Here is a 56,816-nt window from a genome sequence, read left to right as displayed (position 1 = left end):
TGCTGCTGGCCCTGTTCATCCCCCTGATGAACGGCTCCGGCTACTACGTGCTGTTCAGCTACATGCCCACCTTCATGACCAACGAGCTGCACTTCGGCCAGGTCCAGGGACTCCTCGTCACCGCCTCCAGCCTGGTCGCGATCTGTGTCGCCATCCCCTACATGGGCCGGCTGTCCGACCGGGTCGGCCGCAAGAAGGTCATCGCCGGCGCCGCCATCGCCATGGCCCTCGCCGGTGTGCCCTGTTACCTGCTGATCGGCACCGGGAACGTCGCCCTCGCCGTCATCGGCGCGTGTCTCATGGCCGTCGTGTTCGCCGGGCACACCGGTGTCATCCACATCCTGCTCGTCGAGCTCTTCCCGACCCGGGTGCGCTACTCCGCCTACGGCCTCGGCTACAACGTCTCCGCCGCGCTCTTCGGCGGCACGGCCCCGCTGCTGATGACCTACCTCATCGACCGCACCGGTGACGTCCACATGCCGGCCTACTACGCCGTCCTCACCGCCCTGGGCACCCTCGTCGCCGTGTCCCGGGTCAAGGACCGCGCCCATCTGCCCCTGCGCGACGCCTGACCGCCCCCCACCCCCAGCAAGGAGCACACCCGCATGCCCATCTCCGACTACCGCACCGCTCTCGTCACCGGAGCGTCCACCGGCATCGGAGCCGTAGTGGTCGAGCGACTCACCAAGCGCGGACTGGAAGTCCACGCCGTGGCACGCGACGCGGAACGCCTCGAAGCCCTCGCCGGCACCACCGGCTGCATCCCGCACGCCGTCGACATCACCGACACCGACGCGCTGACCGCCGCCCTGGACGGGCTGGAGATCGACGTCCTCGTCAACAACGCCGGCGTCTCACGCACCGGCAACATCCTCACCGCCGACGAGTTCGCCGTCGACGAGCAGGTCGCCGTCAACATCCAGGCCGTCCTGCACCTGGTGCGCCTGCTGATGCCCGGCATGGTGGAGCGCGACCTCGGCCACATCGTCAACATCAGCTCCATCGCCGGCGTCTACAACTTCGGCGGCAACACCGTCTACCACGCCACCAAGGCGGCGGTGCACACCCTCTCCCGCCAGCTGCGGGTCGACGGCTACGGTCGCCGGGTCCGCGTCACCGAGATCTGCCCGGGCCGCGTGGAGACCGAGATCTTCGGCCGCCTGCTCGGCGACATGGAGGAAGCCCAGCGGCGCTTCTACGACGGCTACGAGTCCCTCAAGCCCGAGGACATCGCCGACGCCATCGAGTTCGCCGTCGACACGCCCCGGCACGTCAACATCGGCCACGTCGAGATCCTGCCCACGTTCCAGGTCCCCGGCGGCCTGAACTTCGAACGCCGGGAGGGCTGAGCACATGCACACGGCAGAGCGGGTCCGCCGCATCAAGCCCTCGCCCAGCACCGCGGCGGCGCAGCGCGTGCGCGAGCTCAAGGGCCAGGGCCTCACCATCCTCGACCTGACCGTCGGCGAGCCCGACTTCGACACCCCCGGCCACGTCAAGGCCGCCGCGATCCGGGCGATCGAGGCCGGCGAGACCAAGTACACCCCCGTGAACGGCACGCCACGGCTGCGCGCCGCGATCGCCGGGAGGCTCCGGCAGCGGCACGGCCTGGAGTACACCGACCGCCAGCTCACCGTCGGCGGCGGAGCCAAGCAGGTCATCTTCCTCGCCCTGGCGGCCACCCTGGACGCGGGGGACGAGGTCGTGATCCCGGCCCCGTACTGGGTGTCGTACCCGGACATGGTCCTCGCCAACGACGGCACCCCCGTCACCGTCGACTGCCCGGAGGCGGACGGCTTCAAGCTGACCCCGGACCGCCTCCGGTCCTCGCTCACGGACCGGACGCGCTGGGTCGTCCTCAACACCCCCGGCAACCCGACGGGCGCCGCCTACACCCCCGCCGAACTCCGCGCCCTCGCCGACGTCCTGCTGGACCACCCGCACGTCCGGGTCCTCACCGACGAGATCTACGACGAGATCTGGTACGACGACGGGAACAACCCGTCCCTGGCGGCTGTCGAACCCCGCCTGACCGACCGGGTGTTCCTCACCAACGGCGTGTCCAAGACGTACGCCATGACGGGGTGGCGCATCGGGTACGGAGCCGGTCCGGCGGACCTGGTCACCGCGATCAACACGCTCCAGTCGCAGAGCTCCTCCTGCCCGTCCTCGGTGAGCCAGGCCGCGGCCGCCGCCGCACTGACAGGACCCCAGGAGTTCGTACGGGACACCGTCGACGTCTACCGGACCCGGCGCGACACCACCGTCAAACTCATCGGCGAGACACCGGGGCTGAGCTGCACCACGCCCAGCGGCGGCTTCTACCTCCTGGTCAACTGCCAGAGGTTCATGGGGAGTTCCACCCCCACGGGCGACCGGATCGAGAACGACGAGGACTTCGCCCGCCACCTCCTGGAGACCCAGCAGGTGGCGGTGATCCACGGATCCGCGTACGGCGCGCCCGGCTACTTCCGTATCTCGTTCGCGACCTCCACGGAGCTCCTCACCGAAGCCTGCGCACGCATCGCAGCCGCCTGCGCCGGCCTGTCCGAAAGGCCGTCATGATCCGCGTCAGCACCAAGTTCGACCGTCCCGATCCGGAACTCGTCGAGCGCCTCGGCGCCTACTCCTCGGCGACGATCCACGAGGCACAGGGCAGGCTCGGAGCGCTGGACTCGTCCATCAAACCGGTCGACCACCGCATGTCCCTGTGCGGCCCCGCTTTCACGGTCCAGTGCGCGCCCCGCGACAACCTGATGCTCCAGACCGCCATCGCCTACGCCCGCCCGGGCGACGTCGTCGTCGTGTCCGGCGGCGCCTACACCGAGGCCGGTTCCTTCGGTGACGTCCTCGCCAACGCCTGCCAGGCCAAGGGGCTCGCGGGGCTCGTCACCGACACGGGTGTCCGGGACACCGAGGACCTCCGGGCCCTCGGCTTCCCGGTCTTCTCGCACAGCGTCTGCATCAAGGGCACGGTCAAGGAGACCGTCGGACCGATGTGCGAGCCGATCACCGTCGGCGGCCAGCTCGTCCGGCCCGGCGACGTGATCCGCGCCGACGCCGACGGGGTGGTCGTCGTCCGCCGGGAGGACGCCGCGGAGGTGGCGGACGCGTCCCAGGAAAGGGTCGACACCGAGACGGACTACATCGCCGCGTACCGGGCCGGCAGGACCGTCATCGACATCTGCAACCTCGAACCGCTGCTCGCCGCGAAGGGCCTGGTGATCGAGGACTAGCGAGCCGGCGGCAGCGAAAATCGGCTTGTGGCGTGAACACGGGCCACCCTAGGGTGAGATCACTCCGACGAGACGTTCCCCCCGGAAGTACGCCGCAGAGCGGGAGCGTCCCACCTCGCAGAGGTGCCGGAGGGGCGGCAGCCGTCCTTGTCGACCCTTCCTTTCGGAGGTCTCTTTCATGAACGTCGGTATCGGCCTGCCCATCGGCGACCCCGCCACGCTGCTCACCTGGGCCCGGCGCGCCGACGCCGGGCCCTTCAGCACGCTCGGCCTGCTCGACCGGCTCGTCTACGACAACCCCGAACCCCTGGTCGCGCTCGCCGTCCTGGCCGGCGCCACCTCCCGCGTCCGCGTCCAGACCGAGGTGCTGCTCGCCCCGCTGCGCGCCACCGCCCTGCTCGCCAAGCAGGCCGCCACCCTGGACCGGATGACCGGCGGCCGCCTGGTCCTCGGCCTGGGCATCGGCGGCCGGGACGACGGCCACCAGGTCGCGGGTGTCGACCTGGGCACCCGGGGCCGGCGCCTCGACCAGCAGATGGCGGTGATGCGCCGCCTGTGGTCCGGTGAGGCCTACGGCGACGGTGTCGGACCGATCGGCCCCGCGCCCGCCCGGCCCGACGGCCCGCAGGTGCTCTTCGGCGGATTCAAGCCCGCCGCGATCGAGCGCGTGGCGCGCTGGGGCGACGGCTTCCTCGCCGCCGCCGCGCCCTCCTGGGCAGGCGGCCTGTTCGACACCGTGCGCCGGTTCTGGAAGGAGTACGGCCGCGACGGTGCACCCCGCCTCGTCGCGCAGGTCAACGTCGCGCTCGGCCCCGAGGGCGTGGTCGCCGAAGCCCGGGCCAACATGCACGCGTACTACACCTTCACCGGTATGGCCGATCGGATGGTGGCCGGAATGCTCACCACACCGGCCGAGATCCGCGAGGCGATCGCCGCCTTCGCCGACCTCGGCGCGGACGAGGTCATGCTCTACTGCTACGGCACCGACCCGGACCAGGTGGACCGCCTCGCCGACGTCCTGTGACGACGAAGGGGCGAACGCTCACCTGAGACGGGCCATATGAAGGCCCTGGCCGGGTGAGGCCCGGCCCTGGTGCCAACCCCCACCGACTCCTCCTATGATCCTCCCCTCGGCTGTAGCTGACCCGCGGTCAGACGCAATCGTCGCTCACTGGGGGAGAGTTGAGGAACCGGACCACGCTGCGCGCCCGCACTCGCCCTGCTGCGCGGCGGCACAAGCCGCCGGACATCCCTGAGCCGTGGTGGAGGAGACACACCAGGTTGCTGTGGCTCGGCGCGGGCATCCCCGTGATCGGTGCCGTGCTGACCGCTCTCGCCCTGCAATCGCTCGGTCTGAACGGTGAGTCCGAGCCGAGCCCCGCGTCGAGCGGTGCGGGCGCGCCCTCGGGGAGCCCGTCGGATGCGCCGTTCGCCGTGACCGCCCGGCAGGAGAGCGAGGCGGGTTGCACGGCTCTGCCGCGTCGGGTGTCCTCACCCCGGGACCGGGCGGAACTCGTGGCCGGTGGCGACGCGCAAGCCGTCATCCGGCGCCACCAGGGCGCGCGGGCGGGCGAACTGACCGTCGGTCTCACGATCGAAGGGGGGTCCCGTTCGCTGACCATCACGTCGATCGACATCGAGCCGACGTCACCACGCGCGGCCGCTCCGCTCGCCGGAACGCTGTTGTGCGAACCGAACGCCGGGGGAGAGCCCAAGATCCAGCTGTTCGCGGACATGGACACTCCGGAGCCCGTCTTCCGCACCGGGAAGAACTCCACGACGAGGTACTTCAAGGGGAAGGTCATCACGCTGGACCCGGGAGAGCAGGTCAATCTGTCGGCGACGTTCCTGGCCGAGCGGGGCTCCCGTACCTTCGGCCTGTCCGTCCGTTACGTGCGGAACGGGAAGGACGGCACCCTTCCGGTCCCCGCCCCGCGCGGGGGCCGGTACGCGGTGACCGGCTACGCCGCACGCTACGGGGCCGTCTACGCGGGATCCCCCGGCGGCGTGTACCGCCAGGTCGAGGACCCCCGGCCCTGCGCCTGGCAGCCCGAAGCACAGGGATGCTGACCGACCACGAGAGACGGGGGAGCGGAATGGTCTCGACGAGCGCTCGCAGAGCCTGGCGCGTCGGCTGCGGAACCCTGCTGGGTGTCAGCCTCCTGGCCCTTGCGGTCGGGGACGGAGGGACGTCCGGAAGACCGCTCGAACGTCCCAACACGCTGGAAGTGGCCTGGTCCTTCCACACCCCCGTCAGGGCGCTGGACGTCTCGGACCTCCCCGCGGTGCTCAACGACAGGATGCTGGCGATCCCGCAGGGCAAGACCATGAGTGTCGTGGACACCCGCGACGGCCGCCTCCTGTCCACCCTGCGCAGTTCCGCCAGGACGTTCACACCAGGGGGCTTCTCCGACGGTGTGCTGCTCACCGTGGAACAAGGGCACGACATGCGGAACTCGGTGTCGGCGTACGATCCCGTGACCGGACGGAGGCTGTGGCACAGAACCCCGAGCCCGGCCGCACGGCAGGCAAAGGGCGACGACTGGCTGACGACGGCTCCGCTCCAGCTGGATTCCGGAGCGGTCTTCTGGGCCGGCGACGGCCGCCTCGTGGGCCTCGCGCCGCGGACCGGAGCGGTCCGCTGGACCAAACGGATCCCCGCGCTCACGGCGTGCGAGAAGTCCGAACCCGACGTCCCCGCCTCGCCGAACGCCGCCGCGACGGCGGACCGCGTCGTCGTACTCGAACGCTGCCCGGGCCGGCCCGCGGAACTCCAGGTGATGGACCCCGGGAACGGAGAGCTCGTCTGGAAGAAGAAGCTCGGGCGCTGGCGGGAGTCCGTCCGGCTCAGCGCGGTCCGCGACGCGATCGGTGTGGCCGTCGACGACGAGCTCCGGGTCTTCACGGAATCGGGCGAGGAACTCCTGCGCCGGAAGGAGGGCCGGACGTCCGACCTGTGGCCCGTGGGGGAGGACGGCGGGGTGGTGTACCTCTCGGAACTCCGCTACGGCTCCGAGTCGGACCCCGGATCGGTCCGTTCACGCACCTTGCACGCCGTACGGGCGGACACCGGGAAGACCTTGTGGACGCACTCGCAGGGCCGCGTGGGCAACGACGAACCGGCCGGTGACGTGCTCGCCGCCGAAGCGGACGCCGACGGCGGGTACGGCGGGGACCTTCGCTGGTCCGTCGGGGACGCGCGTCTTCAGGGACCGGGGGCGAGCAGCCTGACGGATGCCGCGGGCAGGCGAAGCGCCCGCGTCCCCTGGCCGGTGGCCGGGACGTTCGTCGGCCTGAGCGGACAACTGATCGTCGTCCGCAGCGAGGAGAGGGACGGCACCCGTTACACCGCTTTGCGGCCCGGCCACCGCGCCGTGGACGAGGAGAGGCCCGCCGCGCTCGGGGGAGCGGGGCGGAGGGACTGGCCGGACGCCTGCCGGCTCGTCGGGGCCCGGCTCCTGTCGGAACTGGGCCGGGACTTCGTCGAACTGCCCGTGGCATCGAGCCGTACCGTGCTGGGCGTCCGACTGCCCCACCCGAGCGTGTGCCGCTTCGCCGGCAAGTCCGGATCCGTGGACGACGTCTTCTCCGTCACCGTCCGCTGGGTGGCGCCCGACCCGGAGGCCGCCCGGACCTACACGACGAGCGTCATCCCCTGGGGGTGCAATCCCTGGCTGGGCCGCGGGTGCCACACAGCCGAGATCACACAGCCGCGGCGCGGTGTCTTTCTCTACACCTACCGGGTGAACCTGAGACAGGACCGGGTCGCCCACGCGACGGTGGTGTCAGGCCGGTACGTCTTCGGAGTCAGCGCGGGGAACGACAAGGCGGCGATCAGACAGCTCGTACGTCGCGTGGCGATGCATCTGTCCCAGCGGGGTGAGGCGCCGGCGGGGGCCGGACGGTGAGGACGAGGGAGCCGAGCAGGCCCCCGCGGTCGCGCTGCCGGCCCAGTACAGGTGCAGGTAGCACTGCAGCCACAGGATGCGCGGGCTCGACCAGCCGCGGGCCTGCTCGCCGGCGGTCAAGGCGTACGCCTCGTCGGTGAGCGCGAAGGTGCTGTACGTCTTGGCGAGCCGGCCGCGCACCCGGTGCAGCGGGAAGGACAGCGCGTAGTCGAGCCCCGACCGGACGACAAGTGCCCCGAAGGCCAGACCGAGCGGCAGCATGCCGAGGCCGGCGGAGGCACAGCCCTGAACGGCGGCCCGCGCCGCGGACGGAGCCGACAGAGCCGCCACCCCTGCGATACATCGGATGGGTGAGTAACTCCCGTTGCTCTCTGAGTCATTGACAGCCCGACAGACCCTGCTACCTTCCCCGATACACCCGATGTATCGGAGATCTGCCAGCTCTGGAGGACAAGATGACCTCACAGCCGGAGCACCATTCGACCGTCGCCCGCAGAGCCGTGCTCGGCACCGCGCTGGGCGGCGCGGCAGCGGCGGCCCTGCCTGGGACGGCAAGCGCCGAGGAACCCGCACCGAAGGCGCCGTCCGTCGTCGACGCGGAGCGCGCACGCCCCTGGAAACTGCGCTCCACCATGACCACCGACGACGCCTGGGAGACGTTCCTGCGCCGACAGGACCTGCTGTGGACCAGACTGCCGACCCGCTGGTACGAGGGTCCGTTCCTCGGCGACGGGCTGCTCGGCAGCATGATCTACCAGGAACCCGGCGCCAACCGGATCCGCTTCACCGTCCAGCACGGCCGAGTCCAGGACCACCGCCCCGAGTTCGGCAGCGGCTGGGGCACCTGCCGCCTGCCGGTCGGGCACCTCACCCTCGAACCGGTCGGCACCATCACCGCCGTCGACTGGCGGCTCAGCCTGTGGAACGCCGAACTCACCGGCACCGTCACGACCAGCGCCGGCACCCTCACCCTCTCCGCCCTCGTCCACGACGAGGTACTCGCCGTCCGGGTGCGGGCCTCCGGTGACGAGCGCACCGTGTGGACCTTCCACCCCGAGGAGGCGGTCAGCCCCCGGAAGATCCAGGAAGCCCCACCCGAGGGCTACACCCCCAACCCGCCCTGGACCACCCGGACCACACCCGACGGCACCGAACAGGTGCTCCAGCCGCTCACCGGCGGCCAGACCGCCACCGCCTACCGGCGCGACGGCGGCGAACTGCTCCTCAGCGTCGGGCACAGCGCGCCCTCCACGACCGCGGCCGAGGCCGACTCGCTCCGCACCCTGCGGCGCGCCGGGTCGTACAGCGCCCTCAGGAAGCGGCACACCGGCTGGTGGCACGCCTTCTACCAGAAGAGCTTCGTCTCGTTCCCCGACCAGCGGCTGCAGAGCTTCCACTGGATCCAGCTGTACAAGGTCGCCTCCGCCAGCCGCGCCGGCGGTCCCGTGATGGCCACCTCCGGGCCCTGGCTTGAGCCCACCCCCTGGCCCGCCGTCTGGTGGAACCTCAACGTCCAGCTGGAGTACTGGCTCATCCACGGCTCCAACCACCTGGAACTGGACTCGCTCGCCACGACCTTGCGCCAGAACCAGGAACAGCTCATCGCCAACGTCCCCGCCGCCTACCGCGGGGACAGCTCCGGCGTCGGCCGCAGCTCCGACATGTTCGCCAACCGGAGCGTGGGCCGGCCGGGCACCGGCGCCGAGGTCGGCGACCTCACCTGGGCCCTGCACAACGTGTGGCTGTCCTACCGGCACTCCATGGACAAGTCCCTGCTGCGCGACACCGTCTTCCCGGTGCTGCGCCGGGCGGTCAACTACTACCTGCACTTCCTCACACCGGGCAGCGACGGCAAGCTCCACCTGCCCAGCACGCTCTCGCCCGAGTACCCCGTCGTGCCACCGCAGGACACCAACTACGACCTGGCGCTGATCCGCTGGGGCTGCCGGACCCTCATCGAGTCCGCGGAACTGCTGGGGATCGAGGACGAGTCGAAGCCGCGCTGGCAGGAGGTGCTGGCCAAGCTGACCCCGTACCCGGTCGACTCGAACGGCTTCATGATCGGCGCCGACACGCCCTACGCGCAGTCCCACCGCCACTACTCGCACCTGCTGATGGTGTACCCGCTGTACCTGGTCAACTGGGACCAGCCCGAGAGCCGCGACCTGATCAGCAAGTCGATCGTCCACTGGCACGCGCTGACCGGCGCCCACCGCGGCTACAGCTACACCGGAGCCGCCTCGATGTACGCCATGACCGGTGACGGCGACACCGCGATCAGCTATCTGCGGAAGTTCTTCGACCCCTCCACCCGCTACCCGTGCCAGGCCAACACCCACTACACCGAGGCCGGTCCGGTCATCGAGACGCCGCTGTCCGCCTCGCAGTCCCTGCACGACATGTTCTGCCAGAGCTGGGGCGGCGTGATCCGCGTCTTCCCGGCCGTCCCCACCGCGTGGGCGGACGTCACCCTGCACGACTTCCGCACCCAGGGCGCCTTCCTGGTCAGTGCCGTCCGCAAGGGTGGGACCACCCGGTTCATCCGCGTCAGGAGCCTGGCGGGCGAGCCCCTGAAACTGAGGCACGGTATCGGCGGGCGGCTCACCGTACTGCTCGACGACGGCACACCGGCCCGCACCCGGGACCTGGGCGACGGCACGCTCGCCATCGAGCTGCCCAAGGGGCGTGAAGTGCTCGTCCATTCCGGCTCCCGCCCCGACCTCGTCATCGCGCCCGTCACCGTCAGCGAACCCGGCCCCGCCTGGGGACTGCCGTAACGACCACACACCTCGGAGGGTTCTTCATGGCTTTTCCGATCAGAACCGCGGTCGCCGCGCTGTGCGCCGGACTGGCGGCCACACTCCTCACCACCGCCCCTGCCCGAGCGGAGAAGCAGGAGCACGCCTGGACGGTGTCCGCCGGCGCACACGCGCCCCGCGCGCGGATCACCCTGGACGACAGCACCGGCACACTGAACCTGTCGGTGACCCGTGACGGCCGTACGGTCATCGAGCCGTCACCCGTCGGCATCGTCACCGAACAGGCCGACGCCAGCCGGGAATTACGCTTCCTGCACCGCAAGAACCGGACGGTCGAGGAGCGGTACCGCACCAAGTCCGGCAAACGACTGGACAGACGGGTTCGCATGCACGAGACCCGGCTGTCGTTCGCCACCCCCGCCGGCGCCCGGCTCGATCTGCTCGTCCGGGCCTCCGCCGACGGAGTCGCCTACCGTTACGTGCTGCCCGCCGGGCACGGTGACGTGCTCGGCGAGACCTCCGCGTTCCACCTGCCGCCGGACGCACGCGCCTGGCTGGGCACCTACCGGGCCGACAACGAGGGCCAGTTCACCGAGTACACCGCCGCCACGGCCCCCACCGGCGAGTACTCGGACCAGGCCCTGTTCGAGACGGCCGGCGGATACACCCTGCTCGCCGAGTCCGACCTCACCGGCACCTACTCCGGCGCCCGGCTCGCCCACGACAAGGGCAGCGGCACCTACCGCGTCGAACTGGCCGACGCCCGGGTGAAGACCGACGGGCCCCTCACCACCCCCTGGCGGGCCATGGTCACCGGCGACCTGGCCACCGTCACCCGCTCGACTTTCACCGACGACCTGGCGCCGGCCTCCAAGGTCGCCGACACGTCCTGGATCAAGCCCGGCACCGTGCTGTGGACCTGGCTCGCCGGCGGCCGCCCGGCCGGCCAGAGCCTCGCCGCGCAGAAGGCGTACGTCGACTACGCCGCCGAGCGGAACTGGCCCTACGAGGCCGTCGACGCGGGCTGGTACTTCAGGACCGACGCGTGGGACACCACCGACCCGGACTGGCAGACCAACAGCTGGATGCCCGAACTCACCGCGTACGCCCGCGCCAAGGGCGTCGGCATCATCGTCTGGATCCACCAGCGGGAACTCGACACACCCGAGGAACGCGCACAGTGGCTGCCGACCCTGGAACGGTGGGGCGTCAAGGGCGTCAAGATCGACTTCATGGACTCCGAGGCGCAACCGACCCTGAAGTGGTACGACGCCGTCCTCGCGGACACCGCCGCCCACCACCTCATGGTCGACTTCCACGGCTCCACGATCCCCAAGGGCATCCAGCGCACCTGGCCCCACGTCATGACCCTCGAGGGCGTCGCCGGTGAGGAGAAGCGGAACAACACCGCGGCCCACCTCACCACCCTGCCCTTCACCCGCAACGTCCTCGGCTCCATGGACTTCACCCCCGGAGCCTTCCAGCGCGTCGGACTGCGCCCCAACTCCGACGCGGCCGAGGCCGGACTCGCCGTCGCCTACGAGTCGGGCCTCCAGATGTTCGCCGGCACCCCCGAGTCGTACGACGCCCGCCCGCTCGCCCGGGACTTCTTCGACCAGGTCCCGGCCGCCTGGGACGACACCCGGCTGCTCACCGGCCGGCCCGGGCAGGAAGCCGTGCTCGCCCGCCGCAGCGGTGACCGCTGGTTCCTGGGCGGGGTGTACGCCGGTGCCGCCCGCACGGCCGAGGTCCCGCTGACCATCGGTTCGGGACGGTGGCTGGTCGAGACGATCGAGGACGGCACCGGCGGACTCGTGCGGAACCGGAAGGTACTGCGGGGCGGCGACGCCCTCACCGTGGACGTGGTCGCGGGCGGCGGCTTCGCCGGGATCGCGTGTCCCTGGCGCCCGGGCGTCACCACCTGTCATCGCTGACGATCGCTCATCCCCTCATCCGGAAGGACCGACATGAGTGTTTCCCGGCGCACTGTGCTGGCCACGGCGGCCGGTGCCGCGGTGACAGGCGCCTCGTCCGCCCCGGCCGCGGTCGCGTACGCGGCTTCCGGCCGGGCACCGGCATCCGCCCTGAGCAAGCTCCGCGCGGCGGCCGACTACGCCGTCGAGAAGATCGGCGCCGTCGCGCCGGCCGTGACCGCCTTCCCCGTGGGCACGCAGTTCGAGAAGTGGGTCTACTCGCAGGACGGCGGCTGGGTCGGCGGATTCTGGCCGGGCACGCTGTGGATGGCATGGCTGCACAGCGGGGACGAAGCCTTCCGCGCCCAGGCGCTCGCCTCGGCGCGGAAGCTGGCCCCTCGCCAGGACGACACCGGCACGCACGACCTCGGATTCCTCTTCTACCCGTCCTGGGTCACCGCCTGGCGGCTCACGGGTGACGAGGCGTGGCGGACCGGCGCCCTGCGGGCGGCCGACTCGCTGAGCCGACGGTACAACCCGCGCGGGCGCTTCATCAGGGCGTGGGGCGCACTGGACGACCCGAAGAACGCCGGCCGGGTCATCATCGACACGATGATGAACCTCGATCTCCTGGCCTTCGCGAGCAGCCAGACCGGCGACGAGAGGTACCTGGACATCGCCGTGCAGCACGCGAGGACCGCGCAGCGCGTCTTCCCGCGCCCGGACGGATCGACCCCGCACGTCTACGACTTCGACCCGGAGAGCGGCGCGCCGCTCGGCCCGGGCACCGTGCAGGGATACAGCCCCACGTCGTGCTGGTCGCGCGGGCAGGCGTGGGGACTGTACGGGTTCACCACCATGTACCGCAGGACCGGGAAGCGGGATTTCCTGGCCACCGCCCGCAGGCTCGCGGACTACGCGGTCGCGGCCCTGACCCCGGACCACGTCCCGGTGTGGGACTACCGCGCGCCGCAGCAGCCCCACGACGTCAAGGACGCGTCGGCCGGAGCGATCATGGCCTGCGGGCTCCTCGACCTGTCCGCCGCGACCGGTGAAGGCACGTACCGCGAGGTGGCCCTGAGGCTGCTCACCGCACTGTCGGAGACGTGCCTGACGAGGAACTCGGCCCGGGCGGAAGCGGTGGTGGCCCGCTGCACCCGCAACCGCCCGGCCGAGGACGGAGTCGAGATCTCCCTGCCCTATGCCGACTACTACCTGCTGGAGGGCATCCTGCGCGTGCTGCGGCCGCGGGACGTCGACCGGGCGATCGACCTCTCCACGGTCTGACCGGCCGGGGTCCGGTCAGCCCGCGATGGAGTCCAGCTGTTCCGCCGCCGGGCGCAGCGCCCACAGGTCGCCGCCCGGTGGCTCCTCCAGCGAGGGCACGGCCTTCCGCGCCCGCCCGTCTCCGGCGTCGGCGGCCGCGTGGACGACATCGGTCGCCGCGTACCGGTCGAACTCGAGCTCCGGATGCGGCCAGGCGGCGGCACCCGTGGCGGCGGGCAGGAGGTAGTCGACCGCCTTGAACAGACTCTGGCCCTCAGGGCCTCGATAGGCCCACAGGTCCACTCCGACGTGCCGGCCGATGGCCGCCAGCCGGGCGTGGGCGACCAGGGTGAAGGCCGAGTAGTGCCAGCTCCTGGTGCGGGTCAGCTCCTGGGGCTGCCTGCCGTCGGACGCGATCTGCGGCACGATGCGCTTGACCCGGGCGTCGAGCACGGTCCGGCGGGCCAGCTCCCGGTCACCGGTGGCGTAGGCGAGTCCGGCGAGCAGCAGGTCGTAGAAGGTTCCGTGGTTGTTGCCCGCGGCGGCCTCCTGCTTGCCGAAGTCGCTGGTGCCGAGCCAGTCGCGGAAGGCGGTGTTCCACCTCTTCATGCCCGTGCGGTCCTTCGCGGTCCAGCCCGGGGCGCCGGTCTCCAGGAGCGCGAGCGCGTCGAGGACGCTGGTGTACGACTGGGAGAAGTCGATGATGCCGATGGCGCGGCCGTCGTACTTGCACGGGATGAACTGCGCGTGGTTCAGATTCGGGTTCATCCTCGTGGCCGGGTCGAGGAACCAGGTGCGCAGGACCTGCCCGGCCTTCTCGGCGTACCGCCTCTCGCCCGTGTAGTACCACGCGAGAGAGAGGTCGTACGCGGAGTCGAACGTCTTCTCGACGTCCTGCCGGTCGGTGCCGGAGTCGACCTCGGGGTTGCGCTCGCCGTCGCGTTGCACGTAGGGGCAGCCCCACGGGTTGTCCGAGGTCGGTGTCTTGGAGGGCCACCAGTACGGGGCCTGGCTGAGGTAGTCGTGGACGTCACCGCTGGGAGCGGGCCGGGGTTTGTCGACGACGGTCCAGGGCCCCTGGCCCAGCCATCTGTCCGCACGGGTCCGCAACGTCCCGACGGCCCGCCGGAGTTGTGGGTCGCCGTGGTCCAGGAGGATCTTCGTCCGTTGCAGACGCGCGCCGTCCAGCACGGCGGTGTCCGGGATTCGGTGCGCGGGGTGCGCCTGCGTCCGGGCCGAGGCGACCGGCACGGCTCCCGTGACGAGCGTCGTGAGGGCCAGGACGAGGGCGCCTAATCGTGCTCCTGCACTCATGATCCACTCCTGTTCATGTTCGTGAACATTGTTCAGGTGTGTGGCGACATGAGCATGGCACGATTCGGGCGAGCCGAAAAGGGCCCCCGTGCGCGGTCCTGTCTAGTCCTCGTACCGCGGTGTCCACTGCGCCATCGCGATCGCCGTGCGCAGTTCCTCCTCCGTCGCCCGCGGCGCGACCCCGTCCTCGACGGCGGCGAGAGCCGCGGCCAGGGCGATCTCGCGGGCGGCTTCGCGCATCCCGCTCAGGGGCGGCAGCAGCGGCACCGGCACGTCGTCGCCGTCCGCCGCGCGCACCGCACACCGTGCGACGGCGCGGGCGGCGGCCACCAGCATGCGGTCGGTGACCCGGGTGGCCCGGCTCGCGGTGACCGCGAGCCCCATGGCCGGGAAGACGTACACGTTGTTCGACTGGGCGACCGGCACTTCACGCCCGTCCACCGTGAGCGGCGGGAAGGGCGAGCCGGTGGCGATCAGCGCCCGGCCGCCGGTCCAGCGGGTGAGGTCCGCGGGATCGGCCTCGGAGTGCGAGGTGGGGTTGGAGAGCGGGAAGACGACGGGCCGTTCGCAGGTGGCGGCCATCTGCCGCACGACCTCCTCGGTGAACGCGCCGTGGGCCGTCGACAGCCCGATCAGCGCCGTCGGCTCGACCCGGCGCACCACTTCGGCGAGGCCGGTGCCGTCCCAGCCGGTCACCTCACTGTCGTCCCGCGCGAACATCCGCTGCTGCGGCGTCAGTTCACCGCGCGAGCGCACCAGGAGGCCGTCCACGTCCAGGATCCAGAACCGTGCCGTGGCCTCGTCCTCCGTCAGCCCTTCGTCGACCATGGCCGTACGGATCATGTCGGCGACACCGATGGCGGCCGACCCCGCCCCCAGGATCACCACGCGCTGCTCGGCCAGCGGGGTGCCCGCCACGTCCGCCGCCGTGGACAGGGCACCGAGTGTGACGGCCGCGGTGCCCTGGATGTCGTCGTTGAACGTGAGCAGCCGGTCCCGGTAGCGCGCCAGGATCGGATGGGCGTGGGCCGTGGCGAAGTCCTCCCACTGGAGCAGCGTTCCGGGCAGCTCCGCCTCGACCGCCGACACGAAGGCCTCGATCATCTCGTCGTACTCGGCACCGGTCAGCCTGCGCTCACGCCTGCCCAGATAGCGCGGATTGCCGAGCAGGTCCTCGTTGTCGGTGCCGACGTCCAGCAGGATCGGCAGGGTGCGGGCGGGATGGATGCCGCCGATCGCCGTGTAGAGGCTGAGCTTGCCGATGGGGATGCCCATGCCGCCGACGCCCTGGTCGCCCAGGCCGAGGATGCGCTGCCCGTCGGTGACGACGACGACGTCCACGTCCTGGCGCCCGTGCGGGCGGTTGCGCAGGATGTCCCGGAAACGGTGCCGGTCCTCCCACGTCAGGAACAGACCGCGGGGCCGTCGGTAGATCTCGCTGAAACGCCGGCACGCCTCACCCACCGTCGGGGTGTAGACGACGGGCAGCAGCTCCTCCAGGTACTCGGTGACCAGACGGTAGAAGAGCACCTCGTTCGTGTCCTGCAACTGGCGCAGATAAATGTGCCGGTTGAGGGGCTTGTCGTAACCGTGGAACGCCTCGTAGGCGCGGGCGACCTGCTCGTCCAGGGTCTCCACGGCGGGCGGCAGCAGCCCGTCGAGACCGAGTTCCGCGCGTTCCTCCCGGCTGAAGGCGGTGCCCTTGTTCACCAGCGGGTCGGCCAGGGTCGTGACGGCGGGGCTGGTGGACGTGCGGGGGCGGTGGGTCGTCGGCTGGTTCATGGTGTGACGTCTTCCCCCGGCCGGCCGGTTCGTGCAGCCCCGTTCCACCCCGCGCCGGACCCGAACGGCCCAAGGACACTGCGCCGGAGGAGGCGACAGGGGATGAGCGGTGTGACCGTGGTGGAAGGGATGCGCGTGCACACCCGGACAAGGAGGCGCGATGGCGGAGGTACTGGCCGAGGGCGGCACGACGTGCGCTGCCCCGAGGCACGGCGCGGAGCGCGCCGCCGCGAGCGGTGGCGCGGTTGTGCCGGAGGACCGGCGCCCGGACGCCTTCGAGCAGATGAGCGCCGTCGCCGACGCCGTCCTCTACGAGGGCTACCTCCTCTACCCCTACCGCCGGTCATCCGCCAAAAACCGTGTCCGATGGCAGTTCGGGGTGCTGTTCCCGCGGGACTGGGTGGAGTCCGACGGCCCCGTCGTCCCCGGCGTGTCCGGCTCCGCCGACTCCTGGTACCAGCAGACCGAGTGCCTGCTGCGGACCAGCCACCCCGGTGGCGCGTCCGTACGGGTGCGGGTCCGCTACCTCCAGATGCAGCACAAGCAGGTGGAGGAGGCCGGCCCGGACGGCCGGCACCACGCCGTCGTGTCGCTGCGCACCGACGACGGCACGACGCATCTGACCTTCGACGAGGCCGTGCCGCGTGACGGCGATGTCGACGTACCGCTCGACGAACTCCTCCAGGGCGGACGCACCGTTCCCGTGGGCGCGGCGGCCGGCGAGGAGGTCGAGCCCCTGCCCGCGGGCGCGGGACGGATCGTGCGGCGCCGCGAGGAGGTCCGGGCCGACACCACCGTCACCGCCGAGCGGCTCCAGGACGACCTCTTCCGGCTGAGGGTGCGCACCACGAACAGCGGGCCGGCGCCGCGGTCGACGACCTCGCGCGACGAGGCACTGCGCCGGGCGCTCATCGCCACCCACACCCTCGTCGGCGGCGAGGGCGTGGAGTTCGTCTCGCTGATCGATCCGCCGGCCGACCTGCGCACGCTCGCCCGCTCGTGCCGGAACGAGTTCACCTTCCCGGTCCTCGGCGGGCGAGCCGACGACGAAGCGCAGGTCCTGCTGTCCGCCCCGATCATCCTGCCCGACCACCCCCAGGTGGCCCCCGAGAGCCCGGGCGACCTCCACGACGCCGCCGAGATCGACGAGATCCTCACGCTGCGCACGATGCTGCTGACCGACGAGGAGAAGCGCGAGGCACGTGCCACCGACCCGAGGGCGGCCGCGATCCTCGACCGGGTCGACACCATGCCGCAGGAGGTCTTCGAACGACTGCACGGCGCCGTCCGCTCGCTGGCACCGGTCACCCCGGCGAAGCCGGCCTCCCCCGAACGCCCCGCGTGGTGGCAGGAGGGCGCCGACGACGGGCTGTCCCCGGCCACCGACACCGTGCTCGTCGACGGCGTGTCCCTCGGCGGGGGCAGCCGCGTCCGGCTCCGCCCCCGCGGCCGGGGCGCCGACGCCCAGGACATGTTCCTGGCCGGCCGCACCGCCCGGGTCGCCGCCGTCTTCCACGACGTGGACGGCAGCGTGCACCTCGCCGTCACCCTCGACGACGACCCCGCAGCCGAACTGCACACCTGGTACGGCCGCTTCCACTACTTCCGGCCCGACGAGCTCGAACCGCTCGAGCCCGCCGGAGACCCGGACGAGCCGCCGGCACCGGCTCCCGCCGCCGCCAAGGAGGCGCGGCACACGACCGACTCCGATACCCCCGCAGCGGAGGCCGAGTGACATGACAACGAACAGCAGTACCGCCGAGGTCAGCAAGGAACCCAGCCGCGCAGAGGAGCGACAGGGCTTCGACGAGATCACCATCCTCTGGATCTCCGAAGGCATGAGCTGCGACGGGGACACCGTCTCCCTGACCGCGGCCGGCCAGCCCTCCATCGAGGACCTGGTGCTCGGCCTGATCCCGGGCCTGCCGAAGGTGAACCTGGTCAACAAGGTGCTCTCCCCGAGCCTGGGCGGCGAGGACTTCCTCGCCCCCTACCGGGCGGCCGCACGCGGCGACCTGGAGCCGTTCATCCTCGTCATCGAGGGCTCTGTCCCGAACCAGAACATCATCGAGGGCGACGGCTACTGGACGTCGTTCGGCAACGACCCGGAGACCGGCGAGCCGCAGACCCTGAACTGGTGGATCGACCAACTGGCCCCCAAGGCCTGGGCGGTGGTGGCCGCGGGTACCTGCGCCACCTTCGGCGGCATCCACGCCATGTCCGGCAACCCGACCGGCTGCATGGGCCTCGCCGACTACCTGGGCTGGGACTACACCTCCCGGGGCGGGCTGCCCATCGTCAACGTGCCCGGCTGCCCGATCCAGCCCGAGAACTTCATGGAGACCCTGGTCTGGGTCCTCTACCACGCGGCCGGTTCCGCGCCCCCGCCCCCGCTGGACCACATGCTGCGCCCGCAGTGGCTGTTCGGGAAGACGGTCCACGAGGGCTGCGACCGCGGCTCCTACTACGAGCAGGCCAACTTCGCGAAGGACTACAACTCGCCCAAGTGCCTGGTCAAGACGGGCTGTTGGGGCCCGGTCGTGAACTGCAACGTGCCCAAGCGCGGCTGGATGGCCGGCATCGGCGGCTGCCCGAACGTCGGCGGCATCTGCATCGGCTGCACGATGCCCGGCTTCCCCGACGCCTTCATGCCGTTCATGGACGAGCCCCCCGGCGGCACCCTGTCGTCCCTGGCCATCAAGCCCTACGGCGCGGTCATCCGCCGCCTGCGCGGCATGACCAACGAGCTGGTCAACCACGAGCCCAAATGGCGCCACAACAAGCGCAAGCTGACCAGCGGCTACGACCCGCACTGGCGGGCCCGATGACGTCCGGCACGCACCGCACGACCCACCGACCGAACACCGACAGCGAGGGACAGTACCGCAGATGACCACAACCGAGGCCCGGCCCACGGAGCGCAAGACGCCACAGCTCGTGGACATGTCCTGGGATCCGATCACCCGGATCATCGGGAACCTGGGCATCTACACGAAGATCGACTTCGCCAACCGGGAAGTCGTCGAATGCCACAGCACCTCGTCGCTGTTCCGCGGCTACTCGGTGTTCATGAAGGGCAAGGACCCGCGCGACGCGGGGTTCATCACGTCCCGGATCTGCGGCATCTGCGGCGACAACCACACCACCTGCTCCGACTACGCCCAGCAGATGGCCTACGGCGTCAAGCCGCCCCCGCTGGCCGACTACATCGTCAACCTCGGCGAAGCGGCGGAGTACATCTTCGACCACACGATCTTCCAGGACAACCTGGTCTTCGTGGACTTCTGCGAGGCGATGGTCAAGTCCACCAACCCCAGCCTCCTGTCCCGCGCCGAGCGCACCGACGCACCCCGCGGCGAGATCCACGGCTACCGCACCATCGCCGAGATCATGCGGGCCTTCAACCCCTTCGAGGGCGAGGTCTACAAGGAGGCCCTGAAGGTCAGCCGCATCACCCGGGAGATGTTCTGCCTGATGGAGGGGCGGCACGTCCACCCGTCGACGCTGTACCCGGGCGGTGTCGGCACGATGCCGCAGCCGACCGCCTTCACCGACTACCTCAGCCGGCTCATGCGGGTCATCGACTTCGTGAAGAAGGCCGTCGCCATGAACGACGACGTCTTCGACTTCTTCTACGAGGCGCTGCCCGGCTACGAGGAGGTCGGCCTCCGCCGCACCCTGCTGGGCTGCTGGGGCGCCTTCCAGGACCCCAGGACCGTCGACTACCGCTACGAGACGATGAACACCTGGGGCAAGCAGATGTACGTCACCCCGGGCGTCATCGTCGACGGCGAACTCGTCACCAACAACCTCGTCGACATCAACCTCGGCCTGCGCATCCTGCTGGGCAGCTCCTACTACGAGGACTGGGTCAACGAGCAGCCCTTCGTCACCCACGACCCGCTCGGCAACCCCGTCGACATGCGCCATCCGTGGAACCAGACCACCGTCCCGGTACCGCAGAAGCGCGACTTCGACGACAAGTACAGCTGGGTGATGAGCCCCCGCTGGCTCGACCCCCGCACCGGGGACCACCTCGCCCTCGACACGGGCGGCGGCCCGCTCGCCCGGCTGTGGTCGACCGCCCTGAGCGGCCTCGTCGACACCCCGTACGTCAAGTCCACCGGGCACAGCGTGCGCATCTCCCTGCCCAAGGGTGAGTCGCTCCCGGAGACGACCCTGGAGTGGCGCATCCCGAAGTGGAGCAACACCATCGAACGCGACCGCGCGCGGCCGTACTTCGTCGCCTACGCGGCCGCGATGGCCCTCCAGTTCCTGGAGGAGGCCATGGGACTCGTGCGGGCGGGCGAGACCAAGGTGTTCGAGAACTACGAGGTGCCCGACGAGGCGATCGGCTGCGGCTTCCACGAGGCGGTGCGCGGTGTCCTCTCCCACCACCTGGTGATCAAGGACAAGAAGATCGCCAACTACCACCCGTACCCGCCCACCCCGTGGAACGCCAGCCCCCGTGACATGTACGGCACCCCGGGGCCGTACGAGGACGCCGTCCAGGGCCAGCCCATCTTCGAGGAGAACGGGCCGGACGACTTCAAGGGCGTCGACATCATGCGCACCGTCCGCAGCTTCGACCCCTGTCTGCCGTGCGGTGTGCACATGTACGTCGGCAAGGGCAAGACGCTGACCACCCTGCACTCGCCGACGTACGGGGCGAACCATGGCTGAGGCCGCCGCGCCGGAACGGCTGGCGGACCCGGACGTCGAGGCCCGGCTCGCCCGGCTCGACGAGGTGCTGGACGGGCTGGAGCCCGTCCCCGGCCCCGCCACGGAGGCGGTACGGCTGCTCACCGAGGTCTACGGCGAGGCCCTGGCCCGCGTCCTGGACCACGCCGACGAGCAGCTGGCCGGCAGCCTCGCCGAGGACGAGCTGCTGGGGCACCTGCTGGTGCTGCACGACATCCACCCCGAGCCCGCCGAGCTCCGGGCGGCCCGCGCGGTCGAACGGCTGCGCCCCGCCGTACAGGAGCGGGGCGGCGACGTGGAGTGGGCCGGTGTGGAAGGGGAGGTCGGCCGGGTCCGCCTGACGTCGGGCGGCGGGTGCGGTTCCGGCTGCGGTGACGGAGCCACCCAGGTCACCGACGCGGTCCGTGAGGCCGTCCTCGCCGTGGCGCCGGAGCTGACGGCGGTGGAACCACTGCCGACGACGCCGGCTCCCGCGTTCGTACCGCTGACCACGCTGACGCACCGGGGCGCACGGTGACCACGGACGGGGCCCTGGCCCGCCTCATCCGCTCCACGGCCGACCGCACGGCGGCGGCCCGGACGGAGGTGTGCGACCTGTGCGCCGCGCCCGTCGCCGACGAGCACGCCCATCTGTACGACACCGGGCAGGACGAGGTGCGCTGTGTGTGCCGCCCCTGCTCGGTGCTGTTCGCCGGGACCGGGGCGGGGGACGGCCGCTACCGGCTCGTGCCCCGGCGCCGGGTCCGGCTGCCCGCCGTCGACACGGCGGCGCTGGGCGTACCGGTGGGCATGGTCTTCTTCGTGCCCCGGGCGGACGGCACGGTCACCGCCGAGGGCCCGAGCCCCGCGGGCGCCATGCGGTGGGAGGTGGACACGGCGGCCTGGAAGGAACTGGCCCGGACGTGTCCGCAGCTCGCCACCGTGGAACCCGACGTGGAGGCGCTGCTGGTGAACACCGTCCACGGCCTCGACCACCACTGGATCGCACCGATCGACGACTGCTACCGGATGGTCGCCGTCGTCCGCCGGGAGTGGCGCGGTCTGTCCGGCGGAGGCCGGATCTGGCCGGCCGTCGAGCAGTTCTTCGAGGAACTCACCGAGCGGTCATGAACACGCACTCCGCAGGTCGGAGGCGAGGAAGGAGAACACCCCATGGGCAGCATCAGAGTGGGCCGGCCCCAGGCCAAGCCCGACACGCCCGGGCATGTCACCGGCATGCACCAGGGCAACAGGGGTCGGTACGAGGAGCAGAAGGGGCACCACCCGGACGGCACCGCCGACGCGCGCCGCTCCACGGGGATCCACTGGAAGCGGCATGACGCCCTCGTGGAGGTCATGCCGAACATCCCGCCGGGATGACGGAGAGCAGGGAGTCGCCGCAATGAAGGTGCAACGAGTACGCAGACGCGTCACCCGCAGACGGGGCAGGAGCGGACAGCGGGTGCTGATGGCCGAGGCCGCCCTGATGGGCGGCGCGACCCTGGCGCTGCTGGCCTGGGAGCTGCCCAGCCTGCGGCGCGAGGTGCGGATCTGGCGGATGGCCGGCGGTTTCCGCGCGGGCCGCCGCTATCCGTGAGCAGCCCGTGCACGAGCTGTCGATCGCGACCGCGATCATCGAGCGGGCCGACGAACTGGCCCGGGCGGACGGGGCCGAGGCGGTCTCGGCCGTGACCGTCCGGGTCGGTGAGCTGGCGGGCGTCGTCCCCGACGCGCTGGGCTTCGCCTTCGAGGTGGCCCGTGACGGCACCGCCCTCGCGGGGGCCCGGCTCGTGGTCGAGCAGGTCCCCGCGCAGGCCTGGTGCGGCCCGTGCGCCGAGCAGTTCCCGGTGGGCATGCCACCGTTCTTCTGGTGCCCGCGCTGCGACCAGCCCTCCAGCGACCTGCGCAGCGGCCGGGAACTGGAGATCGCCGGGATCGAGCCGTCACCGACCCCGGCATAGCCCGAGGGGGCCCCGCCGGCACACCGGCGGGGCCCCCTCGCACGCCCGGTCAGCAGATGCGCGGCAACTGCTCGCCGAGCGGCAGATCCACCACCCGGGTGCCGCCGAGACCGGTGGCGACCACCACCATGCCCGGATGGTCGGCGACGCACTCGCCGATCAGCGTGGCCCCGGCGCCCTGCGGGTGGGCCCGCATCGCGGCCAGCACCTGCTCCGCCTCCGACGGGGGAACGAAGGCGACCAGCCGCCCCTCGTTGGCGACGTACAGCGGGTCGAGCCCGAGGAACCCGCAGGCGTTCGCCACCGCGTCCGGCACCGGAACGGCACGCTCCTGGAGCCGCACCCCGGTCCCGGAGGCCCGGGCGATCTCGTTCAGGGACGCCGCCAGACCACCCCGGGTGGGGTCGCGCAGCACATGGACGTCGGGCGTGACGGCCAGCATCGCGGCCACCAGATCCGCCAGCGGAGCGGTGTCACTGGCGACCTCGACGCCGAACTCCAGCCCCTCCCGCACGCTCATGATCGCCACCCCGTGCAGGCCGATCGGCCCGCTGACGATCACGGCGTCCCCGGGCCGGGCCCGCTGCGGCCGGATGTCCACCCCGTCCGGGACGAGCCCGACACCGGCGGTGGTGACGTACACCCCGTCGCCGTGCCCGGACTCCACCACCTTGGTGTCACCCGTGGCGACGGTGACCCCGGCGGCCTTTGCCGCCGCGCCCATGGCCCGCGCGATCCGTTCCACGACCGTCAGCTCCACGCCTTCTTCCAGCACGAAGGCGGCGGAGAGGTACGCCGGCCGCGCACCGCTCATCGCCAGGTCGTTCACGGTCCCGTTGACCGCCAGGTCGCCCAGGCTGCCACCGGGGAAGAACAGCGGCCGGACGACGTAGGAGTCGGTGGAGAACGCCAGCCGCGCGCCGCCCAGTTCGAGGACGGCGGAGTCGGCGAGGCCGGCCAGGGTGGGGTTGCCGTAGGCGGGTGTGAAGACCTGCTCGATCAGCTCGGCCGACAGCGCGCCGCCACCGCCGTGCCCCATCACCACGACCGGCTGGTCGCGCAGGGGGGCGGGGCAGGTCCAGCCGGCCGGGTCGACCACATCGGCGAGTTGCTCAGGCAACGGGGTTCATCTCCTCCCGCGCGGCCCCTTCGGCCTGCGGCGTCGGGGCGTTCATCCGGCGGTACAGGTAGTACGCCGCGCAGGCACCCTCGCTGGACACCATGGTGGCGCCGAGCGGCGTACGCGGGGTGCAGGTGGTGCCGAAGGCGGCGCACTCGGTCGGCTTGATCAGTCCCTGGAGCACCTCGCCGCTGCGGCACTCGGCGGGTTCCTCGGTACGGATCCCGGTGACGTCGAAGCGGTGCTCGGCGTCGAACGCGCGGAAGGCGTCACTCAGCCGCCAGCCACTGCCCGGGATCCGCCCGATCCCGCGCCAGGCCCGGTCGGTGACCTCGAACACCTCCTCGATCATGCGCACGGCGGCCGGATTGCCCTCCTCGCGCACGGCACGCGGGTACGCGTTCTCCACCCGGTGCTCGCCACGCTCCAGCTGACGGACCGCCCGGCGGATGCCCTCCAGGATGTCCAGCGGCTCGAACCCGGTCACCACCATCGGCACGCGGAACCGCTCGGTCAGCTCCGGATACTCCGCCGTGCCCATCACGCTGCACACGTGCCCGGCGGCCAGGAAGCCCTGCACCCGGCACTCCGGCGCCGTCATGATCGCCTCGATCGCCGGGGGCACCCGGACATGCGACACCAGCAGGCTGAAGTTGCCCAGCCCCAGGCGGCGCGCCTGGTGCACGGCCATCGCGTTGGCCGGGGCCGTGGTCTCGAAGCCGATCGCGAAGAACACCACCTCCCGGTCCGGGTGGCGGCGGGCCAGCTCCAGCGCGTCGAGCGGCGAGTACACCACACGCACGTCACCGCCCTCGCCCTTGACCCGGAACAGGTCACGGCCGGTGCCGGGGACCCGCAGCATGTCGCCGAAGGAACAGAAGATCACCTCGGGCCGCGAGGCGATCTCCAGCGCCTTGTCGATGACCTCCAGCGGAGTGACACAGACAGGACAGCCGGGGCCGTGGATCAACTCCACCTGCTCGGGCAGTAGTTGGTCGATGCCGTGCCGGATGATCGAGTGGGTCTGCCCGCCGCACACCTCCATCAGGGCCCACGGCCGGGTCGCGGTGGCACGGATCTCGTCCAGCAGCCGCCGGGCCAGATCCGGGTCGTTGAACTCGTCGATGTACTTCACGCCGTTCCCGCCTCCTTGGCCGCCTGCTCCCAGGCGTCGCCGAACTCCTCCTCCAGCAGCCCCAGTTCCTCGAACAGCTTCAGCGAGGCCAGGGCCGACTCCTCGTCGAGGCGCTGGAGCGCGAAGCCGACGTGCACGATGACGTACTCACCCACCCGCACATCGGGCACGTACTCCAGGCACGCCTGCTTCTGCACTCCGCCGAAGTCGATGAGCCCGGTGAGCGGGTCCGCGCCGTCCTCGATGGCCACGACCTTGCCGGGCACTGCCAAACACATGGGTCACTCCTTCTGTCGTAGGTGCGCCGCGACCACCAGCTGGCCGAGGGCCAAACCGCCGTCGTTCGGCGGGACTTCGCCGTGTCGGAGGACCGTGAAACCGTCCTCCGACAGCAGCCGCGCGCACTCCTCCTCCAGCAGCGCGTTGGCGAACACCCCGCCGCTGAGCGCGACGGTGGCCAGGCCGGTGTCCTGGCGCGCCCGCCGGCAGGCCTCGGCGACGGCCCGCGCCACGGCGCGGTGGAAGCGGGCGGCGAGCACGGGGGCCGGGGTGCCGCGCCGCAGATCGGCGACCAGCGCGCCGAGCACGGGCGCCGGGTCGAACACGCCGTCGGCGAAGCCGAAGGTGTAGGCCGAGGCACCGTCCTCCCGGGTCGAAGCGGCGGCGGCCTCCAGCTCGAGGGCGGCCTGCGCTTCGTACCCCGCGCGATGGCACACACCCACGAGGGACGACACGGCGTCGAAGAGCCGGCCCATGCTGGACGTCGCGGCGCAGGCCACACCTCGCGCCAACTGCCGTTCCAGAACCACCAGTTCATCGGGTGTGCAAGCGGCGACGGCGGGCAGGTCCGGGTCCCACGGCAGACCCGCCGCCCACAGCCGCGCCAGGGCCAGCCGGCAGGGGTTGGCGACGCCCGCGTCCCCGCCGGGCAGCGGGGCGGGGGCGAGGTGGGCCAGGCGGCGGAAACCGGTGTAGCCGGCGAGGAGGATCTCGCCGCCCCAGACGGTGCCGTCGTCGCCGTAGCCCGTGCCGTCGAAGGCGACGCCGATCACGCGTGCGGTGCCGTCGAGGCCGTGCTCGGCCATCGCCGAGGCGATGTGCGCGTGGTGGTGCTGGACCAGCACGGGGGCGTGTCCGGCCGTCCGGGCGGCCCACCGCGCCGAGTGGTATCCCGGGTGCCGGTCGGCGGCGACGACCTCGGGACTGACGCCGGTCAGGGACCGCAGGTGCGCCGCCGCCCGCTCCGCCGCCGCCAGGGTGCTCAGATCACCCATGTCGCCGATGTGCGGGCCGAACCAGGCCTGGTCGCCCTCGCCGAGGCACAGGGCGTTCTTCAGGTCGCCGCCCACGGCGAGCGCGGGCCGCACCGGCACCGGCAGCCGCAGCGGGCGCGGCACGTACCCACGGGAGCGGCGCTGCACCTGCTCGGTGCCGTCGGGGCGCACCCGCAGCAGGGAGTCGTCACAGGGCGAGGCGATGGGCCGGTCGTGGGCGAGCCAGGCGTCGGCCAGCCCGGCCAGCCGGGTCAGTGCCTCGTCGTCGTCCGTGACGATGGGTTCCCCCGAGCGGTTGCCGCTCGTCATGACCAGGACGCGGGGGCCCGCCGGATCGCCGGGCAGGCCGAAGAGCAGGGTGTGCACCGGGGTGTAGGGCAGCATCACGCCCAGGTGCGGGCTGCCGGGGCAGACACCGGGCGCGAGGCCCGTCCCCTCCGTTCGCCGGCTCAGCAGGACGATGGGGCGCCGGGGGCCGGTGAGGGCGGCCAGTTCAGGAGCCGAGAGCACGGCGATCCGCCGTACGGCGTCCAGGTCGGCGCACATCACCGCGAACGGTTTGCCGCCGCGCGCCTTGCGGGCGCGCAGCGTCTCCACGGCCCGTGCGTCGGTGGCGTCGCACGCCAGGTGGTAGCCGCCCAGCCCCTTGACGGCGACGATCCGCCCGGCGCCCAGCAGGGCCCGTGCCGTCGCCAGGGCGTCGGCGTCGCGGGCCGGGCGGACACCGCTGCCGGGGGCGGGCACCAGGCGCAGCCGCGGGCCACAGCCGGGGCAGGCCACGGGCTGGGCGTGGAAGCGCCGGTCGGCGGGGTCGCCGTACTCCCGGGCACAGTCGGGGCACATCGGGAAGCCGGTCATGGTGGTGACCGCCCGGTCGTACGGCATGCCCGTGGCGATGGTGAACCGCGGCCCGCAGTGGGTGCAGGTGACGAACGGGTGCCGGTGGCGGCGGTCGGCCGGATCGGCCAGCTCCCGCAGGCAGTCGGCGCAGGTCGCCGTGTCGGGCGGGAGGAGGGTGCGCCCGGGGGACTGGTCGGTGGAGCGGATGGTGAAGGAGCCGTCGGCGCGGGTGACGGGCAGGTCCTCCAGCCCGACGCCGGTCACGGTGGCCAGCGGCGGCGGCCGCGTCGTCAGCCGGTCGCAGAAGGCGGCGACACCGTCCGGCGGGCCCTCCACCTCGATGAGGACACCGCTCGCCGTGTTGCTCACGAACCCCACGAGCGTGAGGTCGGTGGCCAGGCGGTGCACGAACGGGCGGAACCCCACGCCCTGCACGGTGCCCCGCACGGTGACGCGGCGGCGCACCACCTGGGCCGCGGGGGCTGTCACGAGACGAGGCCGGCTTCGGCGCCCTCATGGCTGTGGGTGTGCGGACGGGGCGTCAGGGGCGGCCGATGAACGGGGGCTCCGTCCCGTACGGCGAGGACCCGTTCCAGCAGGGTGTCGACACCGTCGCCGCTGCGGGCGCAGGACGGCACCACCTCCACCCCGGGGTTGACCCGCCGCACATGCGCCTCGAACGCGGCCCGGTCGAAGCCGGCGGGCCCGGCCAGATCGGTCTTGGTGAGCACCACCAGATGGGCCGACCCGAAGGCCGTGGGGTACTTGATCGGTTTGTCCTCGCCCTCCGTCACCGCCATGAGCACGATGCGCAGGCTCTCGCCCAGGTCGTAGGAGGCCGGGCAGACGAGATTGCCGACGTTCTCCACGAACAGCACCGAGGTGCCCTCGGGCAGCCAGCTCTCCACGTGGCCGCGCAGCTGCCGTGCCTCCAGATGGCACAGCCCGTCCGTGAGGAGCTGCTTCACCGGAGCTCCCGAGCGGGCCAGCCGGTGGGCGTCGTTCTCGGTCGCCAGGTCGGCGGTGAGCGCGGCCACCGGAAGGCCCCGTTCCACCGCCCGGGCCAGCACCCGTCCGAGCAGTTCGGTCTTGCCGCTGCCGGGGCTGGACAGCAGGTTGACCACGCTCACCCCGCGCCGGGTGAGGTCGTCGCGCAGGTCCGCGGCCAGACCGTCGTTCTTCGCCAGGACGGCCTGAGTGACCTCTTCCATCGACTCGCACATGGGCGCAGCTCCTCGCGGTCGGTAGGGAAATCGTTCCGCTACCGATCCTCCGCGCCCCCGCCCACCGTCCCCGGCAGCCCGGCCGACGACAGGGCGTCGGATTCGTCCGGGCGGCTCAACGCAGGCGTCGCCGCCGGGTCGGCGAGCAGCACCGGGACGATGGCGTGCAGCGCCTCGACGGCCCGCCCGACCGCCTCGCGCACCGTCGCGCTGATGCCCGGGGCGATGTCCTCGTCGGCGGGTGCCCGCAGCTCCGGCTCGCAGGCGAGGACGAGGACACGGGGGAGCGGCTCCTCACCCAGGTGGGCGGCCAGGGCCAGCACCTTCGCCGGGTCCATGCCGTGCGCCTCGGGCGGTGCGCCCCCCGTGGCGCGGTCGGGGAGCTCCGGCTCGATCAGCGACAGGGTGCCCGGCTCGTGTCCCCTCACGGCCGCGTCGACCAGCAGGACGGTGTCGAGGCCGTCGAGCAGGGCGTACGCGAGGTCCATCCCCCGGATGCCGAAGTCCCGCACCCGCACCTCGGGCGGCAGCGGGCGCTGCTCCAGGGCGCGGACCACCTCCGGGCCGAAGGCGTCGTCCGCGAGGAAGATGTTGCCGACGCCCGCGACGAGCAGCCGCGCGCTCATCGTGTGTCTCCGGCGGCCAGGGGCCTCGCGGAGCCGCCCGGGAGCTTGCGGACGAAGGCGGACCGCAGCGCGTGATAGGGGGCCTGCGGGTCGAAGAAGATGGCGCGCATACGGGCGAGTTCGGTCCGCCGGTACTCGGCGAGGGGCCGCTGGAGCTCGTCCGCGTGACGTGCCGTGACCTTGGCGGCGATCCGTTCCGTCAGGTCCGGCTCGCCGGCGAGCCCGGCGGCCAGCCGCTCGACCTCGTCCGGGAACTCCTGTGCCGGGACGGGTAGCAGACGGTCCACCAGTCCGATCCCCTCGGCGGTCGCGGCGCTCACCGGCAACGCCTCGGTCGTCAGCCGCTCGGCCGTCTCGGCGCCCACCCGGCGGGGCAGCGAGTACGTCCAGTACTCCGAGCCGTACAGACCCATGTTCCGGTAGTGCGGGTTGAGGACGCTGCCCGTGCGGCACCAGACCTCGTCGGCGGCGAGGGCGAGCATGACGCCGCCGGCCGCCGCGTTGCCGCCGACGGCCGCGACCACCAGCCGGTCGGTGGTGCGCAGCACCGCCTCGACCAGGTCGTTCATGGCGTTGAGGTTGGACCAGGACTCGCCCGCCGGGTCGTTCGACGCCTCGATGACGTTGAGGTGGATGCCGTTGGAGAAGAAGTCGCGGGCCCCGCCGAGCACCAGGACCGACGTGGCGCGGCTGAGCGCGTACCGGTAGGCGGCGAGCAGCCTGCGGCAGTGGGTGGTGCTCATCGCCCCGCCGGGGAACGAGAAGGTCAGGAACCCGATGTCCCCCCGTTGCCGGTAGCGGATGTCGGTCCAGGTGGTGCGGTCCTGGGGGAGTTCGAGCGGGGCGGCGATCTCGGGCAGCCAGTACGGACGGTCGCTGGAGCCCGGCATGCCATGGAATCCGGGCGGGGCCGGGAAGCCGGCGAGCACCGAGGCCGCCGGGCGGCGGAACGGCGCCGGGTCACCCGAGCTCTTGCGCGGGCGCAGCTCGGGGATCCACACCGCCCCGTCCCGGGTGGCCCGGCAGACCGCGCCGGACCGGGTCGCGAGCAGCTCACCGGGCTCTCCCCGGAGCCGGTCCTCGGGATGCCCGCCGTGCAGGAACACCTCCCGGCCGCAGAGTTCGTCCCGCACCCCGGGCTGCGAGTCGGCCCCGCGGAGCTTGCGCAGCACCGTCTCCGTGCTGTCGTTCTCCCAGTCGATCCGCCGAAGCTCCTGGCGGTAGAAGTCGCGCCACACCACCCGGATGCCCGGATCGCTCTGCGGACGCGGCTTGTACGACCCGTCGGCGTACCGTCGCACGGCCTGGAGGACGGCGGCCGTCGCGGCGTCCGCCACCTCGTTGCGGTACACGTCGCTCTTGCCCACCGGCGGCATCGGGAAGGACCCGTCCGCCCAGACGTCGCCCGCGTCCATGGCGGCCTCGGCCTGGAGCACCGTCACACCCCACCGGGTCGCCCCCTCGGCGATCGCCCAGTCCAGGGACGACGGGCCCCGGTCGCCGGGTGGCCCCGGGTGCACGATCAGGCAGGTGTGCTCCTGCCACACGTCCTCCGGCACGGCCGACTTCAGCATCGGGGCGACGACCAGGTCCGGGCGGGTCTCCCGCACCGCGGCCCGGACCGCGTCGGGCCCGTGCGAGGCGAGCACGACGTCCACCCGGTGGCCCTGGTCCGACAGTTCGGCGTACACACGCTGGGACAGGCTGTTGAACGCGCTGGCGACGAGCAAGATGTCCATGACATCGCATGGTCGCCGTTCGGGAGAGGGCCGAGAAGAACCGTCGCGGCGTTTCGCTGCCCTCTTCCGCTTCCGGGCTACTCGCCCGACGGCGCCGTCAGGGGTACGCCCAGGCCCACCGGGGTGCCGAAGTCCGGGGTGCTGAACCGACTCGGGGCCTTGCGTGAACCGCGCCGCGAAGTACGGAAAACCTTTCAGGGCGGGTATTGACTCGGGCCCTTCCGCCGCGTACGTATGACTGCGCAGTCCGAACCGGGGAGACACCGATGACGCGAGCAGGAGCACGGACGGGTGGGCCCGCGCCGCGGAGCGTGGACGTGGCCCGGCTGGCCGGCGTCTCGCAGAAGACGGTGTCCCGGGTCCTCAACGGGGAGCGGTACGTCTCCGACGAGGTACGGCGGCGGGTGCTCGCGGCGGCCGAGGAACTCGGCTACCGGCTGAACAGCGCGGCCAGGGCACTGGCCTCCGGCCGGACCCGCTCCATCGGCGTGGTCGCGCTCGGAACCGCACTCTACGGTCCCGCCTCGCTCCTGATCGGCATCGAGCGGGCCGCGCGGGACGCCGGATACGCGCTCCGGGTGGTCAACACGCTGGAAGGCGACGCGGGAGGTGTCGTCGGCGCCGTGGAGTCCCTCCTGGAGCAGGGCGTGGACGGCATCGTCGTCTCCGAGCCGATCGACGAGGGGGAGGAGGTCTCGCTCAGCGTCGACGTCCCGGTCCTGGTGCTCGGCGCCCCCGCCGCTTTCGGCGGCACCCGGACCGTGGCCGCGGGGGTGGGAGCCGAACTGCTGGCCAGGACGGCCACCGAGCATCTGCTGGACCTCGGCCACACCACGGTCCACCACGTCGCCGGTCCCGGCCGGTGGTTCGCCGCCCGGGACCGCCTGGCGGGCTGGCGCGGCGCCCTCACCGCGCACGGCAGGGAGCAGCCGGCCGTGCTCACCGGCGACTGGTCGGCCGCGTCGGGCTACGAGGCGGGCCGTGAGCTCGCCGCCGACCCCGGAGTGACCGCCGTGTTCGCCGCCAACGACGACATGGCCATCGGCGTGATCCGCGCCCTCACGGAAGCCGGCCTGCGCGTGCCGGACGACGTCAGTGTGGTCGGCTTCGACGACATTCCCGTCGCCGCCTACGTGACCCCGCCGCTGACCACGGTGCGCCAGCCCTTCGACGCCGTGGCGCGCGAGGGCCTGCGGCTTCTGGTGCGGGCGATCGAGGCACCGGACACGGACCTGCCGCCGCCGGACGACCCACCGGTCGAACTGGTCGTCCGCGCCTCCACCGCGCCGCCGCCGGCCCGGGGCATCCGCTAGGGCGCGCGCGGGTCGGGCTGCCGGGGCCGGGAGAGCGGCCGTCACGGTGGCGGCGACGTCCGCCCGCGAGCCGCAGCCCTCGTCGCCCCTGCGCGTGCCCCCGGGCCGTCGGTCCTGGAGCCTCCCGGCCGGTCGGCCTCCGCGTCGGCCCCGGGCACCGTCACAAGGGTGATCGCGGGGTGAGTTCCCGTTCGATGAAACGGTTGAGGTGGTGCCGGGCCTCCTGTGTGGTGAGGGGAGGGGCCTGGCGCAGGCGTTGCAGGGCGAGGCCGTCGGCGAGGGCGGCGAAGCGGGTCGTGAAGCCGTCGAGGTCGTCGCAGCTGAACTCGCCGTCACCGACGCCTCGTTCGGCGAGGGCGCGGATCTGCCGGTGCCAGGCCGCGTACCGGTCGGCCTGCCCCCGTGCGAAGGCCTCGTCCGTGCCCTGCTCGCCCGCGTGCCAGTACTCGAACCACATCCGCCAGTGCCGGTCGGTGTCCTCGGTGAACAGCGCGTCGACGAGCAGCCTGAGGGCCTCGGCCGCGGTGGTGGCGTGCTCGGCGGCCTCGCTGAGCGCCGTGTAGTACCGCTCGATGTGCAGCACCATGGCCTCGGAGAGGACCTCCTGCACACTGCCGAAGTGGTAGGTGACCGTGCCGACGGACACCCCGGCCGCGGCGGCCACGTCGCGCACGCCGACCGACGCGTAACCGCGTTCCGCGATCAGCGGGACGGCCGCGTCGACGATGAGGCGCCGGCGCACCTCAGTGGGCTGCCGGGTCCGTTCGGCCGCGGCGACGGCACGGCGCGGGCCCCTCCCGCCCTGCGGTGGCTGGTCGGCGGCCGTCATCCCGACGTCCTCGGGGTGGTGCGGTGCCAGACGCGCTCGGCCACTGTCTCTCCGTTCCCCCGTGCTTCGACACGGCTGTCCATGATGAACTCCGCGGCCGTGGCGCGCAGCTCCGTCCGCGTCATGATCTCAGCGTCCCAGTCGTCCCCGCGCCGCAGCCGGATGTGCCATTCGGAGACGGCCCGCGCGGACAGCGGGTCGTCCGAGCGGATGGTGTACGTCTCGCGGGCGCTCTCCTCGTAGCGCAGCCCGTCCGGGTAGGTCCGGGACCCTCCGTAGCCGGGGTCGACCTCCAGGGTCCACTCGCCCGTGGCCACGTCGTGCGTGACCAGGCGCTCGGGGCGGGGATGCGCGGGTGTGTCGTAGGTGACCGGCATCGGTGCCGCCTGCTCCGGTTCCTCGAACCCCACTGGCACCTCGTCGGCGGCCTCGCGCACGGGCAGCAGGACCGCGCTGTCGGCCGGGACGACGTGCAGCGCCCCCCGTTCGCCGTGCGGCCACACCCAGGGCCAGTACGCGTCGGAGAGGGCGACGCGGACGCGGTGGCCGGGCGGGAAGGCGTAGCCGGTGCCGTTGAGCTCGAACTCGACGTCCTCGTACGTCCCCGGAGTCCACTCGACGGCGTGCTCGCGGCCCTGCCTGCTGAGCAGGTTGAGCACGCCCCGGGTGACGAGCGTGGAGGAGCCGTCGGGAGCGACGTCGCACACGCGGGCGACGACATGGGCCCGGGGGGTGGCGCTGTCGAGGCGGAGCCGGACACGCGGGCGGCCGAGGATCTCCACGCGCCGGTCGAGCGGAGCGGAGTCGAAGCAGACGGACCGCCCGTCCTCCTCGCGCTGGTCGGGCGGCAGGTCGGCGGCGTTGCCGAACGGGAAGAAACGGCCGGCGTCGAGACCGGTGTGCTGCGGAGAGCGCACGAGGACCGGGTCACGGCTCTCGCCCAGCGGACGGGTGTCCCATGTGACGTCCGGGCTGGGCCACTCGGCGTCGCTCACCCAGCGGCCGGGCAGCTCCTCGTGCGACGGGGCGGGCGGTACGGGGTCGCTGAGCCAGGCGCGCAGCAGCGGCTCCGCCATGATCCCGGTGTCGATGCCCTTGAGGTGCTGGTCCCACCAGCGCAGGGTCTCCTGGAGGAACCCGATGGCCGGGCCGGGCGGCAGTCCGCGGTCGGGGTACTGGTGCGACCAGGGGCCGATGATGCCCCGCACCCGCTCGCCGGGGAGGTGTTCCACGAGCCGCAGCACGGTGTCCCGGTACGGGTCGTTCCAGCCGCCGACCGCGAGCACGGCCGCGCCGATCGCCGGGTAGTCCTCGCAGACGCTGCCGTGCCGCCAGTAGTCGTCCCGCTGCTGGTGCTCCAGCCAGGTGTGCAGGAAGGGTTCGAGCGCGTCGAGGCGTTCGCGCCACATCGGCAGCCAGCGGTCCGCGCCGACGTTCGCGGGGTCCGGCGGGCGTGCGGTGAAGGCGAGCATGGTGCCGGCCCAGGCGAGCATGTCGATGCCGAGGACGGCACCGCCCGTGTAGTGGACGTCGTTGTCGTAGCGGTCGTCGGTGGAACAGACCGTGACGATCGCCTTGAGCGGTTCGGGGGCGAGGGCGGCGATCTGGAGGGAGTTGAAGCCGCCCCAGGAGATGCCGAACATGCCGACCTTGCCGGTGCACCAGGGTTGTGCGGCGAGCCAGTTGACGACGTCCACGCCGTCCGCGAGCTCCTGGGCGTCGTACTCGTCGCCCGGGGTGCCCTCGCTGTCGCCGTGGCCGCGGATGTCGACCCGGACGGAGGCGTAGCCGTGACCGGCGTACCAGGGGTGGCGCTGGGCGTCGCGCGGGGCGGTCCAGTCGCTCTTGCGGTACGGCAGGTACTCGAGCAGCGCGGGCACGGGGGAGGTGCCGGCGTCGGCCGGGCGCCAGATACGGGCGTGCAGGCGGGTCCTGCCGTCCCGGGTGGGGATCCACACGTCCTCGCGGACGACCTGGCGCGCGAACCGGTCGCGGTACTTCACGAAACTCCCTCGGCGATCGAAGTGGGCGGGGTGTCCGGGGCATCAGGGCCGGCGGGCGCGTCGGCGGGCCGCCAGCGGCGCGCCCGGTGGCCGTCGCCGTGGTCGGTCCACACGTCGCCCTCCCGGGCCGCGTCGGCCCAGTCGGGCGTCACCTCCACCGGCGGCCGTGCGTCGGGGTCGGGTTCGAGCGCGGCCGCCATCAGCCGTCGCGTGTAGGGGTGCCGGGGGGCCGCGAAGACGGCCTCCGTCGGGCCCTCCTCGACCACCACACCGCCCCGCAGGACGACGACGCGGTCCGCGATGCCGCGGACGACGGCCAGGTCATGGCTGATGAACAGGCAGGCCAGATCACGGTCCCGGCGCAGGTCGTCGACCAGGCGCAGCACCTCGGCCTGGACGGAGACGTCCAGCGCGGTGGTGATCTCGTCGGCGACGAGGACGTCCGGCTCACCCGCCAGCGCCCGTGCGATGCCGATGCGCTGCCGCTGGCCGCCGGAGAGCTGGGCCGGCAGCCGGTCGGCGAGGGCCGGATCCAGGCGGACGTCGGCGATGAGCCGCCGGGCGCGCTCGGCCGATTCGGCCCGGCCGCGGGTGGTGCCGAAGAACCGCAGCGGCCGGCGGACGGCGTCCCCGACCGAGCGCCGGGGGTTGAGCGAGGTGTCCGCGTTCTGGAAGACGAGCTGCACCCGCCGCCGCAGGGACATCGGCCGCCGCTGCGCGGGCCGGGCCAGGTCGCCCGACTCGTGGGTCATGGTGCCGCCCGACGGTGTGCGCAGTCCCGCCAGGGCCCAGGCCAGCGTGGACTTGCCGCTGCCGGACTCGCCCACGAGGGCCAGCACCTCACCGCGCCGGACCTCGAAGGAGACACCGTGTACGACGCGGGAGCGGCCGTAGTCGACCGTGACGTCCCGGGCCGAGACGGCGACCGGAGCGTCCTCGGGCACGACGGCCCGCGGGCGGATGTCACGCTCGCCCGACACCCGTACGAGGGCGAGACCGGCGTCGTCCAGCCGCGGCACGCTCGCCAGCAACCGCTTCGTGTAGGGCTCGGCGGGCCGCGCGAACAACTGCCGGGTCGGCGCCGACTCCACCACCCGGCCCGACTTCAGCACGCACACCTCGTCGGCCAGGTGCGCGACGACGCCCAGGTCGTGGCTCACCAGCACGGCCGCGAGGCCCAGTTCGTCGCGCAGGGCGGCGATCAGGTCCAGCACGCCCCGCTGGGTGACGACGTCCAGGCCGGTGGTCGGCTCGTCGAGGACCAGCAGCTTGGGGCGGGCGGCGAGGGCCATGGCGAGCGCGACGCGCTGCTGCTGGCCACCGGACAGCTCGTGCGGATAGCGGCGGGCCAGCTCGGCGGGGCGCGGCAGCCGGACCTGGTCGAGCAGGTCGGTGACGGGGATGTCGCCGCCCGCCTCCGCGATCTGCCGGCCGACGCGCATGGAGGGGGTCAGCGCCTGGCCCGCGTTCTGGGCGACCATGGCGACCGTCCGGCCGCGCAGCCGCCGCAGCTCGGGTGCGGTCAGGGCGAAGACGTCCCGGCCGTCCACCTCCACCGAGCCGCCGGTGATCCGGGAGCCGTGCCGCAGATGCCCGAGCAGGGCCGCCGCGAGGGTCGACTTGCCGCTGCCGGACTCGCCGACCAGCGCGAGGGTCCGCCCCGCGGCGGCCTCCAGCGACACCTCGTGCACCACGGGTACGTCGCGGCCGCCGGAACGGTAGGCCACGGACAGGGAGTTCACGGAGACGAGCGGGGTCATCAGGAGCCCTCCCTGATCCGGTCGACGCCCCAGGCCTTGGACAGGCCGTCGGCAGCGAGGTTGAGTCCGATCACGAGCGTCGCCAGGGCGATGATCGGAGCGACGCTCGCCATCGGGACGACCGTGACGGCGGTGCGGTTCTCGGCCACCATCAGGCCCCAGTCGGGAGTCGGCGGGTCGGCGCCGAACCCGAGGAAGGACAGCGAGGAGATCAGCAGCACGACCCACGAGGCGCGCATCGCGAACTCGACGCACACCACGTCGACGATGTTCGGCAGGACCTCCCGCCGCAGGATCGACCAGGTGCCCTCCCCACGGGCCCGTGCGGCGGTCACGTAGTCGGCGGGCACGACCGCCAGGGCGGCCCCGCGCACCACCCGCACCACCTGGGGGACGAACACGACGGCGACGGCGAGCACGATGACGGCCGGTCCGGTGCCGAGCGCGGTGACGACCACGAGCAGTGCCAGGACCGCCGGCACGGCCAGCACCGCGTCCAGAACCCGCCCCAGCAGGTCGTCGAACCAGCCGCCGCGCAGTGCGGCCGCGCAGCCCGCGACCGTGCCGAGCGCGACGCTCACCACGGTGGCGGCGACGGAGACACCGAGCGCGTACCGGCCGCCGTACAGGACACGCGCGAGGACGTCCCGGCCGTACTGGTCGGTGCCCGCCCAGTGCGCGCCGCCCGGGCCGAGCAGGGCCCGCGAGGCGTCGCCCGCGATCGGGTCGTACGAGGTGAGCAGTGGTGCCGACAGCGCGATCACCACATGGACGGCGACGATCGCAAGCCCGATGACGGCCGTGCGCGAGGAGCACAGGGTGCGCCACGCACGGGCGGTACGTGCGGCCGGGGCGACGGCGGGGACGGTGTCGACCGTGGTCATCGGGTCCTCCCTCGGGTGCGGAGCCTGGGGTTGAGGGCCATGGCGCCGAGGTCGGCGGCGAGGTTGCACGCGACGTAGACGACGGCGCTGATCAGGGCGATGGCCTGGATGACGGGCAGGTCCCGGTTCTGCACTGAGGAGAGCATCAGCTTGCCGACGCCCGGGTAGTTGAAGACGTTCTCCACGACGGCGACCCCGCCCAGCAGCCAGGCCACGTTGAGCGCGATCACGTGCAGGACGGGCAGCAGGGCGCCGGGCAGGGCGTGCCGGGTGACGACCCGCCAGGTGGACAGGCCCTTGAGGCGGGCGGTCGTGACGTACTCGCTCGCCATCACGTCGATCACCGAGGTGCGCGCCATGCGGACGATGTAGGCGGCCATCACCACCGCGAGGGCGAGGGCCGGGAGCCAGACGGCGGGCAGGAGCTGGCCGACGGTGGCGTCGGGGCCGTAGAGGACGACCGCGGGGAACCACGGCAGCGCGACCGAGAAACACAGGACGAGCACGGTGGCCACGACGAACTCGGGAACGCTCATGCCGACGAGGCTGACCGTGGAGATGAGGTGGTCGGGCCAGCGGTCGCGGTAGAGCCCGGCGACGATGCCCAGCAGCAGCGAGCCGGTCACCGCGAACAGGATCGTGATGACGGCGACGAGCGCGGAGTTGCCGAGGTACTGGGCGACGTCACCGCCCACCCCCGTCCCGGAGACGAGGGACGTGCCGAAGTCGCCGTGCAGGGCGCCCCACATCCAGTCGGCGTACCGCTCCCAGGCGGGCCGGTCGAGTCCCAGACTGCCGCGCAGCTGGGCCACCGCCTGCGGGGTCGCGTCCTTGCCGAGGACCTGGGTGGCGACGTCGCCGGGCAGGGCCTGGACGGCGAGGAAGACCAGCAGGGAGGAGAGCAGGAGCGTGCCGAGCGCGGCCGCGGTCCGGCGGGCGACGAAGGAGAGCATGGTCAGGCCCCCTTCAGGCCGATGCCGAGGTAGTCGAACTCGAAGCCGTGCTCGGCGTATCCGCGCACCTTGCGCGAGAGGCCCACGAGCCGGTCGGCGAACATCGGGGTCATCGCGCCGCCCTTGTCGATCACCCACTTCTGCGCCTCGCCGTAGAGGTCACGGCGCCTCGCGTCGTCGGTCTCGGCCCGCGCCCGGTCGAGCAGGGCGTCGAAGCCCTTGTCGGACCAGGCGGTCTCGTTGTACGAGGACCCGCCGCGGAAGACCTGGTTGAAGAGCTGGTCGACGGGCCGGCCGGTGTACCAGTAGGTGGCCATCAGCGGCTGCTTCATCCAGATCTGTGTGTAGTACGAGTCCGCCGACGCCGTCTTGACGCGGATCCGGATGCCGGCCCGCTTCGCCGACTCCTGGTAGGCGAGTGCCATGGGGGTGAAGAGGGGGTCGTACGCCGAGGTGTACAGGTCGACGGCCAGGTTCTCGTGGCCCGCCTTCTTCAGCAGGAACCGTGCCTGCTCGGGGTCGTGCCGGGGGTGCGTGGAGACGTGCACCGGGTCGTCCGGGGGCACCGGGTTGTCCCAGCCGGCCCTGCCCGCGCCCTGGAGGGCCGCCTTCACGACGTGCTCGGGGTCGTAGGCGAGCTTCATGGCCCGGCGGACGTCGACGTCGGTGAAGGGCTTGTCGGTGGTGAGCATCGGCAGCACGTACCACTGGCCGTTCTCGACGCGGGCGATGGTGGCGCGGTCGGAGGCGGCCACGACGCGGGCGGTGGCGAAGTCCAGGTTGGTCTGGGACAGCAGGTCCACCTGCCCGGCGAGCAGGGCGCCCGAGCGCGCGGACATGTCCGCGACCGAGTAGAAGGCGATCGTGTCGAGCACGGGGCGGCCCGCCCAGTGGTCCTCGTACGCCGTGACGCGGCCGGGGCCGGCCGGTGCGAAGGACTCCAGCTTGAAGGGGCCGGTGCCGATGCCGGTGCGGCCGATCGACTTCCCGCTGCCCTCGGGGACGACGTAGCAGTTGTAGTGCGTCAGCAGGCTCGGGAACTCGGCGTTCGGGGTCTTCAGCGGCACGACGAGGGTGTGGGCGTCGGGTGTGCGCAGCCGTGCCGGGTCGACGAGCGGGGCGAGGACACCGGCCTGCGGGGACGCCGTCGCCTTGTCGAGGATGTGGCGCAGCGTGTAGGCGGCGTCGGCGGAGGTGAGGGCACGGCCGTCGTGGAAGGTGACGCCCTTGCGGAGCCGGAAGGTCCAGGTGCGTGCCGTGCCGTCCGGTTCCCAGGACTCGGCGAGGTCGGGTGCCACCTGGCCGTCCGGGCCGATGCGGACCAGCCGGTTGTAGAGGGCGCCCAGGTATTCGTAGGCGGACAGGGAGCTCGCCGGGTCGAGGGTCTCGGCGTCGGAGGCGGGCGGACGGGCGATCCGCAGCGTGCCGCCGCGGTCGGGAGCGCCGCGTCGGGCGGCGGCCGGCAGGACGGGTGCGGCGGTGGCGCCCGAACAGCCGGACAGCAGCCAGGACGCGCCGAGCGAGGCGGCACCGGCGGCGCCCGCGGCGAGCACCGAGCGGCGTCCCGGAGGGTGGATGCCGGACATGGACCGACCTTCCCTGTCGCTATTCGTTCAGCCGAACGATTGAGTGAAGTCCGTGAACGATAGCGAGCAGGCGGTTTCAGGCCAACCCTTCAACTGTGAAGAAGTCGTTACAGGGAGCGCCTGACGCCGACGCCGCGTCCGGCCGCCTTGCTTCCGCCGCACAGCTGACGCAGGCTGGTCCTATGGGCGGGCAAGACGGCCCCACGCTCATCGCCTCCGTACAGCGGGCCATGCGGCTGCTGGAGGTCGTGAGCGCGCACCAGAACGGCGCGCCGGCGAAACAGCTGGCGCGTGAGACGGGCCTGCCCCTGGCCACCGCGTACCACCTGCTGAGGACACTCGTCCACGACGGGTACGTGCGGAAGCTGGACGACGGCGGGTTCGTCCTCGGTGACAAGCTGCAGACGCTGCGGACCACCGGGCGCGCCCAGGCACTGCTGAACCGCGTCCGGCCCACGCTCGCCACACTCCGGGACGAGCTCGCGTCCGCCGCCTACCTCACCTTCTACGAGGACGGCGAGATCACGGTCGCGGAGATCGTCGACGGCCCGGGCACGCCCCGCGTCGACCTGTGGGTGGGCTTCGAGGACGCGGGGCACGCGACCGCGCTCGGCAAGTCCGTACTGCGCGAAATGGACGTCGAGTCGCGCAAGGACTACCTCGCCCGCCACCACCTCGCCGACCTCACCCCCCGGACCATCACCAGCCGGCCGGAACTGCTCCGGCGTCTGGAGACCCCACCCCTGGCCCCGGCCGTCACCGACCTGGAGGAGTACGCGCTCGGCACGGTCTGTGTCGCCGTCCCGGTCTACAGCGGGGAAACCATCGGTTCCCTCGGCGTCTCGCTCCCGGCGAACCGGCTCTCCCGGCTGCCTGAGGTCCGTGCGAGGCTGCTCCCGACCGCGAGCCGGGTGACCCGGAGCCTCTCGCTCACTATCTGAAATTCCACTCCTTGTCGGTGTCCCGGCTCATCCCTTTATCTGGATAAATCAGACATTTCAGGGGTGCGCTCCCAGCCTCGCGCCCCGTGCCCAGGTGAAGGACACGGATAAGAACATGAGCCATCCGCGCGACCTCGGCGCCGACCATCGGCCGGTACGGCCGTCCAGCACGCGAGTGGCGGGCGCCCGGGGTTCTGCCCGTAGGCGCGCCCTCGCACAGCTGGCCGCCGGTACGCCCGTCCTGCCCGTACTGGTCGTCGCCGCCGTCCTGCTCGCCGATCTCGCCGACGGCGCCGGGCTGATCTGGCTGCCCCTGCTGGCCGCCGGGCCGGCCCTGGCGGCCACGACCAACGGGCCCCGAGGTGTCGTCTGCGTCGGCCTCCTCGCCGCGGTGCTCGGCGCGCTGCTCGGGGTCCGGGACGGCGTGCCGGACCGTGAACTGGCCGCCGTGCTCTCGGCGCTGGTGGCCGTCACCCTCGCCAGCGGCCTGGCCAGCGTCCTGCGCGGGCGCCGCGAGCGGGTGCTCGCCGCCGTCCGCTCGGTCGCGGAGACCGCCCAGCACGCGCTGCTCAGGCCCGTACCGGCGCACGTCGGCCCCTTCCAGGTGGCCGTCCGCTACAGCGCCGCGGCCGCCGAGGCCCGCATTGGCGGCGACCTCTACGCCCTGATACCCACCCCGCACGGGGTGCGGCTGATCGTCGGCGATGTGCGCGGCAAGGGGCTTCCCGCGGTGGGGACCGCCGCACTGGTCCTGGGTGTCTTCCGCGAGGCCGCCCACGACGAGCCCGACCTGCTCGCCGTCGTCGACAGGATCGAGCGCAGCCTGGCGCGCAATCTCGGCCACGACGACTTCGTCACCGCGGTGGTCGCCGGGTATCCGGAGGGCGGGCACCTGGAGGTGGTGAACTGCGGTCACACGCCTCCGCTGCTGGTGCGCGCCTCCGGGAGCGTCGTGCCGGTCGAACCCGACCTGCCGTCCCCTCCCCTCGGGCTGCGCGCCCTCGCCGGTCACGCGCCCGGCCTCCAGGCGCTCCGGTTCGCCGAGGGCGACCAGCTGCTGCTCTACACCGACGGCGTCACCGAGGCCCGCGACCACGGCCGCTCCTTCTACCCGCTCGCCGAGGGCCTTCAGCGTCACGTGTCCCACGAGCCGGCCCGCACGCTCGGCGCCCTGCACGACGAGCTGCTGGCCCACGTGGGCGGCCGGCTGCACGACGACGCGGCGCTCCTGCTGATCCGGAAGCCGACCGCGTCGGAAGCGGGCGTGGTGCCCGAGGTGACGGCTCCCGCCCCGGTCTCCGAGGCGCGGTGCTGCTCGTGACCCCCGGTCCCTACTCCTCGCGCAGGTCCTTGACCCGCTTGAGCTTGCCGACGGACCGTTCCAGGGTCTCCGGTTCGACGATCGTCACGTCCACCGTGACCCCGACGCCGTCCTTGACGTCCCTGGCGATCGCCCGGGCCGCGGACGCGCGCCGGTCGGCGGGTGTGCCGGGGCGGCTCTCGACGCGGACCGTCAGGTGGTCCAGCCGGCCGCGCCGGGTCAGCTGGATCTGGAAATGCGGGGCGACGCCGGGGGTGCGCAGCACGATCTCCTCGATCTGGCTGGGGAAGACGTTCACCCCGCGCAGGATGATCACGTCGTCGCAACGGCCGGTGATCTTCTGGATGCGGCGGAAGGCCGGCCGGGCCGTCCCGGGCAGCAGCCGGGTCAGGTCACGGGTGCGGTAGCGGACGACGGGCAGGGCGTCCTTGGTCAGGGACGTGAAGACCAGCTCGCCCTCCTCGCCCTCGGGGAGCCCCTCGCCCGTGATCGGGTCGACCACCTCGGGGTAGAAGTGGTCCTCCCACACATGGAGGCCGTCCTTGCTCTCCACGCACTCCTGCGCGACACCCGGGCCGATCACCTCGGACAGGCCGTATATGTCGACGGCGTGGATGTCCAGCCGCTCCTCGATCTCACGGCGCATCTCCTCCGTCCACGGCTCGGCACCGAAGATGCCCACCCGCAGGGACGTGGAGCGCGGGTCGACGCCCTGCCGCTCGAACTCGTCGAGCAGGGTGAGCATGTAGGACGGGGTGACCATGATGATCTCGGGCCGGAAGTCCTGGATGATCTGCACCTGACGCGCGGTCATGCCGCCCGAGGCCGGGATCACCACACAGCCCGCCCGCTCCGCGCCGTAGTGCGCGCCGAGGCCGCCGGTGAACAGGCCGTAGCCGTAGGAGATGTGCACCTTGTGGCCGGGGCGTCCACCGGCGGCGCGGATCGAGCGGGCCACGAGGTCCGCCCACATCGACAGGTCGTTCTCCGTGTAACCGACGACCGTGGGGCGCCCGGTGGTGCCGCTGGAGGCGTGCACGCGGCGGACCTGGTCCATGGGGACCGCCAGCATGCCGAACGGGTAGGTGTCGCGCAGGTCCGCCTTCGTGGTGAAGGGGAACCGGGACAGATCCTCCAGTGAGCGGCAGTCGCCGGGCGTGACCCCGGCCTCGTCGAACTTCTTCCGGTACTGCTCCACGTTGTCGTAGGCGTGCCGCAGGCTCCGGCGCAGCCGGTCGAGCTGGAGCGCGCGCAGCTCCTCGCGCGTGAGGCGCTCACCGTCGTCCAGCAGATCGTGGGGGAGGGGCTCGCCCCGCCGCGGCCCGGTCATCGCGACTCCTTCGGCGTCGTGCCCGCGCTCCTGAGGCTGCGGCTGCGGCCCCGGAACTCCGCGATCACCTCGTCACCCCGCAGGACGGTCACGTCGTAGAGGCCGCTGCGGCCGAACCGGGCGCGTTCCTCGGCCCGCGCCAGGAGCGCGTCGCCTTCGTACGCCGGTGTCGCGTCAGCGGTATGGGTCACCTCTCGCACCACCTTGTCTACCGACCGAACATTCGGTTAGCTTCGGCGTTGCCCAGTAATCCAGCCGCCTCGGCGCCTGTCAAGGGCATGAGGTCTTACCAAGGCGCGCCGGCTGTCATACCATGGACCGAACGAATGGTCGGTTGGGGAGAGGGACGGATGGACACGACACACTCCAGCCCCCTGGGGGCGGACGGCGCCGAGCCGGTTCTTCAGCAGCACTTCGACGCGACGATCGCGCGGGACCAGCGGATCGAGCCGCGCGACTGGATGCCGGAGGGCTACCGCAGGACGCTGATCCGGCAGATCGCCCAGCACGCGCACTCGGAGATCATCGGCATGCAGCCGGAAGCCGAGTGGATCACCCGCGCGCCCTCGCTGCGCCGCAAGGCCATTCTCTTCGCCAAGGTCCAGGACGAGGCCGGGCACGGGCTGTACCTGTACTCGGCGGCGGAGACGCTGGGCGCCGACCGCGCCGACCTGACCGAGCGGCTGATCGAGGGGCGCCAGAAGTACTCGTCGATCTTCAACTATCCGACGATGAGCTTCGCCGACGTCGGGGTGATCGGCTGGTTCGTGGACGGGGCGGCGATCTGCAACCAGGTGCCGCTGTGCCGCAGCTCCTACGGGCCGTACGCGCGCGCCATGGTGCGCGTCTGCAAGGAGGAGTCGTTCCATCAGCGGCAGGGCTACGAGCTGCTGATGACGATGATGCGCGGCACCGCGGAGCAGCGGGAGATGGTGCAGGACGCCGTCAACCGCTGGTGGTGGCCGTCGCTGATGATGTTCGGCCCGCCCGACGACGCCTCGCCCAACTCCGCGCAGTCCATGGCCTGGAAGATCAAGCGGCACAGCAACGACGAACTGCGCCGGCGCTTCGTCGACATGACCGTTCCGCAGGCCGAGAAGCTCGGCGTGACACTGCCCGACCCGGAGCTGCGCTGGAACGAGGAGCGCGGACACCACGACTTCGGCACCCCCGACTGGGACGAGCTCATGCGGGTCATCAAGGGCGACGGGCCCTGCAACGCCGAGCGGATGGAGCGGCGCCGCACGGCCCACGAGGACGGCGCCTGGGTGCGCGAGGCGGCCACCGCCCACGCCGCCAAACAGGCCGCCCGCGCGGAGAAGGGAGCGGTGGCATGACCGCCGAGAAGCAGAACTGGCCCCTGTACGAGGTGTTCGTGCGCGGCAAGCGCGGGCTGAACCACGTCCACGTGGGCTCACTGCACGCCGCCGACGACCGCATGGCGCTCACCCACGCCCGCGACCTGTACACCCGGCGCAACGAGGGCGTCAGCATCTGGGTCGTGCGCTCCGAGCACATCGCCGCCTCCACCCGCGACGAGAAGGACCCGTTCTTCGCCCCGAGCGCCGACAAGGTCTACCGCCACCCGACCTTCTACGACATCCCCGACGACGTCCCGCACATCTGAAGGAGAGGGCATGAGCGACGACCACGTGTACCTGACCCTCGCCGAGGGACACGAGGACGACACCCGCTGGGCCTACGGCACCGGCTTCGAGGACCCCCTGCACGGCGTGGACACCGCCGTGCCCGACGGCGTCGACGCCGGTGAACTGGCCGTGCTCTGCGTCACCCTGGCCGACGACGCCCTGGTCTCGGCCCAGCGGCTGGCCGAGTGGACCACCCGTGCCCCCGAGCTGGAGGAGGAGGTGGCCCTGGCCAACATCGGACTCGACCTGCTCGGCCAGGCCCGACTGCTCTACTCCCGGGCGGGCCAGGTCGACGGCACCGGACGCGACGAGGACGCCTTCGCCTACTTCCGCGACGCCGGAGACTTCCGCAACGTACGCCTGGCCGAACTCCCGGGCGGCGACTTCGCGTTCTCGATCGTGCGGCTGCTGGTGTTCTCCAGCTGGCGCCTCGCGCACTTCGAGCGGCTCGCCGCCCACCGCGACCCGGTGCTCGCGGCGATCGCCGCCAAGGGGGTCAAGGAGCTGGCCTACCACCGGCAGTACGCCGCCGAGTGGGCGGTGCGCCTCGGCGACGGCACCGAGGAGTCGCACCGCCGGATGCGCCGGGCGCAGGAGCAGGTGGCGCCCTACCTGGGCGAACTGTTCACGGCGTACGACGTACGGGACGAGGTCGTCGCCGTCCTGCGCCAGGTCACCGAGGCGGCCGGACTGCCCATGCCGGTTTTCCGACCGCTGCCCGGCTCGGGCCGCGCCGGGGAGCACACCGAGCATCTCGCCCCGCTGCTGGCCGAGTTGCAGGGCATCGCCCGCGCCCACCCGGAGGCGACATGGTGACGACGGCCCTGGACACGCGACGGGCCCGGCGCATCGCCGAGCAGGTGCCCGACCCCGAGCTTCCCATGCTCACCCTGGCCGACCTCGGCGTGCTGCGCGAGGTGTCCCTCGCCCCGGACGGGACGGTGGTCGCGAGCCTCACCCCGACCTACTCGGGCTGCCCCGCGATGGCGGAGATGCGGGCCGGGGTGGCCGCCCGGCTGCGCGAGGCGGGGTACGCGCGCGTGGAGATCCGCACCGTCCTCGATCCGCCGTGGAGCAGCGACTGGATCACTCCGGACGGCCGCCGCAAGCTCGCCGAGCACGGCATCGCCCCGCCCGGTTCCGCGCCCGCGCGCGCCGCCGGCCCGGTCCCGCTCGTGCTGTCGCCGATCCGCCGCTCGGTGCCCTGCCCCCGCTGCGGTCATCCCGACACCGAGGAGACCTCCCGCTTCGGCGCCACGTCCTGCAAGTCTCTGTGGCGCTGTCTCGGCTGCCGCGAGCCGTTCGAGTACGTCAAGGAGATCTGATGGACGACCTGATGGAGCCGGCCCCCGCCCCGGCGGCACGCGCCCGTGCCCGCCGACGTCCGGTCTTCCACCCCCTGCGGGTCGCCGCCGTGCGGCCGCTGTGCGAGGACGCGGCAGCCGTCAGCTTCGACATCCCCGCGGAGCTGGCCGAGGAGTTCGCCTTCGCGCCCGGCCAGTCGCTCACCCTGCGGCGCGAGATCGACGGCCGGGACGAACGCCGCTCCTACTCCATCTGCTCACCCGCCGGCACCGCGCCGCGCATCGGCGTCCGGGTCGTACCCGGTGGCCTGTTCTCCGCCTGGCTGGTGCGGGACGTGCGCCCCGGCGACACCGTCGACGTCATGGCACCCACCGGCGACTTCACCCCCGACCTCACCACCCCCGGCCACCACGTCCTGATCGCGGCGGGCTCCGGTATCACGCCCATGGTCTCCATCGCCGAGTCCGTCCTGGCCGCCGACTCCCGTTCGACGGTCACCCTCCTCTACGGCAACCGCCGCACCGGCACCGTGATGTTCGCCGACGAGCTGGCCGACCTGAAGGACCTCTACCCGACGCGGTTCCAGCTCGCCCACGTCCTCTCCCGGGAGCCCCGCGAGGCCGAGGTGCTCTCCGGCCGCCTCGACACCGACCGGCTCTCCGTCCTCGTCGACGCGCTGGTCGACGTGGAGTCCGCCGACCACTGGTGGCTGTGCGGCCCGCACGGCATGGTCCGCGCCGCCCAGCAGGTCCTGGCCGGCCTCGACGTGCCCGGCGACCGCGTCCACCAGGAGCTGTTCTACGCCGACGACGAGCCCGTACGCGAGGTCCGGCACACCGAGGCCGGCCCCACCGGGCCCGTCAGCCAGGTCACCGTCACCCTGGACGGCCGCTCCACCACCTCCGCCCTGCCCCGCGAGCGGAGCATCCTCGAAGGCGCCCAGCAGACCCGCCCCGACCTCCCCTTCGCCTGCAAGGGCGGCGTCTGCGGCACCTGCCGTGCCCTGGTCACCGACGGCAAGGCCGACATGCGCCGCAACTTCGCCCTGGAACCGGCCGAGGTCGACGCGGGCTACGTCCTCACCTGCCAGTCGTTCCCGCTGTCCGACGCGCTGACGGTGGACTTCGACACCTGACGCCGACGCACCGTCCGTGCGGGGACGGCCCCGGCCCCACTCACCGGGAGCGCAGGACACGCAGCGCCGTGAGTGCCACGTGGAGTTCGGTGCGTCCCTCGCCGGACTCCAGGTCGGTGTCGAGGAGACGCTCGACGGTGCGCAGCCGCTGGTACATGGTCTCCCTGGACAGGCCGCCGCGGCGGGCCGCGGTGGTCTTGTTGCCGGCGGCGTCGAGGTAGTGGCCGAGGGTCGTCAGCAGGTCGGTGCCGTGCCGGGTGTCGTGGTCGATGAGCCGGCCGAGCCGGCGTTCGGTGTAGTCCTGCACACGGGTGTCCTCCCGCAGTGCGTAGAGCAGGCGGCGCAGGTCGACGTCCGGCAGCTCGTGGAAGGAGCGGTCCGGGGGGAGCGGCTGACCGGGCGGGGTGGCCTCCAGGACCCGCGCCGCCTCCCGGAAGGAGCGCGCGGTGTCGGCGAGGTCCGTCACCTCCGAACCCGCGCTCACGATCGCTCCCGGGGCCAGACCCAGCGCGGTGCGGCTCAGCCGCTCGGCCACGGGACGCCAGGGCTGGGCGGGCCGCAGGGCCGGCAGGATGCCGAGACGGCCCGGGGAGAGCTCGCCGACCAGCGCCGGGATCCCCGACGACCTGAGGTCCTGGTGCAGCCGGGCCTCCAACTCGCCGCCCTCGGCACCGGGGCCCAGGTCGACCAGGATCGCCAGGAAGCGGCTGTCCTCGGTGGGCAGTCCCAGGGCGGCGCAGCGGGCGCGGGCGTCCTCGGGGGAGTGGTGGCGCTGTTCCGCCAGTTCCCGCAGGGCGCCGCGGTGCGCCGTCTGCTCCCAGGGCGTGGCATGGATGAGCCGGGCGACGGTCAGGGCCATCGCCGTCCGCTCCAGGACCGTGATGTGTTCCGGCCCGAAGCCCGGCCCCTCCCCAGGTGGTGGGAGCATGGCGAGACGGCCCCAGCGTTCGCCCTGGTAGGAGACCGGCGCGGTGAGCCAGCCCTCCGGGCCGCCCACCTGGGTGTGAACGCCGGGCTCGGCCGCCCGGGACCGCTGTTCCCAGTCGGTGAGCGCCTCCTCCACCGTGCTCCCCGACGGCTCGCACAGCAGCGCCTGGTGCGCGAGGTTCTCCAGGACCACCGTCCGGCCGCTCATCTCCGCCGCCGCGCGCACCACGTCCTCCGGCCCCGCGCCGCGCAGCGTCAGGGCGGTGAACGCCTCGTGGATCCGCTGGGTCCGGCGCATCGCGTCGGCCTGGCTGCCGAGGATGAGGGCGTGGACGACCTGGGTGACCTCCAGGAAGTTGACGTCCCGGGCGAGGGTGACCAGGGGCAGCCCCCGGGCCCGGCAGGCCTGTACGAGGGCGTCGGGCGGGCGGTGGTAGCGCCGCACCAGCTCGATGACCAGGGCGGCGGCACCCACCTCCGTGAGTTCGTCGACGTACCGGCGGACACCCGCGGCGTCCTCGGGCAGGGGCATGCCGGTGGTCAGGACCAGCTCGCCGCCCTTCAGGAAGGAGGCGGGGTCCGTCAGCTCGGTGATGTGCACCCAGCGCACCGGCCGGTCCAGCCGGCCCAGCCCGGTGACGACCTGGGGCTGCCCGGCGGCCAGGACGGGCAGGGCCAGGACGTCGGCGACGGTCGGCGGGCGGCCGGACGGAGCGGAGTCACGGTCGTCCGGCGCGGGCGGAGGAGCCTTCGGCGGGGTGTCGTTCACGGTGCCTCCCGGGGTGCCCGGTCACTCTGACAAGCGGCGCTGACCTGCGCAAGAGCTACCCCCGCCACGGCGATGGGGCACCTGACCGGCCCGCGGGTTGACACAACGTCCGAACAACGCGTTCCCGCCGGACACATCACGCGTTGTCGCCGTCCGCAGCGGCCTGGATGCTCGCAGTGTCGGACCAGCACGGCAGATCACCGCAAGCAGACTTCGACGCAGGCCGGGAGACGAACATGACCGCACTGTCGCCGCAGCTTCGCCAGGCCACGCCCGTGGTGGCGGCCAGGGGCGAGGGCGTCCACCTCTACGGTGAGGACGGCCGCCGCTACCTCGACTTCACCGCCGGCATCGGCGTCACCAGCACCGGGCACTGCCACCCCGAGGTCGTGGCGGCGGCGCAGGAGCAGGTGGGCACACTGATCCACGGCCAGTACACGACCGTCATGCACCAGCCGCTGCGCCGCCTCGTCGACAAGCTCGGCGAGGTCCTGCCCTCCGGCCTGGACAGCCTGTTCTTCACCAACTCCGGCAGCGAGGCCGTCGAGGCTGCGCTGCGCCTGGCCCGCCAGGCCACCGGCCGGCCCAACGTCCTGGTCTGCCACGGCGGTTTCCACGGCCGTACGGTCGCCGCCGCCGCCATGACCACCTCCGGCGTCCGCTTCCGGTCGGGTTTCTCCCCGCTGATGAGCGGCGTGGTCGTCACCCCGTTCCCGACGGCCTTCCGCTACGGCTGGGACGAGGAGACCGCCACCCGCTTCGCGCTGAAGGAACTCGACTACACCCTCCAGACGATCTCCTCGCCCGCCGACACGGCCGCGATCATCGTCGAACCGGTGCTCGGCGAAGGCGGGTACGTGCCCGCGAACCGCGCCTTCCTGGAAGGGCTGCGGGAGCGGGCCGACCGGCACGGCTTCCTGCTGATCCTCGACGAGGTGCAGACCGGCGTCGGCCGTACCGGGCGCTTCTGGGGCCACGACCACTTCGGCGTCATCCCCGACATCCTCGTCACCGCCAAGGGCCTCGCCAGCGGCTTCCCGCTGTCCGGGATCGCCGCCTCCGAGGAACTGATGACGAAGGCATGGCCCGGCTCGCAGGGCGGCACGTACGGTGCCAACGCCGTCGCCTGCGCCGCGGCCTGCGCGACCCTCGACGTCGTACGCGACGAGAAACTCGTCGAGAACGCGGAGGCGATGGGCAAGCGGCTGCGCCAGGGGCTGGAGGCGGTGGCCGACCGGACGCCGGGCATCGGCGACGTCCGCGGCCTCGGTCTCATGCTGGCCACCGAGTTCGTCACCGAGGACGGCGACCCCGACCCCGCGACCGCCGCCCGCGTGCAGCGCGCCGCCGTCGACGAGGGCCTGCTCCTGCTGCTGTGCGGCGCGTGGAACCAGGTGGTCCGGATGATCCCGGCGCTCGTGATCGACGAGACGGGCGTGGACGAGGGCCTCCAGGCCTGGGCGAAGGCGGTCGAGGCCGGCACGTCGGGAGCCGCGGACCGATGACCACCGCCACCCGCGGCCCGGCGGGTCTGACGGCCCGTCTCGCCGAGATCGCGCCCGGCCTGCGGGTGGAGACCGGACCGGGGGCGACGGGCCCCTACGCCTACGACGCCTCCAACTACCGCGTCCCGCCCCGGGCCGTGGCCTTCCCGCGCACCGCCGACGACGTGGTCGCGGTGCTGCGGGCCTGTCGCGAGGCGGGCGTCCCGGTCACGGCCCGGGGCGGTGGCACCAGCATGGCGGGCAACGCCGTGGGAGCCGGTGTGGTCCTGGACTTCTCCCGGTACATGAACCGGATCCTGGACATCGACGTCGAGGCGCGTACCGCCCGGGTCGAGTCCGGTGTCGTCCTGGACGTGCTGCGCGCCGCCACCGCCTCGCACGGGCTGGACTTCGGGCCGGACCCGTCGTCGCACAGCCGCTGCACGCTCGGCGGCATGATCGGCAACGACGCGTGCGGCAACCGGTCGGTGCGCGACGGGCGGACCAGCGGCCACGTCGAGGCGCTGGAGATCGTGACGGCGGACGGTGTGCGGGCGGTGGCCGACCACCGCGGGCTGCATCCGGTGGACCCCGGCGACGCCGGCCTCGTCGCCCGGCTCGAAGCGGACCTGCGACGCCTGGTCGAGGAGAACCTGGAGCCGATCCGAACCGAGCTGGGCCGCATCCCGCGCCAGGTCTCCGGCTACCAGCTGCACCACCTGCTCCCGGAGAACGGCTTCGACCTGGCCCGTGCCCTGGTGGGCACCGAGGGCACCTGTGCGGTCGTCACCGCCGCGACGGTCCGCCTGGTGGCGACCGCACAGGCTTCGGCACTGCTCACCCTCGGCTACGACGACGTGGTCGAGGCGGCCGAGGACGTGCCGGAGATCCTGCGCTGGTCGCCCAGCGCGGTGGAGGGCATGGACGAGGCGATCGTGGCCACCATGCGGGCCCGCCGCGGCCCGGACTCCGTCACGGGGCTGCCGGAGGGACGTGCCTGGCTCTACGTCGAACTCGAAGGCGACGACCAGGCCTCGGTGACCGCCCGCGCCGCCGAACTGCTCGACGCGCTCAAGGCCGCGGGCCGCATGACCGGCGGCCGGGTCGTCGAGAGCGCGACGGAGCGGCGTTCGCTGTGGCGGGTGCGGGAGGACGGGGCCGGGCTCGCCGCCAGGCTGGTGGACGATGGGGGTACCGCCCGCTCGAGCGGAGCCGAGAGTGGGGGAGAGTCCTGGCCCGGCTGGGAGGACGCGGCCGTCGCGCCCGGGAACCTCGCCGCCTATCTGCGTGACTTCCGCGAGCTGCTGGCCTCGCACGGGCTGACGGGCGTGCTGTACGGGCATTTCGGCGCGGGCTGCGTCCATGTGCGGGTCGACTTCGACCCGGCGAGCGAGGCCGGGCAGACGGCGATGCGGCGCTTCCTCACCGAGGCGGCGGCCCTGGTCGTCGAGCACGGCGGCACGCTGTCGGGCGAGCACGGCGACGGCCGGGCGCGCAGCGAGCTGCTCCAGGTCATGTACAGCCACCGCATGATCGCCGCGTTCGCCGCGTTCAAGCAGGTCTTCGACCCCGACGGGCTGCTGAACCCCGGCGTCGTCGTCGACCCCGCCCCGCTCGACGCCGACCTCGCGTTGCGTGAACTGCCCCTCGTGGAGACGTCGTTCACCTTCCCGCACGACGAGGACGGCCTCGCGGGGGCGGTACGCCGCTGCGTCGGTATCGGACGCTGCCGCAGCGACGCGGGCGGGGTGATGTGCCCGAGCTACCGCGCCACGGGCGAGGAGAACCACTCCACCCGCGGCCGGGCCCGTCTGCTCCAGGAGATGGTCCGCGGCGAGACCGTCCAGGACGGCTGGCGCTCCACCGAGGTGCGCGACGCCCTCGACCTGTGCCTGTCCTGCAAGGCCTGCTCCAGCGACTGCCCGGTCGGCGTCGACATGGCCACCTACAAGGCGGAGTTCCTCCACCAGCACTACAAGGGCCGCCTGCGGCCCCGCTCCCACTACTCACTCGGCTGGCTGCCGCTCACCTCCGCGGTGGCCGGATACGCGGCCCGCCCGGTCAACGCGCTGCTGCGCGGCCCGCTGGGCAAGCTGCTCGCCCGCCTCGGGGGAGTGACCACCAGGCGCCGGATCCCGGCCTTCGCCTCCCGGCACGCGCTGCGCCGGGCCCTGCGCACGGCGCGAACCGGCGAACCGGCCAGGGCCCTGCTCTTCGTCGACAGCTTCACCCGCGCCTTCCGTCCCGAGATCGCGGGCGCCGCGAGCCGTGTCCTCGCCGGTGCCGGGATCCCCTGCGCGCCACGGGACGGCCTGTGCTGCGGTCTGACCTGGGTCAGCACCGGTCAGCTGGGTACGGCCCGCCGGGTCATGTCCCGTACCGTCGCCGCCCTCGACGACGGCGACGACCGGCCGATCGTGGTGGCCGAACCGAGCTGCGCGGCCGCCCTCGAACGCGATGTACCCGAACTGCTCGGCACCGAGGCCGCGCGGCGCGTCGCCGACCGCGTCCACACCTTCACCGGCGCGCTGACCGAGCTGGCCGACCAGGGCTGGACACCGCCACCGCTGCCCGAGACCCTGGTGCTCCAGACCCACTGCCACGAGTACGCCGGCTTCAAGGGCCGCCGGCCCGCCGACCTGTTGCGCCGCCTCGGTGTACGCGACGTCGACGAGGCCGAGGGCTGCTGCGGCCTCGCCGGGAACTTCGGCTTCGAGGCGGAGCACTACGACACCTCGGTGGCCGTCGCGGACCTCGCCCTCAAGCCCCGCCTCGACGCCCTCGGAGGACGGACCGTCGTCGCCGACGGCTTCAGCTGCGCCACCCAGATCGACCACCTCGCCGGTGACCGGGGCGTCCGTGCCCTGCACCTCGCGGAACTGCTCGACCCCGCCGCCGATCTTCCAGGAGAGACACCATGACCGACGTTGCGAACCAGTTGTTCATCGGCGGGGCCTGGGTGGACGCCGCGGACGGCGCCACCCTGCCCGTCGACGACCCCGCGACCGGCGAGATCCTCTGCCACGTCGCCGACGCGGGCCCGAAGGACGCCCGGCTCGCGGAGGAGGCGGCCGTCCAGGCGCAGGGGGACTGGGCCCGCACGGCGCCCCGGGCCCGCAGTGAGATCCTGCGCCGCGCCCACGAGCTGATCCTGGAGCGCACCGACGAACTCGCCCGTCTGATGACGTCCGAGATGGGCAAACCGCTCGCCGAGGCCAGGGGAGAGGTGGCCTACGCCGCCGAGTTCTTCCGCTGGTTCTCCGAGGAGGCCGTCCGTATCGACGGCGGGTGCGGCATCCTGCCCGACGGCCGCAACCGCATGCTGCTCTCCCGCCGCCCGGTCGGTCCCTGCCTGCTGATCACGCCGTGGAACTTCCCGCTGGCCATGGGCACCCGCAAGATCGGTCCGGCGATCGCGGCGGGCTGCACGATGATCCTCAAGCCGGCACCGCAGACCCCGCTGTCCAGCCTCGCCCTGGCCGGCATCCTCAAGGAGGCCGGGCTGCCGGACGGCGTGCTGAACGTCGTCACCACCTCCCGCGCCGGCGAGGTCTGCGAGCCACTGCTGCGCGGCGGCCGGATCCGCAAGCTGTCCTTCACCGGTTCCACGGCCGTCGGCCGGCTGCTGCTCGCCCAGTGCGCGGACACCGTCGTGCGCACCTCGATGGAGCTGGGCGGCAACGCCCCCTTCATCGTCTTCGACGACGCCGACCTGGACGTGGCCGTGGACGGCGCGATGGTCGCCAAGATGCGCAACATGGGCGAGGCCTGCACCGCCGCGAACCGCTTCTTCGTGCACCGGTCCGTGGCCGACGAGTTCGGACGGCGCCTCGCCGAGCGGATGGGCGCGCTCGAGGTGGGCCCCGGCACCCGGGACGGCGTGGACGTCGGCCCGCTGATCGACGCCGCCGGACGCGGCAAGGTCGAGGAACTGGTCGCCGACGCGGTGGAACGCGGCGCCCAGGTGCTGGTGGGTGGACGTACGCCGGACGGGCCGGGTTGCTTCTATCCGCCGACCGTGCTCGCCGGTGTCTCTCCCGAGAGCCGCCTGATGGACACGGAGATCTTCGGGCCGGTGGCCGCGATCCTCACCTTCGACGACGAGGACGAGGTCGTGAGCCGCGCCAACGACACGCCCTGGGGCCTGGTCGGCTACGTGTTCACCGAGGGTCTGGACCGCGGCCTGCGCGTCAGTGAACGCCTGGAGGTCGGCATGGTCGGGCTCAACACCGGCCTCGTCTCCAACCCGGCCGCGCCCTTCGGCGGCGTGAAGCAGTCCGGGCTCGGCCGCGAGGGCGGACGGGTCGGGATCGACGAGTTCCTGGAGTACCAGTATCTGGCCGTGCCCGTGCGGTGAGGGTCAGCCCAGGTGGCGGGCGGTGATCTCGGCCGCCGTGCCGGTCACCAGCCCGCCCAGCCCGGCGAGCCGGCCGGGCTCGAAACGGGAGTCGGGCAGGGAGACGGCCACCGTGGCCAGCGGTGTGCCGTCGCTGTCCAGGACCGGGGCGGCGATCGCGCAGACACCCGGGCGGAACTGGTTGTGGTTGACGGCGTACCCCCGGTCCCTGACCCGTGCGAGCTCGGCGCGCAGCTTCGCGGGGTCCGTGATGGTCTCCTCGCCGTAGCGCTCGAGTCCGCCGGCCACGAGCTCGTCGACCTCGGACTTCGGCAGGTGGGCCAGGATCGCGTGTCCCGTCGCGGTGGCGTGCATCGGCGAGGTGTCGCCGATGGTGTGGAAGGTCCGCACCGCGTGGTCGCAGTCGACGCGGTCGACGACGACCATGCACTGCAGGGCGTCGGGCACGGACAGGTGGATGGTCTCGTTCACCGCGTCCCGCAGTTGGATCATGGGCTCGCGGGCGGCCGCGAAGAGGCTGGATCCCTGGAGGGCGGCGGGCCGTACGGCCAGTACGCGGGCGCCGATCTCCCAGCGGGTGGTGTCCCTGCGGTTGGCGCGCAGCCAGCCCGCCTCGTTGAGCGTGACGAGGGTGCGCTGCACGGTCGACTTGGGCAGGCCGAAGAGCTTGGTCAGTTCGCCGACGGTCACCGGCTGGTGCTGGGCGACCGCTTCGAGGACGCGCAGCGATCTGGTGACGCTCTTCATTTCCATCCGAAGTCCCCGTCAGTTCCGTGGGTTTCTTCCGCTCACCTCTTGACCCCTCCCGGAGCCACAGGCATCATCGTGCCGGATTCTAGCATGATGTTCCACAATATGGCACGCGCCGCATCCGGTACCTCGTGGCGATGGACAGCGGTAGCGCCCTGACTGCGCTCACCTCGCCGCGTGGTGCGGCCGCCCCACGCCCCGCCCCCTCCCCCCTGGGCGGGGCGCGGGGCGGCGACCGTCTTCGTCGGTGCGTGGTGCTCAGGCGCCCATGCGCCGTCCCGTGATCTCCGCCGCCTTTCCTGCGGCCAGGCGGCCCCATTCGGACAGCCGGCCGGTGTCGAACCGCGAGTCGGGCATCGAGATGGCCACCGTGGCCAGCGGGGTGCCCTCCTCGTCGAGGACGGGCGCGGCGATGGCGCAGACGCCCGGCCGGTACTGGTTCTGGTTGACCGCGTAGCCGTCGACCCGGATGCGGTCCAGCTCTGCGCGCAGGGCGTCGGGCTCGGTCGGTGTCGTGTCGCTGAAGCGCTCCAGGCCCTGGGCGATGAGCTCTTCGACGTCCTGCTCGGGCAGATACGCGAGGACGGCGCGCCCGGCGGCGGTGGCGTGCAGGGGTGAGGTGTCGCCGATGGTGTGGAAGGTCCGCACCGCGTGGTCGCAGTCGACGCGGTCGACGACGACCATGCACTGCAGGGCGTCGGGCACGGACAGGTGGATGGTCTCGTTCACCGCGTCCCGCAGTTG

General features: G+C 72.5%; 48 protein-coding genes and 2 pseudogenes (1 of these 50 only partly in view). 29 read left to right on the top strand and 21 right to left on the bottom strand.

Annotation, left to right across the window (positions count from 1 at the left end; all coding sequences use genetic code 11):
• The 7 genes and pseudogenes from ABEA82_RS15355 to ABEA82_RS38680 form a co-directional block, all read left to right on the top strand.
• Positions 1–572, top strand: partial view of an MFS transporter gene (locus ABEA82_RS15355; protein WP_345662022.1) — the 3' portion only. Its footprint begins 739 nt before the window's first position; 572 of the gene's 1,311 nt are visible here — the last part of the coding sequence; its start codon lies beyond the left edge, outside the window; its stop codon occupies positions 570–572.
• A 33-nt stretch (positions 573–605) separates the two neighbouring features.
• Positions 606–1,349, top strand: a complete 744-nt coding sequence (locus ABEA82_RS15350; RefSeq protein ID WP_345662021.1) for an SDR family oxidoreductase — start codon at positions 606–608, stop codon at positions 1,347–1,349.
• Positions 1,350–1,353: 4 nt separating this feature from the next.
• A complete protein-coding gene (locus ABEA82_RS15345) occupies positions 1,354–2,565 on the top strand; it encodes an aspartate transaminase (protein WP_345662020.1) in 1,212 nt (403 codons plus the stop codon).
• Positions 2,562–3,236 (top strand): 4-carboxy-4-hydroxy-2-oxoadipate aldolase/oxaloacetate decarboxylase, encoded by a 675-nt coding sequence (locus ABEA82_RS15340; protein ID WP_345662019.1) that lies wholly within the window; start codon positions 2,562–2,564, stop codon positions 3,234–3,236. Before ABEA82_RS15345 ends, ABEA82_RS15340 begins: the two co-directional genes overlap by 4 nt.
• Positions 3,237–3,414: 178 nt before the next feature.
• On the top strand, positions 3,415–4,260 hold the full coding sequence (locus tag ABEA82_RS15335; protein ID WP_345662018.1) for an LLM class flavin-dependent oxidoreductase: 846 nt from the start codon (positions 3,415–3,417) through the stop codon (positions 4,258–4,260).
• Positions 4,261–4,517: 257 nt separating this feature from the next.
• A complete protein-coding gene (locus ABEA82_RS15330; RefSeq protein WP_345662017.1) occupies positions 4,518–5,306 on the top strand; it encodes a hypothetical protein in 789 nt (262 codons plus the stop codon).
• Positions 5,300–6,313 (top strand): annotated as a pseudogene (locus ABEA82_RS38680) (outer membrane protein assembly factor BamB family protein); the annotation flags it as partial. The gene ABEA82_RS15330 and the pseudogene ABEA82_RS38680, both read left to right, overlap by 7 nt.
• A gap of 708 nt (positions 6,314–7,021) precedes the next feature.
• Here ABEA82_RS38680 and ABEA82_RS38675 read toward each other — a convergent pair.
• Positions 7,022–7,474 carry an AzlC family ABC transporter permease gene (locus ABEA82_RS38675; protein ID WP_425588521.1) on the bottom strand — a complete coding sequence of 151 codons (453 nt, stop codon included), beginning with the start codon at positions 7,472–7,474 and terminating at the stop codon, positions 7,022–7,024.
• Positions 7,475–7,599: 125 nt separating this feature from the next.
• Between ABEA82_RS38675 and ABEA82_RS15315 the strand changes: the two genes are divergently transcribed.
• From ABEA82_RS15315 to ABEA82_RS15305, 3 genes are read left to right on the top strand one after another with little or no spacing between them, the layout of a single operon-like run.
• Positions 7,600–9,921: a glycosyl hydrolase family 95 catalytic domain-containing protein gene (locus ABEA82_RS15315; protein WP_345662015.1), complete on the top strand. Its 2,322-nt coding sequence runs from the start codon at positions 7,600–7,602 to the stop codon at positions 9,919–9,921.
• Between the two features lie 26 nt (positions 9,922–9,947).
• Positions 9,948–11,837, top strand: coding sequence for a glycoside hydrolase family 97 protein (locus ABEA82_RS15310; protein ID WP_345662014.1), 1,890 nt, complete (start codon positions 9,948–9,950; stop codon positions 11,835–11,837).
• A gap of 33 nt (positions 11,838–11,870) precedes the next feature.
• Positions 11,871–13,103 carry a glycoside hydrolase family 88 protein gene (locus ABEA82_RS15305; protein WP_345662013.1) on the top strand — a complete coding sequence of 411 codons (1,233 nt, stop codon included), beginning with the start codon at positions 11,871–11,873 and terminating at the stop codon, positions 13,101–13,103.
• Between the two features lie 15 nt (positions 13,104–13,118).
• Here the strand turns inward: ABEA82_RS15305 and ABEA82_RS15300 are convergent, their stop codons facing one another.
• Complete coding sequence (locus tag ABEA82_RS15300; protein WP_345662012.1) at positions 13,119–14,396, bottom strand: alginate lyase family protein; 1,278 nt, start codon at positions 14,394–14,396, stop codon at positions 13,119–13,121.
• A gap of 102 nt (positions 14,397–14,498) precedes the next feature.
• Entirely contained in the window at positions 14,499–16,178 is a 1,680-nt protein-coding gene (locus tag ABEA82_RS15295) for an NAD-dependent malic enzyme (RefSeq protein ID WP_345662011.1), read from the bottom strand.
• A 160-nt stretch (positions 16,179–16,338) separates the two neighbouring features.
• On the opposite strand from ABEA82_RS15295, the gene ABEA82_RS15290 reads away from it, so the two are divergent.
• The 8 genes from ABEA82_RS15290 to hypA all read left to right on the top strand — a co-directional run bounded on the left by ABEA82_RS15290 (position 16,339) and on the right by hypA (position 22,819).
• Entirely contained in the window at positions 16,339–17,913 is a 1,575-nt protein-coding gene (locus ABEA82_RS15290) for a hypothetical protein (protein ID WP_345662010.1), read from the top strand.
• A 1-nt stretch (position 17,914) separates the two neighbouring features.
• A complete protein-coding gene (locus ABEA82_RS15285; RefSeq protein WP_345662009.1) occupies positions 17,915–19,006 on the top strand; it encodes an NADH-quinone oxidoreductase subunit B family protein in 1,092 nt (363 codons plus the stop codon).
• Positions 19,007–19,067: 61 nt separating this feature from the next.
• Entirely contained in the window at positions 19,068–20,861 is a 1,794-nt protein-coding gene (locus ABEA82_RS15280) for a nickel-dependent hydrogenase large subunit (RefSeq protein ID WP_345662008.1), read from the top strand.
• Entirely contained in the window at positions 20,854–21,396 is a 543-nt protein-coding gene (locus ABEA82_RS15275; protein WP_345662007.1) for a NifU family protein, read from the top strand. The genes ABEA82_RS15280 and ABEA82_RS15275 overlap by 8 nt, the downstream gene beginning before the upstream one ends.
• The gene (locus ABEA82_RS15270; RefSeq protein WP_345662006.1) at positions 21,393–21,989 is read left to right on the top strand and encodes a DUF5947 family protein; all 597 of its coding nucleotides are present in this window, start codon (positions 21,393–21,395) and stop codon (positions 21,987–21,989) included. Before ABEA82_RS15275 ends, ABEA82_RS15270 begins: the two co-directional genes overlap by 4 nt.
• A gap of 42 nt (positions 21,990–22,031) precedes the next feature.
• On the top strand, positions 22,032–22,238 hold the full coding sequence (locus ABEA82_RS15265; RefSeq protein ID WP_345662005.1) for a hypothetical protein: 207 nt from the start codon (positions 22,032–22,034) through the stop codon (positions 22,236–22,238).
• A gap of 22 nt (positions 22,239–22,260) precedes the next feature.
• Positions 22,261–22,455, top strand: coding sequence for a hypothetical protein (locus ABEA82_RS15260; protein WP_345662004.1), 195 nt, complete (start codon positions 22,261–22,263; stop codon positions 22,453–22,455).
• 7 nt (positions 22,456–22,462) lie between these two features.
• Positions 22,463–22,819 carry a hydrogenase maturation nickel metallochaperone HypA gene (gene hypA / locus ABEA82_RS15255; protein WP_345662003.1) on the top strand — a complete coding sequence of 119 codons (357 nt, stop codon included), beginning with the start codon at positions 22,463–22,465 and terminating at the stop codon, positions 22,817–22,819.
• Positions 22,820–22,868: 49 nt separating this feature from the next.
• Here the strand turns inward: hypA and hypE are convergent, their stop codons facing one another.
• The 7 genes from hypE to ABEA82_RS15220 are packed head-to-tail and all read right to left on the bottom strand — an operon-like array spanning position 22,869 to position 30,776.
• Positions 22,869–23,939: a hydrogenase expression/formation protein HypE gene (gene hypE, locus ABEA82_RS15250; RefSeq protein ID WP_345662002.1), complete on the bottom strand. Its 1,071-nt coding sequence runs from the start codon at positions 23,937–23,939 to the stop codon at positions 22,869–22,871.
• Entirely contained in the window at positions 23,932–25,074 is a 1,143-nt protein-coding gene (gene hypD, locus ABEA82_RS15245; protein WP_345662001.1) for a hydrogenase formation protein HypD, read from the bottom strand. The genes hypE and hypD overlap by 8 nt, the downstream gene beginning before the upstream one ends.
• The gene (locus ABEA82_RS15240) at positions 25,071–25,352 is read right to left on the bottom strand and encodes a HypC/HybG/HupF family hydrogenase formation chaperone (RefSeq protein ID WP_003988167.1); all 282 of its coding nucleotides are present in this window, start codon (positions 25,350–25,352) and stop codon (positions 25,071–25,073) included. Before ABEA82_RS15240 ends, hypD begins: the two co-directional genes overlap by 4 nt.
• A gap of 3 nt (positions 25,353–25,355) precedes the next feature.
• On the bottom strand, positions 25,356–27,677 hold the full coding sequence (gene hypF, locus ABEA82_RS15235; RefSeq protein WP_345662000.1) for a carbamoyltransferase HypF: 2,322 nt from the start codon (positions 27,675–27,677) through the stop codon (positions 25,356–25,358).
• Positions 27,674–28,411, bottom strand: coding sequence for a hydrogenase nickel incorporation protein HypB (hypB, locus tag ABEA82_RS15230; RefSeq protein ID WP_345661999.1), 738 nt, complete (start codon positions 28,409–28,411; stop codon positions 27,674–27,676). Before hypB ends, hypF begins: the two co-directional genes overlap by 4 nt.
• A gap of 38 nt (positions 28,412–28,449) precedes the next feature.
• Positions 28,450–29,037, bottom strand: coding sequence for a hydrogenase maturation protease (locus tag ABEA82_RS15225; protein ID WP_345661998.1), 588 nt, complete (start codon positions 29,035–29,037; stop codon positions 28,450–28,452).
• Positions 29,034–30,776: a hydrogenase maturation protein gene (locus ABEA82_RS15220; protein WP_345661997.1), complete on the bottom strand. Its 1,743-nt coding sequence runs from the start codon at positions 30,774–30,776 to the stop codon at positions 29,034–29,036. Before ABEA82_RS15220 ends, ABEA82_RS15225 begins: the two co-directional genes overlap by 4 nt.
• Before the next feature lie 266 nt (positions 30,777–31,042).
• On the opposite strand from ABEA82_RS15220, the gene ABEA82_RS15215 reads away from it, so the two are divergent.
• Positions 31,043–32,089: a LacI family DNA-binding transcriptional regulator gene (locus ABEA82_RS15215; RefSeq protein WP_345661996.1), complete on the top strand. Its 1,047-nt coding sequence runs from the start codon at positions 31,043–31,045 to the stop codon at positions 32,087–32,089.
• Positions 32,090–32,249: 160 nt separating this feature from the next.
• On the opposite strand, the gene ABEA82_RS15210 is transcribed toward ABEA82_RS15215, so the two are convergent.
• The 6 genes from ABEA82_RS15210 to ABEA82_RS15185 are packed head-to-tail and all read right to left on the bottom strand — an operon-like array spanning position 32,250 to position 40,104.
• Positions 32,250–32,918, bottom strand: coding sequence for a TetR/AcrR family transcriptional regulator (locus ABEA82_RS15210; RefSeq protein ID WP_345661995.1), 669 nt, complete (start codon positions 32,916–32,918; stop codon positions 32,250–32,252).
• A complete protein-coding gene (locus ABEA82_RS15205) occupies positions 32,915–34,921 on the bottom strand; it encodes a CocE/NonD family hydrolase (protein ID WP_345661994.1) in 2,007 nt (668 codons plus the stop codon). The genes ABEA82_RS15210 and ABEA82_RS15205 overlap by 4 nt, the downstream gene beginning before the upstream one ends.
• The gene (locus ABEA82_RS15200; RefSeq protein ID WP_345661993.1) at positions 34,918–36,681 is read right to left on the bottom strand and encodes a dipeptide ABC transporter ATP-binding protein; all 1,764 of its coding nucleotides are present in this window, start codon (positions 36,679–36,681) and stop codon (positions 34,918–34,920) included. Before ABEA82_RS15200 ends, ABEA82_RS15205 begins: the two co-directional genes overlap by 4 nt.
• Entirely contained in the window at positions 36,681–37,565 is an 885-nt protein-coding gene (locus ABEA82_RS15195) for an ABC transporter permease (protein ID WP_345661992.1), read from the bottom strand. Before ABEA82_RS15195 ends, ABEA82_RS15200 begins: the two co-directional genes overlap by 1 nt.
• Positions 37,562–38,518 (bottom strand): ABC transporter permease, encoded by a 957-nt coding sequence (locus ABEA82_RS15190; protein WP_345661991.1) that lies wholly within the window; start codon positions 38,516–38,518, stop codon positions 37,562–37,564. Before ABEA82_RS15190 ends, ABEA82_RS15195 begins: the two co-directional genes overlap by 4 nt.
• Positions 38,519–38,520: 2 nt before the next feature.
• Positions 38,521–40,104: an ABC transporter substrate-binding protein gene (locus ABEA82_RS15185; RefSeq protein WP_345661990.1), complete on the bottom strand. Its 1,584-nt coding sequence runs from the start codon at positions 40,102–40,104 to the stop codon at positions 38,521–38,523.
• Positions 40,105–40,286: 182 nt separating this feature from the next.
• On the opposite strand from ABEA82_RS15185, the gene ABEA82_RS15180 reads away from it, so the two are divergent.
• Both ABEA82_RS15180 and ABEA82_RS15175 read left to right on the top strand, forming a co-directional pair.
• Positions 40,287–41,045 carry an IclR family transcriptional regulator gene (locus tag ABEA82_RS15180; RefSeq protein WP_345661989.1) on the top strand — a complete coding sequence of 253 codons (759 nt, stop codon included), beginning with the start codon at positions 40,287–40,289 and terminating at the stop codon, positions 41,043–41,045.
• Positions 41,046–41,160: 115 nt separating this feature from the next.
• Positions 41,161–42,366 carry a PP2C family protein-serine/threonine phosphatase gene (locus ABEA82_RS15175; protein ID WP_345661988.1) on the top strand — a complete coding sequence of 402 codons (1,206 nt, stop codon included), beginning with the start codon at positions 41,161–41,163 and terminating at the stop codon, positions 42,364–42,366.
• A 10-nt stretch (positions 42,367–42,376) separates the two neighbouring features.
• On the opposite strand, the gene paaK is transcribed toward ABEA82_RS15175, so the two are convergent.
• Complete coding sequence (gene paaK, locus ABEA82_RS15170) at positions 42,377–43,696, bottom strand: phenylacetate--CoA ligase PaaK (RefSeq protein ID WP_345661987.1); 1,320 nt, start codon at positions 43,694–43,696, stop codon at positions 42,377–42,379.
• Positions 43,693–43,863, bottom strand: a pseudogene (locus ABEA82_RS15165) (phenylacetic acid degradation protein PaaD); the annotation flags it as partial. The gene paaK and the pseudogene ABEA82_RS15165, both read right to left, overlap by 4 nt.
• 183 nt (positions 43,864–44,046) lie before the next feature.
• On the opposite strand from ABEA82_RS15165, the gene paaA reads away from it, so the two are divergent.
• Genes paaA through paaE form a run of 5 tightly spaced genes read left to right on the top strand, consistent with a single transcriptional unit; the run spans position 44,047 to position 47,785 of the window.
• Positions 44,047–45,033: a 1,2-phenylacetyl-CoA epoxidase subunit PaaA gene (paaA, locus tag ABEA82_RS15160; protein WP_345661986.1), complete on the top strand. Its 987-nt coding sequence runs from the start codon at positions 44,047–44,049 to the stop codon at positions 45,031–45,033.
• A complete protein-coding gene (gene paaB / locus ABEA82_RS15155; RefSeq protein WP_003988149.1) occupies positions 45,030–45,323 on the top strand; it encodes a 1,2-phenylacetyl-CoA epoxidase subunit PaaB in 294 nt (97 codons plus the stop codon). Before paaA ends, paaB begins: the two co-directional genes overlap by 4 nt.
• A gap of 10 nt (positions 45,324–45,333) precedes the next feature.
• The gene (gene paaC / locus ABEA82_RS15150) at positions 45,334–46,161 is read left to right on the top strand and encodes a 1,2-phenylacetyl-CoA epoxidase subunit PaaC (protein WP_345661985.1); all 828 of its coding nucleotides are present in this window, start codon (positions 45,334–45,336) and stop codon (positions 46,159–46,161) included.
• Positions 46,155–46,670 carry a 1,2-phenylacetyl-CoA epoxidase subunit PaaD gene (gene paaD, locus ABEA82_RS15145; protein WP_345661984.1) on the top strand — a complete coding sequence of 172 codons (516 nt, stop codon included), beginning with the start codon at positions 46,155–46,157 and terminating at the stop codon, positions 46,668–46,670. Before paaC ends, paaD begins: the two co-directional genes overlap by 7 nt.
• Complete coding sequence (gene paaE / locus ABEA82_RS15140; RefSeq protein WP_345661983.1) at positions 46,670–47,785, top strand: 1,2-phenylacetyl-CoA epoxidase subunit PaaE; 1,116 nt, start codon at positions 46,670–46,672, stop codon at positions 47,783–47,785. Before paaD ends, paaE begins: the two co-directional genes overlap by 1 nt.
• Positions 47,786–47,825: 40 nt before the next feature.
• Here the strand turns inward: paaE and ABEA82_RS15135 are convergent, their stop codons facing one another.
• Positions 47,826–49,481 carry a PucR family transcriptional regulator gene (locus ABEA82_RS15135; RefSeq protein WP_345661982.1) on the bottom strand — a complete coding sequence of 552 codons (1,656 nt, stop codon included), beginning with the start codon at positions 49,479–49,481 and terminating at the stop codon, positions 47,826–47,828.
• A 236-nt stretch (positions 49,482–49,717) separates the two neighbouring features.
• Here ABEA82_RS15135 and ABEA82_RS15130 point away from each other — a divergent pair, with 236 nt between their 5' ends.
• Genes ABEA82_RS15130 through ABEA82_RS15120 form a run of 3 tightly spaced genes read left to right on the top strand, consistent with a single transcriptional unit; the run spans position 49,718 to position 55,322 of the window.
• Entirely contained in the window at positions 49,718–50,986 is a 1,269-nt protein-coding gene (locus tag ABEA82_RS15130) for an aspartate aminotransferase family protein (protein WP_345661981.1), read from the top strand.
• A complete protein-coding gene (locus tag ABEA82_RS15125) occupies positions 50,983–53,886 on the top strand; it encodes an FAD-binding and (Fe-S)-binding domain-containing protein (RefSeq protein WP_345661980.1) in 2,904 nt (967 codons plus the stop codon). The genes ABEA82_RS15130 and ABEA82_RS15125 overlap by 4 nt, the downstream gene beginning before the upstream one ends.
• Positions 53,883–55,322 (top strand): NAD-dependent succinate-semialdehyde dehydrogenase, encoded by a 1,440-nt coding sequence (locus ABEA82_RS15120; RefSeq protein ID WP_345661979.1) that lies wholly within the window; start codon positions 53,883–53,885, stop codon positions 55,320–55,322. The genes ABEA82_RS15125 and ABEA82_RS15120 overlap by 4 nt, the downstream gene beginning before the upstream one ends.
• A gap of 3 nt (positions 55,323–55,325) precedes the next feature.
• On the opposite strand, the gene ABEA82_RS15115 is transcribed toward ABEA82_RS15120, so the two are convergent.
• Positions 55,326–56,069 carry an IclR family transcriptional regulator gene (locus ABEA82_RS15115; protein WP_345662358.1) on the bottom strand — a complete coding sequence of 248 codons (744 nt, stop codon included), beginning with the start codon at positions 56,067–56,069 and terminating at the stop codon, positions 55,326–55,328.
• 261 nt (positions 56,070–56,330) lie between these two features.
• Positions 56,331–56,816: IclR family transcriptional regulator (locus tag ABEA82_RS15110; RefSeq protein ID WP_345661978.1), on the bottom strand; the 486-nt coding region annotated here is incomplete at its 5' end.

The organism is Streptomyces venetus, from assembly GCF_039540295.1.
Lineage (GTDB): Bacteria > Actinomycetota > Actinomycetes > Streptomycetales > Streptomycetaceae > Streptomyces > Streptomyces venetus.
This window is presented reverse-complemented; position numbering and strand designations above follow the sequence as displayed.

Bases quoted from the DNA above. Each gene is read 5' to 3' on its own strand.
- ABEA82_RS15350 (WP_345662021.1), top strand. From the start codon at position 606: ATGCCCATCTCCGACTACCGCACCGCTCTCGTCACCGGAGCGTCCACC.
- ABEA82_RS15345 (WP_345662020.1), top strand. From the start codon at position 1,354: ATGCACACGGCAGAGCGGGTCCGCCGCATCAAGCCCTCGCCCAGCACC.
- ABEA82_RS15340 (WP_345662019.1), top strand. From the start codon at position 2,562: ATGATCCGCGTCAGCACCAAGTTCGACCGTCCCGATCCGGAACTCGTC.
- ABEA82_RS15335 (WP_345662018.1), top strand. From the start codon at position 3,415: ATGAACGTCGGTATCGGCCTGCCCATCGGCGACCCCGCCACGCTGCTC.
- ABEA82_RS15315 (WP_345662015.1), top strand. From the start codon at position 7,600: ATGACCTCACAGCCGGAGCACCATTCGACCGTCGCCCGCAGAGCCGTG.
- ABEA82_RS15310 (WP_345662014.1), top strand. From the start codon at position 9,948: ATGGCTTTTCCGATCAGAACCGCGGTCGCCGCGCTGTGCGCCGGACTG.
- ABEA82_RS15305 (WP_345662013.1), top strand. From the start codon at position 11,871: ATGAGTGTTTCCCGGCGCACTGTGCTGGCCACGGCGGCCGGTGCCGCG.
- ABEA82_RS15300 (WP_345662012.1), bottom strand. From the start codon at position 14,396: ATGAGTGCAGGAGCACGATTAGGCGCCCTCGTCCTGGCCCTCACGACG.
- ABEA82_RS15295 (WP_345662011.1), bottom strand. From the start codon at position 16,178: ATGAACCAGCCGACGACCCACCGCCCCCGCACGTCCACCAGCCCCGCC.
- ABEA82_RS15290 (WP_345662010.1), top strand. From the start codon at position 16,339: ATGGCGGAGGTACTGGCCGAGGGCGGCACGACGTGCGCTGCCCCGAGG.
- ABEA82_RS15285 (WP_345662009.1), top strand. From the start codon at position 17,915: ATGACAACGAACAGCAGTACCGCCGAGGTCAGCAAGGAACCCAGCCGC.
- ABEA82_RS15280 (WP_345662008.1), top strand. From the start codon at position 19,068: ATGACCACAACCGAGGCCCGGCCCACGGAGCGCAAGACGCCACAGCTC.
- ABEA82_RS15275 (WP_345662007.1), top strand. From the start codon at position 20,854: ATGGCTGAGGCCGCCGCGCCGGAACGGCTGGCGGACCCGGACGTCGAG.
- ABEA82_RS15265 (WP_345662005.1), top strand. From the start codon at position 22,032: ATGGGCAGCATCAGAGTGGGCCGGCCCCAGGCCAAGCCCGACACGCCC.
- ABEA82_RS15260 (WP_345662004.1), top strand. From the start codon at position 22,261: ATGAAGGTGCAACGAGTACGCAGACGCGTCACCCGCAGACGGGGCAGG.
- ABEA82_RS15240 (WP_003988167.1), bottom strand. From the start codon at position 25,352: ATGTGTTTGGCAGTGCCCGGCAAGGTCGTGGCCATCGAGGACGGCGCG.
- hypB (WP_345661999.1), bottom strand. From the start codon at position 28,411: ATGTGCGAGTCGATGGAAGAGGTCACTCAGGCCGTCCTGGCGAAGAAC.
- ABEA82_RS15225 (WP_345661998.1), bottom strand. From the start codon at position 29,037: ATGAGCGCGCGGCTGCTCGTCGCGGGCGTCGGCAACATCTTCCTCGCG.
- ABEA82_RS15220 (WP_345661997.1), bottom strand. From the start codon at position 30,776: ATGGACATCTTGCTCGTCGCCAGCGCGTTCAACAGCCTGTCCCAGCGT.
- ABEA82_RS15215 (WP_345661996.1), top strand. From the start codon at position 31,043: ATGACGCGAGCAGGAGCACGGACGGGTGGGCCCGCGCCGCGGAGCGTG.
- ABEA82_RS15210 (WP_345661995.1), bottom strand. From the start codon at position 32,918: ATGACGGCCGCCGACCAGCCACCGCAGGGCGGGAGGGGCCCGCGCCGT.
- ABEA82_RS15200 (WP_345661993.1), bottom strand. From the start codon at position 36,681: ATGACCCCGCTCGTCTCCGTGAACTCCCTGTCCGTGGCCTACCGTTCC.
- ABEA82_RS15195 (WP_345661992.1), bottom strand. From the start codon at position 37,565: ATGACCACGGTCGACACCGTCCCCGCCGTCGCCCCGGCCGCACGTACC.
- ABEA82_RS15190 (WP_345661991.1), bottom strand. From the start codon at position 38,518: ATGCTCTCCTTCGTCGCCCGCCGGACCGCGGCCGCGCTCGGCACGCTC.
- ABEA82_RS15185 (WP_345661990.1), bottom strand. From the start codon at position 40,104: ATGTCCGGCATCCACCCTCCGGGACGCCGCTCGGTGCTCGCCGCGGGC.
- ABEA82_RS15180 (WP_345661989.1), top strand. From the start codon at position 40,287: ATGGGCGGGCAAGACGGCCCCACGCTCATCGCCTCCGTACAGCGGGCC.
- ABEA82_RS15175 (WP_345661988.1), top strand. From the start codon at position 41,161: ATGAGCCATCCGCGCGACCTCGGCGCCGACCATCGGCCGGTACGGCCG.
- paaK (WP_345661987.1), bottom strand. From the start codon at position 43,696: ATGACCGGGCCGCGGCGGGGCGAGCCCCTCCCCCACGATCTGCTGGAC.
- paaA (WP_345661986.1), top strand. From the start codon at position 44,047: ATGGACACGACACACTCCAGCCCCCTGGGGGCGGACGGCGCCGAGCCG.
- paaB (WP_003988149.1), top strand. From the start codon at position 45,030: ATGACCGCCGAGAAGCAGAACTGGCCCCTGTACGAGGTGTTCGTGCGC.
- paaC (WP_345661985.1), top strand. From the start codon at position 45,334: ATGAGCGACGACCACGTGTACCTGACCCTCGCCGAGGGACACGAGGAC.
- paaD (WP_345661984.1), top strand. From the start codon at position 46,155: ATGGTGACGACGGCCCTGGACACGCGACGGGCCCGGCGCATCGCCGAG.
- paaE (WP_345661983.1), top strand. From the start codon at position 46,670: ATGGACGACCTGATGGAGCCGGCCCCCGCCCCGGCGGCACGCGCCCGT.
- ABEA82_RS15130 (WP_345661981.1), top strand. From the start codon at position 49,718: ATGACCGCACTGTCGCCGCAGCTTCGCCAGGCCACGCCCGTGGTGGCG.
- ABEA82_RS15125 (WP_345661980.1), top strand. From the start codon at position 50,983: ATGACCACCGCCACCCGCGGCCCGGCGGGTCTGACGGCCCGTCTCGCC.
- ABEA82_RS15120 (WP_345661979.1), top strand. From the start codon at position 53,883: ATGACCGACGTTGCGAACCAGTTGTTCATCGGCGGGGCCTGGGTGGAC.
- ABEA82_RS15115 (WP_345662358.1), bottom strand. From the start codon at position 56,069: ATGAAGAGCGTCACCAGATCGCTGCGCGTCCTCGAAGCGGTCGCCCAG.